At 68.7% G+C, this 45,322-nt stretch carries 43 protein-coding genes (1 of these 43 cut by a window edge); 19 read left to right on the top strand and 24 right to left on the bottom strand.

Annotated elements, in window-relative coordinates; all coding sequences use genetic code 11:
* Positions 1–142: 142 nt before the first annotated feature.
* Positions 143–1,642, bottom strand: a complete 1,500-nt coding sequence (gene dacB, locus DDE13_RS00765; RefSeq protein ID WP_111400824.1) for a D-alanyl-D-alanine carboxypeptidase/D-alanyl-D-alanine endopeptidase — start codon at positions 1,640–1,642, stop codon at positions 143–145.
* A gap of 104 nt (positions 1,643–1,746) precedes the next feature.
* Positions 1,747–2,376, bottom strand: coding sequence for a nicotinate-nucleotide adenylyltransferase (locus DDE13_RS00760; protein WP_111400823.1), 630 nt, complete (start codon positions 2,374–2,376; stop codon positions 1,747–1,749).
* A 128-nt stretch (positions 2,377–2,504) separates the two neighbouring features.
* Between DDE13_RS00760 and ggt the strand changes: the two genes are divergently transcribed.
* Together ggt and DDE13_RS00750 are read left to right on the top strand one after the other, a co-directional pair.
* Complete coding sequence (gene ggt / locus DDE13_RS00755) at positions 2,505–4,313, top strand: gamma-glutamyltransferase (RefSeq protein ID WP_111400822.1); 1,809 nt, start codon at positions 2,505–2,507, stop codon at positions 4,311–4,313.
* Between the two features lie 148 nt (positions 4,314–4,461).
* The gene (locus tag DDE13_RS00750; protein ID WP_111400821.1) at positions 4,462–4,797 is read left to right on the top strand and encodes a hypothetical protein; all 336 of its coding nucleotides are present in this window, start codon (positions 4,462–4,464) and stop codon (positions 4,795–4,797) included.
* A gap of 28 nt (positions 4,798–4,825) precedes the next feature.
* Here the strand turns inward: DDE13_RS00750 and DDE13_RS00745 are convergent, their stop codons facing one another.
* Together DDE13_RS00745 and DDE13_RS00740 are read right to left on the bottom strand one after the other, a co-directional pair.
* Positions 4,826–5,503, bottom strand: a complete 678-nt coding sequence (locus DDE13_RS00745) for a Crp/Fnr family transcriptional regulator (protein WP_111400820.1) — start codon at positions 5,501–5,503, stop codon at positions 4,826–4,828.
* Between the two features lie 133 nt (positions 5,504–5,636).
* Positions 5,637–6,875 carry a hypothetical protein gene (locus tag DDE13_RS00740; RefSeq protein WP_162630811.1) on the bottom strand — a complete coding sequence of 413 codons (1,239 nt, stop codon included), beginning with the start codon at positions 6,873–6,875 and terminating at the stop codon, positions 5,637–5,639.
* Positions 6,876–7,073: 198 nt separating this feature from the next.
* On the opposite strand from DDE13_RS00740, the gene ettA reads away from it, so the two are divergent.
* From ettA to DDE13_RS00710, 6 genes are all read left to right on the top strand, one after another.
* Positions 7,074–8,729 carry an energy-dependent translational throttle protein EttA gene (gene ettA, locus DDE13_RS00735; protein WP_111400818.1) on the top strand — a complete coding sequence of 552 codons (1,656 nt, stop codon included), beginning with the start codon at positions 7,074–7,076 and terminating at the stop codon, positions 8,727–8,729.
* A 151-nt stretch (positions 8,730–8,880) separates the two neighbouring features.
* The gene (locus DDE13_RS00730; protein ID WP_111400817.1) at positions 8,881–9,729 is read left to right on the top strand and encodes a transposase; all 849 of its coding nucleotides are present in this window, start codon (positions 8,881–8,883) and stop codon (positions 9,727–9,729) included.
* Between the two features lie 100 nt (positions 9,730–9,829).
* On the top strand, positions 9,830–10,984 hold the full coding sequence (locus DDE13_RS00725) for a phosphoserine transaminase (RefSeq protein WP_111400816.1): 1,155 nt from the start codon (positions 9,830–9,832) through the stop codon (positions 10,982–10,984).
* A gap of 144 nt (positions 10,985–11,128) precedes the next feature.
* The gene (gene serA, locus DDE13_RS00720) at positions 11,129–12,724 is read left to right on the top strand and encodes a phosphoglycerate dehydrogenase (protein ID WP_111400815.1); all 1,596 of its coding nucleotides are present in this window, start codon (positions 11,129–11,131) and stop codon (positions 12,722–12,724) included.
* Positions 12,725–12,876: 152 nt separating this feature from the next.
* On the top strand, positions 12,877–14,052 hold the full coding sequence (gene bktB / locus DDE13_RS00715) for a beta-ketothiolase BktB (RefSeq protein ID WP_111400814.1): 1,176 nt from the start codon (positions 12,877–12,879) through the stop codon (positions 14,050–14,052).
* A gap of 81 nt (positions 14,053–14,133) precedes the next feature.
* The gene (locus DDE13_RS00710) at positions 14,134–16,437 is read left to right on the top strand and encodes a response regulator (RefSeq protein WP_111400813.1); all 2,304 of its coding nucleotides are present in this window, start codon (positions 14,134–14,136) and stop codon (positions 16,435–16,437) included.
* Positions 16,438–16,450: 13 nt separating this feature from the next.
* On the opposite strand, the gene yaaA is transcribed toward DDE13_RS00710, so the two are convergent.
* The 3 genes from yaaA to DDE13_RS00695 all read right to left on the bottom strand — a co-directional run bounded on the left by yaaA (position 16,451) and on the right by DDE13_RS00695 (position 19,739).
* On the bottom strand, positions 16,451–17,236 hold the full coding sequence (yaaA, locus tag DDE13_RS00705; RefSeq protein WP_111400812.1) for a peroxide stress protein YaaA: 786 nt from the start codon (positions 17,234–17,236) through the stop codon (positions 16,451–16,453).
* A gap of 51 nt (positions 17,237–17,287) precedes the next feature.
* A complete protein-coding gene (gene recQ / locus DDE13_RS00700) occupies positions 17,288–19,351 on the bottom strand; it encodes a DNA helicase RecQ (RefSeq protein WP_222625995.1) in 2,064 nt (687 codons plus the stop codon).
* Between the two features lie 100 nt (positions 19,352–19,451).
* Complete coding sequence (locus tag DDE13_RS00695; RefSeq protein WP_111400810.1) at positions 19,452–19,739, bottom strand: YggT family protein; 288 nt, start codon at positions 19,737–19,739, stop codon at positions 19,452–19,454.
* 131 nt (positions 19,740–19,870) lie between these two features.
* On the opposite strand from DDE13_RS00695, the gene DDE13_RS00690 reads away from it, so the two are divergent.
* The 7 genes from DDE13_RS00690 (at position 19,871) to DDE13_RS00660 (ending at position 26,013) form a co-directional block, all read left to right on the top strand.
* Positions 19,871–20,401 carry an acyl-CoA thioesterase gene (locus tag DDE13_RS00690; RefSeq protein WP_111400809.1) on the top strand — a complete coding sequence of 177 codons (531 nt, stop codon included), beginning with the start codon at positions 19,871–19,873 and terminating at the stop codon, positions 20,399–20,401.
* A gap of 67 nt (positions 20,402–20,468) precedes the next feature.
* On the top strand, positions 20,469–21,854 hold the full coding sequence (locus tag DDE13_RS00685) for an MFS transporter (RefSeq protein WP_111400808.1): 1,386 nt from the start codon (positions 20,469–20,471) through the stop codon (positions 21,852–21,854).
* Entirely contained in the window at positions 21,851–22,747 is an 897-nt protein-coding gene (mepA, locus tag DDE13_RS00680) for a penicillin-insensitive murein endopeptidase (RefSeq protein WP_111400807.1), read from the top strand. The genes DDE13_RS00685 and mepA overlap by 4 nt, the downstream gene beginning before the upstream one ends.
* Complete coding sequence (locus DDE13_RS00675; RefSeq protein WP_235868526.1) at positions 22,744–23,646, top strand: esterase-like activity of phytase family protein; 903 nt, start codon at positions 22,744–22,746, stop codon at positions 23,644–23,646. The genes mepA and DDE13_RS00675 overlap by 4 nt, the downstream gene beginning before the upstream one ends.
* 78 nt (positions 23,647–23,724) lie before the next feature.
* Complete coding sequence (locus DDE13_RS00670) at positions 23,725–24,345, top strand: queuosine precursor transporter (RefSeq protein ID WP_111400806.1); 621 nt, start codon at positions 23,725–23,727, stop codon at positions 24,343–24,345.
* A gap of 389 nt (positions 24,346–24,734) precedes the next feature.
* Positions 24,735–25,157, top strand: coding sequence for an alternative ribosome rescue aminoacyl-tRNA hydrolase ArfB (gene arfB, locus DDE13_RS00665; protein WP_111400805.1), 423 nt, complete (start codon positions 24,735–24,737; stop codon positions 25,155–25,157).
* A complete protein-coding gene (locus DDE13_RS00660) occupies positions 25,150–26,013 on the top strand; it encodes a phosphotransferase enzyme family protein (RefSeq protein WP_111400804.1) in 864 nt (287 codons plus the stop codon). The genes arfB and DDE13_RS00660 overlap by 8 nt, the downstream gene beginning before the upstream one ends.
* 22 nt (positions 26,014–26,035) lie before the next feature.
* Here the strand turns inward: DDE13_RS00660 and DDE13_RS00655 are convergent, their stop codons facing one another.
* Positions 26,036–26,353, bottom strand: coding sequence for an HNH endonuclease (locus DDE13_RS00655; protein WP_111400803.1), 318 nt, complete (start codon positions 26,351–26,353; stop codon positions 26,036–26,038).
* A gap of 20 nt (positions 26,354–26,373) precedes the next feature.
* Between DDE13_RS00655 and DDE13_RS00650 the strand changes: the two genes are divergently transcribed.
* On the top strand, positions 26,374–27,624 hold the full coding sequence (locus DDE13_RS00650) for a TIGR03862 family flavoprotein (protein WP_111400802.1): 1,251 nt from the start codon (positions 26,374–26,376) through the stop codon (positions 27,622–27,624).
* Between the two features lie 130 nt (positions 27,625–27,754).
* Here DDE13_RS00650 and DDE13_RS00645 read toward each other — a convergent pair whose 3' ends face one another.
* Genes DDE13_RS00645 through DDE13_RS23530 form a run of 3 tightly spaced genes read right to left on the bottom strand, consistent with a single transcriptional unit; the run spans position 27,755 to position 29,231 of the window.
* Complete coding sequence (locus DDE13_RS00645) at positions 27,755–28,369, bottom strand: enoyl-CoA hydratase/isomerase family protein (protein WP_111400801.1); 615 nt, start codon at positions 28,367–28,369, stop codon at positions 27,755–27,757.
* Complete coding sequence (locus DDE13_RS00640; RefSeq protein ID WP_235868525.1) at positions 28,366–29,121, bottom strand: SDR family oxidoreductase; 756 nt, start codon at positions 29,119–29,121, stop codon at positions 28,366–28,368. The genes DDE13_RS00645 and DDE13_RS00640 overlap by 4 nt, the downstream gene beginning before the upstream one ends.
* On the bottom strand, positions 29,109–29,231 hold the full coding sequence (locus DDE13_RS23530; RefSeq protein ID WP_268951223.1) for a hypothetical protein: 123 nt from the start codon (positions 29,229–29,231) through the stop codon (positions 29,109–29,111). Before DDE13_RS23530 ends, DDE13_RS00640 begins: the two co-directional genes overlap by 13 nt.
* A gap of 50 nt (positions 29,232–29,281) precedes the next feature.
* Between DDE13_RS23530 and DDE13_RS00635 the strand changes: the two genes are divergently transcribed.
* A complete protein-coding gene (locus DDE13_RS00635; protein ID WP_162630810.1) occupies positions 29,282–30,751 on the top strand; it encodes a DUF2125 domain-containing protein in 1,470 nt (489 codons plus the stop codon).
* A gap of 12 nt (positions 30,752–30,763) precedes the next feature.
* Here the strand turns inward: DDE13_RS00635 and DDE13_RS00630 are convergent, their stop codons facing one another.
* Positions 30,764–31,192, bottom strand: coding sequence for a phosphate-starvation-inducible protein PsiE (locus DDE13_RS00630; RefSeq protein WP_111400799.1), 429 nt, complete (start codon positions 31,190–31,192; stop codon positions 30,764–30,766).
* A 222-nt stretch (positions 31,193–31,414) separates the two neighbouring features.
* On the opposite strand from DDE13_RS00630, the gene DDE13_RS00625 reads away from it, so the two are divergent.
* Entirely contained in the window at positions 31,415–32,779 is a 1,365-nt protein-coding gene (locus tag DDE13_RS00625; RefSeq protein ID WP_111400798.1) for a TldD/PmbA family protein, read from the top strand.
* On the top strand, positions 32,766–33,551 hold the full coding sequence (locus DDE13_RS00620; RefSeq protein WP_111400797.1) for an inositol monophosphatase family protein: 786 nt from the start codon (positions 32,766–32,768) through the stop codon (positions 33,549–33,551). The genes DDE13_RS00625 and DDE13_RS00620 overlap by 14 nt, the downstream gene beginning before the upstream one ends.
* Before the next feature lie 335 nt (positions 33,552–33,886).
* Here DDE13_RS00620 and DDE13_RS00615 read toward each other — a convergent pair whose 3' ends face one another.
* The 12 genes from DDE13_RS00615 to DDE13_RS00560 form a co-directional block, all read right to left on the bottom strand.
* The gene (locus DDE13_RS00615) at positions 33,887–34,108 is read right to left on the bottom strand and encodes a hypothetical protein (RefSeq protein WP_235868524.1); all 222 of its coding nucleotides are present in this window, start codon (positions 34,106–34,108) and stop codon (positions 33,887–33,889) included.
* Positions 34,109–34,129: 21 nt separating this feature from the next.
* Positions 34,130–34,954: a sugar phosphate isomerase/epimerase family protein gene (locus DDE13_RS00610; protein WP_111400795.1), complete on the bottom strand. Its 825-nt coding sequence runs from the start codon at positions 34,952–34,954 to the stop codon at positions 34,130–34,132.
* The gene (locus DDE13_RS00605; protein ID WP_111400794.1) at positions 34,951–36,105 is read right to left on the bottom strand and encodes a dihydrodipicolinate synthase family protein; all 1,155 of its coding nucleotides are present in this window, start codon (positions 36,103–36,105) and stop codon (positions 34,951–34,953) included. The genes DDE13_RS00610 and DDE13_RS00605 overlap by 4 nt, the downstream gene beginning before the upstream one ends.
* Positions 36,106–36,118: 13 nt before the next feature.
* Entirely contained in the window at positions 36,119–37,270 is a 1,152-nt protein-coding gene (locus DDE13_RS00600) for a Gfo/Idh/MocA family protein (RefSeq protein ID WP_111400793.1), read from the bottom strand.
* Positions 37,271–37,547: 277 nt separating this feature from the next.
* Entirely contained in the window at positions 37,548–38,210 is a 663-nt protein-coding gene (locus DDE13_RS00595; RefSeq protein WP_111400792.1) for a TetR/AcrR family transcriptional regulator, read from the bottom strand.
* 35 nt (positions 38,211–38,245) lie between these two features.
* The gene (locus DDE13_RS00590) at positions 38,246–39,562 is read right to left on the bottom strand and encodes an enolase C-terminal domain-like protein (RefSeq protein WP_111400791.1); all 1,317 of its coding nucleotides are present in this window, start codon (positions 39,560–39,562) and stop codon (positions 38,246–38,248) included.
* On the bottom strand, positions 39,559–40,389 hold the full coding sequence (locus DDE13_RS00585; RefSeq protein ID WP_111400790.1) for a sugar phosphate isomerase/epimerase family protein: 831 nt from the start codon (positions 40,387–40,389) through the stop codon (positions 39,559–39,561). Before DDE13_RS00585 ends, DDE13_RS00590 begins: the two co-directional genes overlap by 4 nt.
* Entirely contained in the window at positions 40,382–41,905 is a 1,524-nt protein-coding gene (locus DDE13_RS00580; protein WP_111400789.1) for a tripartite tricarboxylate transporter permease, read from the bottom strand. Before DDE13_RS00580 ends, DDE13_RS00585 begins: the two co-directional genes overlap by 8 nt.
* Positions 41,902–42,387 (bottom strand): tripartite tricarboxylate transporter TctB family protein, encoded by a 486-nt coding sequence (locus DDE13_RS00575; RefSeq protein ID WP_111400788.1) that lies wholly within the window; start codon positions 42,385–42,387, stop codon positions 41,902–41,904. The genes DDE13_RS00580 and DDE13_RS00575 overlap by 4 nt, the downstream gene beginning before the upstream one ends.
* Before the next feature lie 86 nt (positions 42,388–42,473).
* Entirely contained in the window at positions 42,474–43,493 is a 1,020-nt protein-coding gene (locus tag DDE13_RS00570; protein ID WP_111400787.1) for a tripartite tricarboxylate transporter substrate binding protein, read from the bottom strand.
* A 321-nt stretch (positions 43,494–43,814) separates the two neighbouring features.
* A complete protein-coding gene (locus DDE13_RS00565) occupies positions 43,815–44,825 on the bottom strand; it encodes a LacI family DNA-binding transcriptional regulator (protein ID WP_111400839.1) in 1,011 nt (336 codons plus the stop codon).
* 254 nt (positions 44,826–45,079) lie between these two features.
* Positions 45,080–45,322: the 3' end of a substrate-binding domain-containing protein gene (locus DDE13_RS00560; RefSeq protein WP_235868523.1), read on the bottom strand. It continues 909 nt past the right edge of the window; 243 of the gene's 1,152 nt are visible here — the last part of the coding sequence; its start codon lies beyond the right edge, outside the window; it ends in the stop codon at positions 45,080–45,082.

Genomic DNA, 45,322 nt, shown 5'->3' with positions numbered 1-45,322 from the left:
ACCACGGCGCGACGCGCCATCCGCGCCGGGCCCGCCCAACCAGACGCGGCGCACCGCGGGAACGCGGTGCCGGGGTCGTGTCCCGCCGCAGGCGGGGCCGCATGATTGCCGCGGGCGCGGCCGCCGGATCACCCGTGCCGGCTCATGCCATCCCGGCCCAGATTCGCACCAGGTCGTATTGCATCGTCCGCGACCGGCGCACCCAAGCGGCGGAGCCGGGCGGGCGCTCCTCCTGCCCCTCGGGAATGGCCGCGCGCCGCTCCAGGTCCGCGGTCAGAATGGCGAAGACCAGCGGCGCGGCACCGGGCCGGTCGATGAACCCCGCCAGCGCGCTCACGAAATTCAGCGTCCCGGTCTTGGCCCGCAGGCCGAACGGTTCCGCCGTGCCATCGGGGCGCGCCAGCGGGATCACCCGCAGGCTGCGCGCCAGCGCCCCGTCCGCGCCCATGCGGACAAGACCCGCACCCATGTCGGCCGCCGTCACCCGCGACCGGTCGCCCAGCCCCGAATGGTCCACGAACGACGCAGCGCCCATCCCCATGCCGCGGTCCGACATGGCCCAGTCGGCCATCGCGTCGCCGCTCGCCGCCAGCGAACCCGGCACGGCGCCCAGCGCCCGCGCGCTCGCGGCCAGACCGATCGCCTCGGCCGTCAGGTTGGTGGAATACCGCAGCATCCCTGCCGCGACCTCGGCCAGCGGTGCGCTGTCATGCTGTGCCAGCACCGCGCCGCCGGGCAGCACATCCACCGGCACGGGGCGCCCAAGCGCGATCCCCTGCGCGCCCGCGAGCGTGCGGAACACGTCGCCCGCATAAAGCGCGCTGTTGCGCACCGGCAGCCAGCGCGTGCCGCCCGTGCCCAGCCCGCCGCGCGCCACCGACCACAGCTCGCGCCCGCTTTCAGGGTCGAGCCTGTGGGCGAACAGCGGCCCGGCGCGCCCGGCGACTTCCATCGCCGCCATGCCGACCTCGGGGTTATAGCCCGCGTCGCGCGCATCCAGCCGCACGGTGTAATCCGCCCCGCGCTGGCGCCATTCGAAATGCACCCGGTTATAGTTCAGGTTCAGCCCCGAAATCGACGGGTTGTACCCCAGGTGGTCGGGCTGACCCGGCTCGATCTCGTCCACATGGGGCAGCGCCCCGGCCCAGACCCGGAACCCGCCCGTGACCCGGCGCAGCCCCCGGTCGCGCAGCGTCGCGGCCAGCGCGGCCAGATCGCGGGTGGCAAGGTCCGGCGCCCCGCCCCCGGCCAGCACGAGATCCCCGTCCAGCACGCCGTCGCGCACCGGCCCGGTGCCGATCACCCGCGTGGCGAACCGGTGCCCCGGCCCGAGCCAGTCGAACCCGTAAGCCGCCGTGACCGCCTTGGCGACGCTCGCGGGTGGCAGCGGCTGATCCGCGGCGCGCGCCAGCAGGGGGCGACCCGTATCGGCCTCCGCCACCCAGAAGGCGACCGCGCCAGACAGACCGGCCTCGGCGATTCGGGCTGCACTCAGGCTGGCCGGATCGGGCGGCGGCGGTGGCGGGCCGCGCCGCACCGGACGCGCGCTCGTGGCGACATTCGCCAACGCGCCGCCGGGCAGCAGCGAGGCAGTGGTCCCGGCCAGTCCGGTCAGCAGCAGGCGGCGGCGATCCAGGGTCATGGGCGCAGTTAGCCGCGCGAACCGCGCGCGATCAACCCCGGTTTGCAGCGGCCCGGAGTCATACAGGAGTCATACGCGAGTCCGACAAGAGTCCTACAGGACTCTTACACCGTGTCATTCGGTGTCCCGGCACCCTTGCGCCACGCCCCGCGCGCCCGAATCTCGGTCGAGGACAGGTCCACCATCGGCCCGCGCAGGTAACACCACGCAGGCGGCACCGCACAGCCAAGCAGTTGCGACTGCTGCGCTTTCAGCCGTGACCCGCGATACAACCGCGCCGCGTTGGTCAGCCGTGCCGACACCGGATCGCCGGGCCGCGCGATCACCCCCACCGGCACTTGCGCGAAGATGCTGGGCCAACGTTCCCAGCGGTGGATCGTGGCGAGGTTGTCCGCCCCCATCAGCCAGCAGAAACGCACGCCTTTGTAATGACTTAGGATAGCTTCCAGCGTGGCGGCCGTGGCACGCGTGCCCAGCCGCGCCTCGATATCCGTCACCGTCACCCGCGGATGATCCATGACCCTTTTCGCCGCCGCCATCCGGTCTTCCAGCGGCGCAGGGCCTTGGGCTTTCAACGGGTTGCCGGGACTCACGAGCCACCAGACATGGGTCAGCCCGAAGCCGCGCAGCGCCTGTTTCGTGATATGCACATGCCCCGCATGCGGCGGATCGAACGACCCGCCCAGCAGCCCGATCCGCTGCCCCGCCCGCGCCGGCGGAAACCCCTGTCTCATCCGGCCCGTCCCCGTCTCTGGATGCCCCGTGCTAGGGCAATCGCCCCGCCCTGCGCAAGCCGCCCGCTGGACAGGCCGCGCGCGACACCCCATGGTTACAGCATCGCATCGACGCAGGGGAGGGTAAAATGCACCGGATTTCAGACCATTGCAGGATCATGGCCGTCGTTCTGGCACTGGCGGCGCTGCCCGCGGGCGCACAACAGGTCGCGGACGCCGTGGACCCGGAAGCCGCCGGCGCGGGTATCCTCGCCACGGGCCTCGGCCGCGAAGCCCTGACCGCACTTGCCGAAAAAGACGCGGGCCGCCCGGTAATGGCCGAGGACTGGATGGTCGCCGCCGCCAACCCGCTGGCCGTGCAGGCAGGCGCGGACGTGCTGGCGGCAGGCGGCACCGCCGCGGATGCCATGGTCGCCGTGCAGGCCGTTCTGGGGCTGGTGGAGCCGCAATCCTCGGGCCTCGGGGGCGGCGCGTTCCTTGTCTGGCACGACGCAGCCACGGGCGAGACAACCACGCTCGACGGCCGCGAAACCGCACCGCTCGCAGCCTCGCCGACCCTGTTCCAGACGGCGGCGGGCGAGACGATGGGGTTCTGGGATGCGGTCGTCGGCGGGCTGTCGGTGGGCACGCCCGGCACCCCCGCGCTGATGGAGGCCGCCCATCGCCGCTGGGGCCGGGCCAATTGGGGCAGCCTGTTCGACGACGCCATCGCACTGGCCGAAAACGGTTTTGCCGTCTCTCCCCGTCTTGCCGCGCTGGTGGCGGGCGATGCCGAACGGCTCTCGCGGTTCCCGGCCACGGCGGATTACTTCCTGCCCGGCGGCAACCCGATCGCCGCGGGCGACCGGCTGGCCAACCCCGCCTATGCCGACACGCTGCGCACCATCGCCACCGAGGGCGCATCGGCGTTCTATACCGGTGAGATCGCCGAGGGCATCGTCGCCACGGTCCGCGGCGTCGAAGGCAATCCGGGGCTCCTGACCCTGCTGGACCTGTCGCTCTACCGGGCCATAGAACGCCCCGCCGTCTGCGCCGAATACCGGGCGCATGACGTCTGCGGGATGGGGCCGCCATCGTCGGGCGCGCTGACCGTCGGCCAGATCCTCGGGATGCTCGACAGCTACGATCTGGGAGCCCTCGGCCCCGACAGCGCCGAGGCATGGCGCCTGATCGGCGATGCCTCAAGACTCGCCTTCGCGGACCGGGGCCGTTACATGGCCGACAGCGATTTCGTGCCGGTGCCCACCGCGGGGCTGGTCGATCCGGACTATCTGGCCGGTCGCGCACAGCTTCTGGACCGCGACAGCGCCCTGCCCGAGGTTTCACCGGGCACCCCCGCCTTCGACCACGCGCTGCACTGGGCGGACAACGTGGATATCTCGCTGCCCTCCACATCGCATATCTCGATCGTGGACAGCCATGGCAACGCGCTGTCGATGACAACCACCATCGAGAACGGCTTCGGATCGCGGCTGATGGCGCCGGGCGGGTTCCTGCTGAACAACGAACTGACCGATTTCAGCTTCGCCAGCCATGAAAATGGCGTGCCCATCGCCAACGCGGTCGCGCCGGGCAAGCGGCCCCGGTCGTCCATGTCGCCGACCATCGTGCTGCGAGACGGCGCACCGGTGCTGGTCGTCGGCTCACCCGGCGGGTCGCGCATCATCGGCTATACCGCGCAAGCGATCATCGCCCATCTCGACTGGGGGATGGACGTACAGCAGGCGGTCAGCGCCCCGCATCTGGTGAACCGCTTCGGAACCATGGATGTCGAAGCGGGCACGGCGGCGGAAACACTGGCCGAACCGCTGGCGGCCATGGGCTTCGAGGTGGAGGCCCGCGACCTGACCTCGGGGCTGCACGCCATCGCGATCACTCCGGACGGGTTGCAAGGCGGGGCCGATCCGCGCCGCGAGGGCATCGCGCTGGGGCAATGATTACGGCGGGGCCGTAGGGTCGGGATTCCCCGACCCCGCGGTCGGCGACGTGCAGCCCGTGCTCAAACGCACTGAACTTCCGCGCGCCGGATGGCAGTTTGTCCCTGCAACGCAAGACGAACCCAACCCGACAACATGGAGAACCCAGATGCCCCGCAACGCAATACTCGGAAACTTCGCCGCCACGCTGGCCGCAACGGCCCCCGTGCTGGCCATGGTCGCCGGCCTGGCCGCCGCGCATGTCATCGCCTCGGCGGCAGGGATCACGACGCAGACCAGCGCGATGGGCGATCACCCCCGGCGCGCCGCGCGCACCGCCGCACTGGTGGCCCACGATCACGGACAGGCCACATCCTTCGGGACCGCGGATCGGCGCACCGCCCGCGCGGATACACCAGCCGGTGGCGATCTTCTGGCAGCAGCGGCCCGCCGGGACGGCGCGGGCGGCGATTCCTCCCGCGCCCGGATCATCTCGCGGCAGTGAGGGTCACAAGGGCAGGTCAAACCCCTGCTCAGCCGGCGCCCTGAACCCCGGATTCCAGCGCGGCGGCGTCGCGAACGACGACCCGGCGCCGCCCGCTGTCGATGAAGCCGAGCCGGTTGAACCGCGACATGGCGCGGCTCACGGCTTCCCGGTTGGTCACGACGTGGTCGGCGATCTCGCCATGGCTCGGCGCGGGATCCAGAACGCCACCGGTCTTCAGCGCGCCCGCTTCGATCAGCGCCCGGATCAGAAAGAGACGAACGCGCGTTTCCACGTCATGCACCGCGATCTCGTAGAACCGATCGGTCATTTCCCGCGTGTTGCTGGCAAGTTCCGCCAGAAGGTTGCGCATGGCACGCGGCCGCGCGGCGATCCAGTCGCGGAATGCCTCTGCCCCGATCCGCGCCACCCTTACAGGGCCGTCGCTTCGCACGGTACGCACCCGCGCGCCGCCATCGAGCACGGCAAGCTCTCCCAGAACGCGCCCGGGCATGATGCGATCCACGAGCAGATCCTTGCCGCCGCGGGACGGCACAAGCCCGAGGCAACGACCTTCGAGGAGCAAGAAGACCTCCCGGGGCGGGGTGCCGCGCGCACCGAGACAGGTACCATCCGGCAGCGTTTCGATCCGCGCGATCCGCGCCAGCGCCTCGCGGTCCTGCACGCCAAGCCCATGCGTCAGCGGAACGGCTTTCAATGGGTCCATGATCCGAAATCCACGAATAAACGAAATGCCTTGCACCCGCGCTGCACGCTGGGTGCAGATTTGTAAATGATATCTTAACCTTCGGGTCACCACCCGCAATCCCCCATAAATGGCGAGGATCCGCAGGTGACGCTCAGCCCGTCTCGGCCAGATGACCGACGCGAACGCCCCAGAACATCAGCCGCCGCGGCGGCAGGACGAGATCGAGCTTGAGGCTTCCCATGGCGTCGAAATGCGCGGTGGCACGCAGGGCGCTTTGCCCCTCCCGGACAACGAAAGGCCAGATGCCACCGCCCGCGCGGCCCCGCGCACGCAGATGGCCCGTCACCCCCGCCCGCAGCCCCAGGCCGGCAAGAATGCGCGCCTGCTCCGTTTCATCGAACTGCCCTGCATAGGTCAGGCCAAGCCGCATGTCCGATACCATGAGCAGTTGCGCGGCGTGGCGCAGCATCGACCCGTGGCGGCCGAAGAAAGCAGGCCAGCCGCCCTGCCCCGCGCTGGAATCCCATGCGGTCGAACAGGGGCCCGCGGCCAGTGCCCGGTTGACGATCTGGGCGTCGTACCAGCCGCGTGGAACCACCGGCACAACGGCCCGCGCACCGACATGGCCCAGCACGCCGATCCGCGCCGCGGCCAGCCGCCGTTCCAGTGGGTCGAAGGCATCGCCCCGAAGACCCGGCAACAGGGCCGGCCGTTGTGCGCCACCCGGCGCAAGCCCCCCGGTCTCGGCTGGCAACAGGTGATCACTGTCAAAACTGACCCGGCCCCCGCGCGTGGGGAACAGCCCCGCCACCGCGCTGGCAGGGCTCAGGGCATAGCCGGGCACATGCATAAGCCGCCGGTCCGGACCGATGCCCGTATCGTGGAATTTCACGGCGCCGAATGCATCGCGGGCACGGCTGACCGGATCCCGCATCGCCGCGTCGAACAACCGACAGGCGCGGCCGCGCATGTCGTCGGGCAAGCTCTCCCGTGCCCAGCGGCGAAACAGGACCTGCTGCGTCACGTCGGGGGATGCCGCGTTGCGGTACCGAACCCAGCAGGGATATGCGCTGCCAAGACAGCCGCGCAGTCCCACGCCGATTTCCGGCAGAAGGGCGCCCAGCAATCGCCGATAGGCCATCGACCACCGCGGCATGCTGCGCCCGGTCGCCAAAGCGGGTGCCGTGGCCGTGCGCGGCGGCATCCGGTCGGCAAGGATGGACAGACCCGCCTCGGTCTCCGTCAGCGTGGCATCGAGCGCCCCCGGCACCCATTGCAGATCGCCCCCTCCAAGCCCGAGCGCACGCAGCATCGCGCCGCGCCATCCGGCGTCGAGCGCGTCGTAGCGGCGGCCCAGCCCATGGCCACCGAGATCCAGCAATTCAGACACGACTTCCCCTTCGTCTCTAGGGCCGAATGCATCGCCATCCCCTGCGTCGCACCGACCGTGCCGGGATCGAATCGCATGTTGTCTAATTCCCGTCTGTGTCCTAGCGCGCATTCGGCCCACCGCCCATCGCCCACCGCTGCCGATTGCCCTTGCCCGGGCGCTCGTTTACCTGTGCCGCGAAAGCGCAGGAGAGAGATCATGGCCAGCTATCAGTATGTCTACCACATGGACGGCGTGTCGAAGACCTATCCCGGCGGGAAGAAATGCTTCGAGAACATCCGCCTGTCCTTCCTGCCCGGCGTGAAGATCGGCGTGGTGGGCGTGAACGGGTCGGGCAAGTCCACGCTTATGCGGATCATGGCCGGTCAGGACAAGGACTTCACCGGCGAGGCCTGGGCGGCCAAGGGCGCGCATGTGGGCTATCTGCCGCAGGAGCCGGAACTGGACCCCGCGCTGGACGTGCGCGGCAACGTGATGCTCGGGGTGGCGGCCAAGCAGGCCAAGCTCGACCGGTTCAACGAATTGGCGATGAACTATTCCGACGAAACCGCCGACGAGATGGCGCAATTGCAGGACGAGATCGACAGCGAGAACCTGTGGGATCTCGACGCGCAGGTCGACATCTCGATGGAGGCGCTGCGCTGCCCGCCCGACGATGCCGACGTCACGACCCTGTCGGGCGGCGAAAAGCGCCGCGTCGCCCTGTGCAAGCTGCTGTTGGAGGCCCCCGACATGCTGCTTCTGGACGAACCGACCAACCATCTCGACGCGGAAACCATCGCCTGGCTGCAACAGCACCTGATCGCCTACAAGGGCACGATCCTGATCGTCACCCACGACCGGTATTTCCTTGACGACATCACCGGCTGGATCCTCGAACTGGATCGCGGGTCGGGCATCCCCTACGAGGGCAACTATTCAAGCTGGCTGGAACAGAAGGCCAAGCGCCTGAGCCAGGAAGCGCGCGAGGACAAGTCCCGCCAGAAGACGCTGGAACGCGAACTGGAATGGATGCGGCAGGGCCAGAAGGCGCGGCAGGCCAAGCAGAAGGCCCGCATCAACGCCTATAACGAGATGGCCAACATGTCCGAGCGCGAAAAGCTGTCGCGCGCCCAGATCATCATTCCCAACGGCCCGCGGCTCGGATCCAAGGTGATCGAGGTCGAGGGACTGAAAAAGGCCATGGGCGACAAGCTGCTGGTCGAAGACCTGTCGTTTTCGCTGCCACCCGGCGGCATCGTCGGCGTGATCGGCCCCAACGGCGCGGGCAAGACGACGCTCTTCCGGATGCTGACCGGGCAGGAAGCGCCCGACGACGGCACGGTCAGCTACGGCGACACCGTGAAGCTGGCTTACGTGGACCAGTCGCGTGACGACCTGAACCCTGACGACAACGTCTGGGAAGCGATCGCCGACGGGCAGGACATCATCAAGCTGGGCGATGCCGAGGTGAACGCCCGCGCCTATTGCTCGGCCTTCAACTTCAAGGGCGGCGACCAGCAGAAAAAGGTGGGCCTGCTGTCGGGCGGTGAGCGCAACCGCGTGCACATGGCGCGGTTGCTGCGCGAGGGCGGCAACGTGCTGCTGCTCGACGAACCGACCAACGACCTGGACGTGGAAACGTTGCGGGCGCTGGAGGACGCGCTCGTGGATTTCGCGGGCTGCGCCGTGGTCATCTCCCACGACCGCTTCTTCCTCGACCGCATCTGCACCCACATGCTGGCGTTCGAAGGCGATGCCCATGTGGAATGGTTCGAAGGCAACTTCGCCGACTACGAGGAAGACAAGAAACGCCGCCTCGGGCCGGACGCGCTGGAACCGAAGCGGATCAAGTACAAGAAGTTCGGGCGGTGAGTTGCAATGAACCGGACATGTCCATAGTGCAACCGCCCCCAAACCGTCACAGGATCTCGCTTGGCGAAAGACGAGATCAAGGAGCGTCTCAAGAACCGCGCGCCCTGACCGGTTCGGGTTGGACGTGTCGTGACGACGAAGGAGGCTTTCGATGCCCGGGCAACCCGCCTTTCCCGGCCTCCGCCACGCGGCGAGGACGAAGCGGACGCGGCGGGAGAAGTTCCCTGGCGAGATGGACGCGGTGGCGCCGTGGACCCGGCTTTGGGCGCTGATCGCGCCGCATCACCCGACGGCGGGGCCGAAAGGCGGGCGCCCGCCGATGCCGCCCGAGACGATGCTGTGCGTCCATGTCCTCCGGCCGTGGTACGCGTTCAGCGATCCCATGGCCGGGGAGATGCTGTCCGACAGTGACGCCATGGGCCGGTTCGCGGGCATCGAGCCTGGCGGAGACCGCATCCCCGACGAGACCACGCTCCTCAACGTCCGCCACCCTTCCGAGACGCACCGACTGACCGGAAAGCCGTTCGCCGCGGTGCACCGCCACCTTGCCGACCGGGGGATCATGCCGCGCTCGGGCACGCTGGTGGATGGTGAGCGGGCGGACGCAATGCGGTCGCGTGAGCCTCCGACCAGCATCGATGCGCGGCCTTCCACCAGGAACGAAGCCAGGACACGCGATCCCGAGTTGTCATCGACGAAGAAGGGCAACGACTGTCATTTCGGGAGTGAGGCGGATCCGAAAAGACGCCGATGGCGCGCTTGCCCGACGGCCGCGCATATGGGCGTCACGCCGAGGGCTGTTGCCATGAGGCGCGGTCCGCCCTCGGACGCCGATCCCGGCCATTCTGGCCGTCCGACCTGCCGAAATCGCCGGCGAGAAGCCCTTGCCGGACCGCCCCGTCCGCGAAATCGCCGATGCCGAAGTTCAGAGGTTCCAAGGCTTCAGATGTCGCCCGATGCTTCCGTCAGAGATAGCGGTTTCCTTGCGTTGATGCACTAAGCCCCCACAACCCCCTTGCCAGACACCCCCCACCTGCCCTATCCGCATCGGTGGGACACCCTTCCCCAACGAAGGGCATATATCTGGAAGGATACCAGCGATGGTCACCACGCACCCCGGCACGCGGCCGGCGAATCCGCGTTTCTCCTCTGGCCCCTGCGCCAAGCCCCCCCACTGGACACTCGACGCTCTCAAGGATGCACCGCTTGGCCGGTCGCACCGCGCATCGGTCGGCAAGGCGAAGCTGAAGGCCGCCATCGACCGCACCCGCGCCATCCTCGGCGTCCCCGACGACTACCGCATCGGCATCGTGCCCGCCTCGGACACCGGGGCCTATGAAATGGCCATGTGGACCATGCTGGGCCAGCGCCCGGTCGAGATGGTCGCGTGGGAATCCTTCGGCGCGGGCTGGGTCACCGACGCGGTCAAGCAACTGAAACTCGACGCCCGCATCAATGAAGCGCGCTACGGCGAGATCGTGGACATGGCCGCGCTCGATTACGACCGCGACGTGTGCTTCACTTGGAACGGCACGACCTCGGGCGTGCGGATGCCCGATGGCGGCGCGATTCCGGCGGATCGCGGGGGCCTGACGCTGTGCGACGCGACTTCCGCCGCCTTCGCCATGGACCTGCCCTGGGACAAGCTCGACGTCACAACCTTCTCCTGGCAGAAGGTCCTGGGGGGCGAAGCCGCGCATGGCGTGCTGATCCTGTCCCCCCGCGCGGTGGAGCGGCTGGAAAGCTACACTCCGCCATGGCCGCTGCCCAAGATTTTCCGCCTGACCAAGGGCGGCAAGCTGATCGACGGCATCTTCGTGGGCGAGACGATCAACACCCCGTCGATGCTGTGCGTGGAGGATTACCTCGTCGCACTCGACTGGGCGGAGTCCATCGGCGGGCTGCCGGGGCTGATCGAACGGGCGGACAACAACTATTCCGCCATCGCGCAGTTCGTGGATGAGCACGACTGGATCGAATTCCTCGCAGCCGATCCGGCGGTGCGCTCCACCACCTCGGTCTGCCTGAAGTTCACCGATGACCGGATCGCAGACGGCGCGGCCTTCGCCAAGGCGGTGGCCAAGCGGCTGGAAGCCGAAGGTGTGGGCTTCGACATGGGCGCTTACCGCGACGCGCCGCCGGGCCTGCGGATCTGGTGCGGCTCGACCGTGGAAACATCGGACGTCGCCGCGCTGATGCCCTGGATCGAATGGGCGTTCGAGGCGGAACTGGCCGAACAAGCCAAGGCCGCCTGAGCCAGCTTTCCCGAACATGACATCCGGTCGCGCGGGCTCCAAGGGGCCTGCCCGGCAACCCCCTGACATCACGCGGACTCCTACAGGACTCCTACGGGATTCCTACGGGACTCCGACACCGCATATTCACGAAGGAACGCCCCGATGGCCCCCAAGGTTCTCGTCTCCGACAAGCTCTCCGAAACCGCCGTTCAGATCTTCCGCGACCGCGGGATCGAGGTGGATTTCATGCCCGATCTCGGGAAGGACAAGGAAAAGCTGCTGTCCGTCATCGACCAGTATGACGGGCTCGCGATCCGCTCCGCCACCAAGGTCACCGAAAAGATCATCGCCGCCGCGGGCGGTCTGAAGGTGATCGGCCGGGCCGGGATCGGCGTGGATAACGTCGATATTCCAGCAGCTTCGCGCAAGGGCATCATCGTGATGAACACGCCCTTCGGCAATTCGATCACGACCGCCGAACACGCCATCGCCATGATGTTCGCCGTGGCCCGCCAGATCCCCGAAGCCAACGCCTCCACCCATGCGGGCAAGTGGGAGAAATCGCGCTTCATGGGGGTGGAACTGACCTCCAAGACGCTGGGCGTGATCGGCGCGGGCAATATCGGCTCCATCGTGTGCGACCGCGCGCTGGGTCTTCGGATGAAGGTCATCGCCTACGACCCCTTCCTGTCCGAAGAGCGCGCCAAGAAGATGGGCGTGACCAAGGTGGAGCTGGACGAGTTGCTGGGTCGCGCCGATTTCATCACCCTGCACGTCCCCAAGACCGAAAAGACAGCGAATATCCTGTCGCGCGACGCCATCGCCAAGACCAAGAAGGGCGTGCGCATCATCAACTGCGCCCGCGGTGGCCTCGTGGACGAGCAAGCGCTGGCCGAGGCCTTGAAATCCGGTCATGTCGCCGGGGCGGCCTTCGACGTCTTCGCGGTGGAACCGGCGACGGAAAACCCGCTTTTCAACCTGCCGAACGTCGTCTGCACCCCGCATCTGGGTGCGGCCACTACCGAAGCGCAGGAAAACGTGGCGCTTCAAGTGGCCGAGCAGATGTCGGATTACCTGCTGACAGGGGCCGTGCAGAACGCGCTCAACATGCCGTCGGTCACGGCCGAAGAAGCGGCGGTCATGGGGCCGTGGCTGAAACTGGCCGAACATCTTGGCAGCTTCGTCGGACAGATGACGGACGAACCGGTCAAGACGATCAACGTTCTCTACGACGGGTCGGTATCGAAGATGAACCTCAACGCGCTCAACTGCGCCACGCTGGCGGGCTTCATGAAAGCCACCAACCCCGACGTGAACATGGTCTCGGCCCCGGTCATCGCGCAGGAACGCGGAATCAAGCTTTCGCGCACCACGCAGGAAAAATCCGGCGTGTTCGACGCCTATATCAAGCTGACCGTGGAAACCGAAAGCCGCACCCGCACCATCGCGGGGACAGTGTTCAGCGACGGCAAGCCGCGCTTCATCCAGATCAAGGGCATCAATCTGGATGCCGAGATCGGGGCGCACATGCTCTATACCACCAACCGCGACGTGCCGGGCATCATCGGTACGCTGGGGGCGACGCTGGGCCAGCACGGCGCGAACATCGCCAACTTCACCCTTGGCCGGACCCATGCGGGCGAGGACGCCATCGCGCTTCTCTATCTCGACGAACAGCCGTCCGAGGTCTGCCTTGGCGCGCTGCGTGACACGGGGATGTTCCAGCAGGTCCGCCCGCTGCAATTCGCGGTCGCCTGATCCCGCAGGTGGCCCGGTATCGGCCCCGTCTTCGGGCGGGGCCGTTCCGCGCCGGTGCCCTGCGGGCGACATTGACGCTGCGCCGCAGGGTCACGGTTCTCCGGCGACGGCTTTCGTGCAGTCTGCGTGCGACCTGAACCGGAGGACCAGCCATGAACGACATCGTCATCCTGAGCGCGCGGCGCACCGCGATCGGCAGCTTCGGCGGGGGCCTCGCCGCCATACCGCCCACCGAACTGGGGACCGTTGCGGCGCGGGCGGCGCTGGACGACGCTCGCATTGATCCCGCCGCCATAGGTCATGTGGTGATGGGCCATGTCATCAACACCGAACCCCGGGATATGTACCTGTCGCGGGTGGCGGCGATGGGTGCGGGCATTCCCGACAGCGCCCCGGCGCTCACGCTCAATCGCCTGTGCGGCTCCGGGCTTCAGGCCGTCGTGTCGATCGCGCAGTCGCTGATGCTTGGCGATGCGGATTTCGGGCTGGCGGGCGGTGCCGAGAGCATGAGCCGTGCACCCCATGCCCTGACCACGGCGCGCGCCGGCCAGAAGATGGGCGACACGGTGGCGGTGGACATGATGGTCGGGGCGCTGACCTGCCCCTTCGGCACAGGCCACATGGGTGTCACCGCCGAGAACGTCGCCGCCGAACACCGGATCACGCGCGAGGACCAGGACGCGCTGGCCGCCGAAAGCCAGTCCCGCGCGGCCCGCGCCATCGCCGAGGGCCATTTCGCGAGCCAGATCGCCCCGGTGGAGGTGACGACCCGCAAGGGCACGACCAGCTTCGCGGTGGATGAACACCCCAAAGCGAGCACCGCCGAGGATCTGGCTCGCCTGCGGCCCGTGTTCCGCAAGGACGGCTCGGTCACGGCCGGGAACGCCAGCGGGATCAACGACGGGGCCGCGGCGTTGGTGCTGGCGCGCGCCGACGCTGCCCGGGCCCATGGACTGACCCCGCGCGCGCGCATCGTCGGCTATGCCCATGCGGGCGTCCGCCCTGACTTGATGGGCATCGGCCCGATCCCGGCGGTGGAGCGGCTGTTGGAACGCACGGGCCTGAGCGTGGACGATTTCGACGTGATCGAATCGAACGAGGCCTTCGCCGCTCAGGCCATCGCGGTAGCCCGCAAGCTGGGCTTCGACCCCGAAAAGCTGAACCCCAATGGCGGCGCGATCGCGCTGGGGCATCCCGTGGGCGCAACGGGTGCGATCATCCTGACCAAGGCGCTTTACGAACTGGAGCGCACGGGCGGGCAGCGCGCACTGGCCACCATGTGCATCGGCGGCGGGCAGGGTATCGCGGTGGCCATCGAACGGATTTGACCGGCGATCCCGCAGGGCGTTCACGACACGTTCACCCCTGCTGCGCCATGGTCGCACCGTCGATGCAACGGATTTGTGGACATGGCGCAAGGGGGCGACCCTGAACTTTCGGACTTGCTGGCGCAGGAAAGGCGCGCCCGACTGGCAGCCGAACGGCTGCTGGACCAGAAAAGCCGCGAATTGCATGCCGCGAACCGCAAGCTGTCGCAGCACACCCGCGTGCTGTCGGAAGAGGTGATCGTCAAACGCGAGCAAGCGAAGACCTTCCAGACCGAGGCGGCCAGCCTGAAGGGCGAGAACACGCAGGTCCGGGCCGACCTGCAACGCGCGAACAAGCAGGCGGTGAAGGCCGAGCGGCGTTTGTGGGAGGCGCTGGAAACGATCCAGGACGGGTTCGCGGTATTCAACCCGCGCGACCAGCTCGTGATCGCCAATGTCGCCTTCATGTCCGTGTTCGACGGGCTTGAAAGCATCCGGCCCGGCGTGACCTATCCCGAGATCCTCGCGCTTCTGGCCGAAGAGGGGCTTGTGGATATCGGGTTCGAGGATCCGCAGATCTGGCAGGCCCGGATGCATGCCCGCTGGCAGCAGGATCGGATCGATCCGGTGGTCCTGCGGCTGTGGAACGACACCTATGTCAAGGTCATCGACCGGCGCGCGCGGGACGGCGACATGGTCAGCCTTGTGCTGAACATCACGGAAACCATCCGCTACGAGGAACAGCTCAAGGAACAGCGCACCCGGGCGGAGGCGGCGAACCGCGCGAAATCGGCCTTTCTTGCGAACATGAGCCACGAAATCCGCACCCCCATGAACGGGGTGGTCGGCATGGCGGACCTGCTGTGCGACACCGACCTGACCGAAGAACAGCGGCTTTACGCGGAAACCATCCGCAGTTCCGGGGAGACTCTGCTGGTCATCATCAACGACGTGCTCGATTATTCCAAGATCGAGGCGGCGAAACTGACGCTGAACCCCGCGCCCTTCGATCTCGAACGCACCATCCACGAGGTGCTGTTGCTGCTCAAGCCGTCCGCACAGGAACGCGGGCTCGACCTGATGATCGACTACGACATGTTCCTGCCCACGAGATTCGTCGGCGATCCGGGGCGCATCCGGCAGATCCTGACGAATCTCATGGGCAACGCGGTGAAATTCACCATCGAGGGGCATGTGGTGATCCGCGTGACGGGTTTTGAGACAGAACCGGGCCGCCACGACCTGCGCGTGACGGTCGAAGACACCGGGATCGGCATTCCCGCCGACATGATCGATCACATCTTCGGCGAATTCAATCAGGTGGACGACGAACGCAACCGCAAGTTCGAAGGCACGGGGCTGGGGCTTGCGATCACCCGGCAACTCATCGCCCTGATGGGCGGCGAGATTTGGGTGGAATCGATCGAAGGCGAAGGATCGAGCTTCGGGTTCAGCCTGTGCCTGCCCACGGACGAGGACACGCTGCCGCGGGTGCCGGTCAATCTCGGCGACCGGCGCTCGGCGCTGGTGGTGGACGACCAGCAGATCAACCGCATGATCCTTGAACGGCAACTGTCGGTCATGGGGTTCCAGGTCACCGCCTGCCGGTCGGGGGCGGAGGCGCTGGATTATGCCGGCCCGCCCTTCGATCTGATCATCACCGACATGCAGATGCCGGACATGGACGGGCTGGAACTGACCCGCCGGTTCCGCGCACGCGGCGATCCGGCGCCGATCCTTCTGCTCAGCTCCGCGCCCGGCGATTTCGGCGGCGCCGCGCGGGAGGCCGGAATCAGCGCGGTGCTGCAAAAACCGCTCCTGCGGCGCGACCTCTTCACACGGGTGGCCGATCTGGGGATGGCGATGCCAGGTACCAAATCACCGGCCACGTCCAGCGCACCGCCGGACGGCCCCGCGGTGATCGTACCGCCCGCGACCGCGGTTCCGGCGGCGGATCCGGCGCAGCGGCCCATGCGGATTCTCGCGGCCGAGGACAACCGCACGAACCAGCTCGTGTTCCGCAAGATGGTGGGGCACCTGAACATCGACCTGACCTTCGCGAACAATGGGCGCGAGGCGGTCGAAGCCTTCCGCGCAGCACGGCCCGACATGATCTTCATGGACGTGTCCATGCCCGAGATGGACGGCAAGCAGGCCACACGGGAAATCCGCGCGATCGAGACCGGCAGCGGCGCTCCGCCCGTACCGATCTGCGCGTTGACCGCCCACGCGATGTCCGGTGACGACACCGATATCCTTGCATCGGGAATGGACCACTACCTGACCAAACCACTGCGCAAGGCCGCGATCTGCGAGATGATCGAACGGCACAGGCCGGAAGGTACCATCCTTCAGCCGGATGCACAGGGTGTCGGGAACGCCGATGAACCGACCCGATCCGCCTGAGGATCCGAACCGGTCAGGCGGCTTGCTGCGCCCCTTCGGACCGGCGAAAAACCGGGGCCTCCGGCGTGCTGCGCGCCGGGTCGAAGACATATCCAAGCGCATCAAACCCGGCCAGGTCCGCCGGATCGGCGACCCGTTCGTCCAGCATGAAGCGCGCCATGGCGCCCCGCGCGCGTTTCGCGTGAAAGCTGATGACCTTCGGTCCGTCCGCGCGATCTTCCAGAAAGGTCGGCGTGACCACCGGCACCGCCAGTGCCGCGCGGTCCACGGCACCGAAGTATTCCTGCGACGCGCAGTTCACCAGGGCGCGCGCGCCGGTCGCCGCGGCCTGGGCATTCAACGCCTCGGCCAGCCGCGTGCCCCAATAGGCATAGAGGTTCGCACCACGGTCTGTCTTCAACTTCGACCCCATCTCCAGCCGGTAGGGCTGGATGCCGTCGCAGGGCCGCAGCACCCCGTAGAGCCCAGACAGGATGCGCAGTTGATCCTGCCCGTAGGCCAGTGTCGCGGCATCAAGGCTTCGGGCATGCAATCCCTGGTAGGTATCGCCCGCGAAGGCCCGCACCGCGGGGCGGGTCGCATCGGGCGACGGATCGGCCACGAAATCCTGAAACCGGTCGCGGTTCAGCGCCGCCAGCGACGAGCTGATATCCATCAGCTTGCGCAACTCGGCTTCGGACAGCTTCGCCGCCACGCCCGCCAGGTACACGGCATCGTTCGAAAAATCCGGAATGGTCTGCGCCATGCCCGGCACGTCGGTCCAGTCAAGCTTCTTGGCGGGCGAGATCACGACAAGCATCGGCAACTCCTTTTCGCATATCTAGGCAACGGGGCCGCGGCGTCCACCGGGTCATGCATCGTCGGCTAGCGCCGCAAGAAAGGCCGCGCCGAACCGCCCGGCCCGCCGGTCGCCGATGATCGCGGCAATCCCGGCGACATCGCGCGGGGCCGCGCGGGCGAGACGGGCCAGTTCCGCGCTCGTGCAACTCAGCGGTCGGTCCAGCCCGTTATCGCCGCGCATGAGCCCCGCCTGCGCGGCCTGCAATCGGTCGAATACCGCGCCCTCGGCCCGTCCGGCCAGCGCCCGGCGCTGCGGATGGGCGGGCTGCGGCGCCGCTCCGGCGATCACTTCCAGAAACAGCGCGCCGTAGCGTTCCAGCTTCTTGGCGCCCACCCCGCCGATACGCGCCATGGCATCGAGGTTGCCGGGACGCGTCTCCGCCATCTCGATCAGCGTCCGGTCCGGAAAGATGACATAGGCCGGCACATTCGCCGCCTCGGCCAGCGCACGGCGCTTGGCCTTCAGCGCCGACAGAAGCGGCGCGTCGTCCTCGGACACCAGCGCCTTGACCGCCGGGCCGGTGCGCGCCTGCGCGGTCACGGCATCCCGGCGCAGTTGCACCCGCGCATCGCCCTTCAGCACGGGGCGTGCCGCTTCGGTCATCACCAGCGCGCCGTGCCGGTCGCGGTCCGGGCGCACCAGATCGTGCCCCATCATCTGCCGGAACAACCCCTGCCACTGCGCCTTGGTGAACTCGCGCCCGACACCGAAGGTCGGAAGCCGGTCGTGGCCCCGCTGGGCAATCTTGTCGGTCTTCGTCCCTGTCAGGATGTCGATCAGATGCCCCGCGCCGAAGCTTTCGCCCGTGCGCAGGATCGCCGACAGCGCCTTGCGCACTGCGTCGGTGCCGTCGATCACGTCTGGCGGGCGGTCGCAAAGATCGCAATTCCCGCACCGCGTCGCATCCTCGCCGAAATAGCCCAGCAGCACCCGGCGGCGGCATTCCAGCGCCTCGGCCAGGCCCAGCAGCGCATTGAGCCGACCGTGATCCGCCCCACGCCGTTCCGAGGGCGCCAGGCTTTCATCGATCTGGGTCCGGCGCAGGCGGATGTCGTCGGCCCCGAACAGTGTCAGCGTTTCCGCGGGCGCCCCGTCGCGCCCCGCGCGGCCGATTTCCTGGTAATAGGCCTCGATCGATTTCGGCAGGTCGGCATGGGCGACCCAGCGGATATCGGGCTTGTCGACCCCCATGCCGAAGGCGACCGTGGCCACGACGATCAGGCCGTCCTCGCGCTGGAAACGATCCTCGACCGCGCGCCGCGCCTCGGCCTCCATGCCGCCATGGTAGTGGGCGGCGGCGTGGCCGTCATCCTCCAGCGCACGCGCGAGCGTTTCCGTCTTGGCCCGCGTCGCGCAGTAGACGATGCCCGACTGTCCCCGCCGCGCCCCGGCAAAGGCCATGATCTGCCCGCGCGGCCCGTTCTTCGGCGCGAAGGCGAGATGGATGTTGGGCCGGTCGAAACCGCGCAGGAACACCTGCGGCACCCGCCCGCCGAAGAGCCGCGCGGTGATCTCGGCCCGGGTTTCCGCGTCCGCCGTTGCGGTGAAGGCCGCGAGCGGCACGCCGAGGGCCGCGCGCAAGTCTCCGATGCGCAAATAGTCGGGGCGGAAATCATGCCCCCACTGGCTGACGCAATGCGCCTCGTCCACCGCGATCAGGCTAACGCCAATGCGGCGCAAGAGCGCCTGCGTGCCGCCTGCCGCGAGCCGTTCAGGGGCAAGATACAGCAGCTTCAGCGCACCGTCGTCCAGGGCCGCGAACACCGCCTCGGTTTCCTCGCCCGTGTTGCCCGAGGTCAGCGCGCCCGCCGCCACGCCCGCCTCGCGCAACGCGCGCACCTGGTCCCGCATCAGGGCGATCAGCGGCGACACGACCACGGTCACGCCGTCGCGGCAGAGCGCGGGCAACTGGAAGCACAGCGACTTGCCGCCGCCCGTCGGCATGATGGCGAGCGTGTCCTGCCCCGTCGTCACGGCCTCCACGATCTCGCGCTGGCCGGGTCGGAAGGCGTCGAAACCGAAGACCTGCGCCAGAAGCGTGTCGAATTCGCGGGGCGGAGTGCCGTCCGGCATGGGGATCATCGCCTGTTGTCTGCTGCCTGATCCCTTGTTCCATACCACCGCTTGTGGGGCAAGACAGGCCGGACCCCGAAAGTGGTAGTCAGGCGCGCTCTCAGACGAATGCGCCGGCGTTGTTGATCAGGATGATCCGCAGCGCGTAAACCGCGATCAGCGCCACCAGCGGTGCAAGGTCCAGCCCCCCCATCGGCGGCAGGATCCGCCGGATCGGCGCATAGAGAGGTTCCAACAGGTTGTTGAGCCCGTACCAGATCGACCGCACGATATCCTGCCCGAGGTTCAAGACATTGAAATTGATGAGCCAGCTCATGATGATATGGGCGATCATGATGAACCACACCACGTCGAGGATAAGCAGGAGGATCTGGATCAGCGAAACCATCGGCGGGCCTTTCGAGATTGGATGTCGCGGGCAACCTATGGCGCGACGGGGCCGAGAACAAGCGCGTGCCGCGGCGTCGCGGTTGACCCCGGCGGGAAGCCGCGCGACCCCGGCAGTCGAAGGAGGGACCGATGTACCCGCTGATCCGTTTCACGACTGCCATGTGGCGCGCGCATCGTGCCGGGCCCATCGGGCCGTTCGACACCCATGCCGAGCGGTTGACCTGCCTGCCATGGGACATCGACTTCTGGGCCGAGTTGAACAACGGGCGCACCTTGACGCTCTATGACATCCCGCGCAGCGCCCATGCCCTGCGGACCGGGCTGGTGGCGGTGATGCGGCGCGAAGGCTGGGGCATGACCGTGGCGGGATCGTCCGTCCGGTATCGCCAGCGGGTCCGGATGTTCCACAGAGTCACGGCGACGGCGCGGCTGATCGGGTGGGACGACCGGTTCCTTTATCTCGAACAGGGGATGTGGCGCGGCGATACCTGCACCTCGCACATGCTGCTGCGCGCGGCGATCACCGGGCGCGACGGGATCGTGCCCACGGCGCGGGTCGCCGCGTCGATGGGGCTGGACGCATCGCCCCCGTTGCCCTTCTGGGTGACGGCCTGGGCCGCAGCCGAGGCACAGCGCCCTTGGCCACCCGCCCGCGGCTAGCCCACGCCCCATTGCCCACGCCCCGAAGCCCGCCCATAGTGCGCGGCGGAGGGTCGGGGCAGGCGGCATGATCGGGACCACGGACACGGCGGGGCAGGCACAGGGCGAAGACCGTGCGCGGCGCAAGCGCATCCTCGGCTGGTATTTTTTCGACTGGGCCAGCCAGCCCTACAACACGCTTCTGCTGACCTTCATCTTCGCCCCCTACGTCAAGGACATCCTGGGCGACGGCACGGCGGCGCAGGCGGCGTGGGGATATGGCGTGGGCACGGCGGGCCTGCTGATCGCGCTGTGCGCGCCGCTTCTGGGGAGCGTGGCGGATCGCTGCGGACCGCTGATGCGGCTGCGCTTCATCTGGGTCTTCTCGGCGCTCTACGTGATCGGGGCCGCGGGGCTTTGGGTCGCAACGCCCGAGGCGCCCCGGCTGGTGCTGACGCTGGTGTTCTTCGGGGTCGGGCTCATCGGCATGGAGATGGCGACGATCTTCACCAACGCGATGATGCCCGATCTTGGCCCCCGCGCGGCCATTGGGCGGATCTCGGGCACCGGCTGGGCCTTCGGCTATCTCGGCGGGCTTGTGGCGCTGGTTCTGGTGCTTCTGCTGCTGGCGGAAACCGGACCGGATGGTCGGACACTTCTGGGTATTCCGCCCATCCTCGGGCTGGACCCGACCGCACGCGAGGGCACACGCGCCACCGGCCCCTTCACGGCACTATGGTACGTGGTCTTCATGGTGCCCTTCGTGCTGTGGGTGCGCGAGGTGCCGCCGCGCGCGGGCGTCCGTTTGCGCGATGCCGCCCGACAGGCATGGCCCGACCTGCGCACCGCCCTGCGCGCGCTGCCGGGGCGGCCGAGCCTGACCGCATTTCTTGCCGCCTCGATGCTCTATCGCGACGCGCTGAACGGGATCTACTTCTTCGGCGGGATCTACGCGGCAGGGGTGCTGGGCTGGTCGGTCGTGGATGTGGGCGTGTTCGGCATCCTAGCCGTGATCGCCGCCGCCGCCGCCGCGTGGGGCGGCGGGTTCGCCGATGCGCGCTACGGCCCGAAACCGGTGATCGCCCTGTCCATTCTCGCCCTGATCGCGGTGACGCTGGCCGTGGTGTTCATAGCCCGCGACAGCGTTCTGGGCATCCCCGTCGGCGCCGACAGCCCTGTGCCCGACATCGCCTTCTACGCAGCGGGCGTCGTCATCGGCGCGGCAGGGGGCGCGTTGCAGGCCGCGTCGCGCGCCATGCTCGTGCACCAGGCCGATCCCGCGCGCATGACGCAGGGTTTCGGGCTCTATGCCATGGCGGGCAAGGCCACGGCCTTCGTCGCCCCGCTGTCAGTGGCCATCGTCACCGATCTCAGCGGCAGCCAGCAAACCGGCATCCTGCCGCTTCTGGTGCTGTTCACGGGCGGGCTGATCCTGCTAGGCTGGGTTCGACCGGAGGGAGACCGCACCCCATGATCCGCATCCTGACGACCATCGCCCTGTCACTCGCACTCGCCGCGCCCGCGTGGTCCGAACCACGCGCCAACGAGCTTTTCGGCGCGCGGGCCGCCGCGTCCCCGCACAAGCCGCACGCCATCGGCTCCTACGCCAAGGGTTGCGCCGCGGGGCTGGTACAACTGCCCGAGACCGGCCCGACCTGGCAGGCCATGCGCCTGTCGCGCAATCGCAACTGGGGCCACCCGGAGGCGATAGCCTTCATCGAGCGGCTCAGCCGCTATGCCGCCAGCCAGCCCGGCTGGTCGGGAATGTATATCGGCGACATCAGTCAGCCGCGGGGCGGGCCCATGATCTCCGGCCACCAGAGCCACCAGATCGGGCTCGACATCGACATCTGGATGCGACCCGCCACCTCGCTCCGCCTGTCGCGGTCGCAGCGTGAAAGCCTCAGTTCCATCGATGTGCGCTCCGCCGACCAGCGCAGCGTCAACGGCAACTGGACGGCACAGCACGCCGAGATCATCAAGCGCGCGGCGCAGGACCCGGCCGTGGACCGCATCTTCGTGACCCCGCCGGTCAAGATCGCCTTCTGCGCCAGCGCCAGTCGAAGAGATCGCGACTGGATGCAGAAGATCAGGCCCATCTACGGACACAATTACCATTTCCACGTTCGCCTGAAATGCCCGGCCAGCGACCGCGGCTGCGTGACCCAAACCCCGACGGTGGCAGAACTGTCCAAGGGCGGGAACGGCTGCGACGACACGCTGCGCTGGTGGGTGACCGACTACCTCAACCCGCCGAAGCCCGCTCCCGGCGCGAAACCGGACCCGGCGCCGCCGCGCCGCAATGCGCGCGACTTCACCATGGCCGACCTGCCGCAGGCGTGCCAGACGGTGCTGTCCGCACCGTGATCGGGGCTATCCGGCGCGCCGTCGCCTGTGGCGCGATCCTTCTGGCGGCCGCGCCGCTGTGCGCGCAACCCGCGGAGTGGCTGGGCAGCTTCACCTGGGACGCGCCGGGGGTGGCGGAGTTCGGCGGCTTCTCTGGCCTCGTTCTGCTGCCGGATCGCGCAGGCTTCGTCGCCGTGACCGACAAGGGCTGGCTGGCGGAGGGGCGGCTCATCCGCGACGGCGAGCAGGTCGTTGCCGTGTCGGATACCACGCTGCGCCCCCTGCTGGGCCGCACCAACGCCCCGCTGACGCCCTTCATGTCCGATGCCGAGGGACTGGCGCGCGCGGCCGACGGCACGCTTTATGTGTCCTTCGAAGGCTACAACCGCGTGGCCGCCCTGCGCCCCGGCGAAACGCGCACCCGCTGGATCGACCGCCACCCGGATTTCGACGACCTCCAGACGAATTCGGGGCTGGAGGCTGTGGCCACCGACCCCGCCGGTCGGCTGATCACGCTGCCCGAGCGATCCGGCGCGTGGGAGCGGCCCTTCCCGGTCTTCCGCCATGATGGCAGGGCCTGGAGCCAGCCCTACACCCTGCGCCGCGACGCCCGGTTCCTGCCTGTGGGCGCCGATACCGGCCCCGATGGGCGGCTCTACCTGCTGGAGCGGCATTTCACCGGCTTCGCCTTCGCATCCCGCGTGCGCAGCTTCGCCTTCACGGATGCCGGACTCGCCGACGAACGGCTGGTTCTGGAAACGCCGCCCGGCCGGCACGACAACCTGGAGGCGATATCGGTCTGGCGCGACGACGCAGGCCGTATTCGCCTCACCATGCTGTCCGACGACAATTTCCACTTCCTGCAACGCACCGAATTCGTGGACTACGCCGTGCCCGCAGCGACCGCCGCCTTGCGCTGAACGCCCTGGGCCGGTATGCGGCCCTGTCCCGCGGCTGCGGGGCCAAGTCTCCGCAACCTTGTGAAAACGGAACACATCATGACCCGTCTCTTGCCCGGCATCCTTGCCATGGCGGCCGTTGTCGTCGCCTCCAACATTCTCGTGCAGTTCCTGTTCGGCCAGTGGCTGACATGGGGCGCCTTCACCTACCCGCTCGCCTTCCTCGTCACCGACGTGATGAACCGCGTCTACGGTGCCGCGATGGCCCGTCGCGTCGTGCTGGCAGGTTTCGCCGTGGGCGTCGCCTGTTCGCTCATCGGCACGCAGATCACGGGCGAGTTCGGCCCGCTGGTCACATGGCGGATCGCCGTGGGGTCGGGTCTTGCCTTTCTCGCCGCGCAACTGCTCGACGTGGCGGTGTTCGACCGGCTGCGCGCGGGGGCATGGTGGCGTGCGCCGCTGGCCTCGACGCTGCTGGGTTCGACCCTCGACACGGCGCTCTTCTTCACCATCGCGTTTTCCGGCGCGCTGACCTTCATCGAGCCCGCAAACGACGTGTCCTGGGCGAACGAAGCGCTGCCGCTGCTGGGCGCAGGTCCGGTCGTACCGCTGTGGGTGTCGCTCGCCGTCGCGGACTGGAGCGTGAAACTGTCGCTGGCGCTGATCGCGCTGGTGCCGTTCCGGCTGATCGTGTCGCGCCTCGCAGCGCGCACTGTGTAGATGCGCCTGACCGCGCGCGCTGCCTGAAAGAAACCCGACTGACCATACACCCGGTATAGCGCGCTGGCCGCCTCCCCCGATCCGGCGGGAAAATTTCTCTTTGTCATTTGGCTCAACCGTGCCACGTTTGAAGGCAGGTGGAACAACATGAAAGGAGGTGGTCCAGTGTCGAGAGAGGTATTGGAGCGAGGTGTCGGAACAGTTCGGGAGGACCGCCGCTAGGCAGCCCTTGCGGCGTGCGCGCCGCCCGAATTGGACGGAGTCCTGACCGACCCCGCCTCCTGAACGTCTCGAAGGGCCATCCGTCAGGGTGGCCCTTTTCGCGTGGCGGCAACGCTTGCAACTTGCCCCGCGCCACGGGCATCCTGCACGCGAGCGACGGAGGCACCATGCTCAGGATCGACGACCGCATCTCCATCGCGGATTGGGAAATCACCGAAAACTTCACCCGGTCCTCCGGCCCGGGCGGGCAGAACGTGAACAAGGTCTCGACGGCGGTCGAGTTGCGGTTCGAGGCCGCGCGCAGCCCGAACCTGCCTGACCCGGTCAAGGCGCGGCTCAAGCGGCTCGCGGGGCGGCGCTGGCTCGCAGATGGCGCGCTGATCCTGCGGGTCGAGGACACGCGCAGCCAGGCCCGCAACCGCGAGATCGCCCGCGACAGGCTGGCCGAACTGATCCGCGCCGCGACCGTCGCACCGAAACCGCGCCGACCCACGAAGCCCACGAAGGGCAGCATACGCCGCAGGCTGGCGGCCAAGACCCAGCGCGGCACGGTCAAGGCGCTGCGCGGCCCGGTCGATCCCGATGGATGATCGCTCGACCTGCACCGCGGCGCGGGCCGCCGCGCGCGCCTTCGGCACACCGGCCGGTCCGCTGCGTCCGGTTCGCGCCGGTCCGTCGCCGCTGTTCGATGTACCGCTGGCAGACGGGCGGCGCGTGGCGTTGCGGCTCCACGATCCCGACAGCGACCGGCGCGCCATCGACGACGGGCTGCGCCTGACGGAGGCGCTGGCCGATGCGGGGCTGGCCACGCCATGGCCGCAGCGGACCCTTGACGGCGCGCGCGCGGCAAGCATCGACGGGCGTGTTGCCAGCGCGATGCAATGGGTTCCGGCAGCGGCCCTTCCCGCAGGTCCGGGCGATCCCGCGCGCCTGCACGCCATCGGGGCGCTGCTGGCGGATTTCCACCTGACCGCTGATGCGGTGGCGCCCGCCGACCTGCACCTGCCCGACCGCCGCCCGCCCGCGCCCGCCGTCCCCGATACCGCCGCCGCCGACGACCCGGCGCTGGCCGCCACGACCCGTGCTGCGCGCGCGGCATGGGTCGCGCAGGCCGACGCGCCGATCGGCATCCTCCGCGACGATCCCGGCGGGGTGCTTGCGGGCGCAGACGGGCTGTGGCTGATCGGGCTGGAAAGGGCCGGGACGGGCTGGCGCGCGCAGGATCTGGCCGCAGCACTCTGGCCCCATGCCGACGCGCCGGACCTGCCCGCCCTGCGCGACGCACTGGTGGCGGGCTATGTCGCGGGCGGCGGTGCCGCGTCCGATTCAGGGCATGACCGGATCGCGCTGTGCCTGCTTCTCCGCGCGCTTGCGACCGCCGTCACCGGGCAGCCCGATGCTGCGCTCCGCGCCCGTGTCGCGGCAATGGCGGCCGCCCTCTGCTAAGCGATCGTTCCGTCCAAGCCGCTTATCGCTTGCGCCGCGCACTGGGGCTGCGGGAATGGAAATCCGCGGGCCGCTTGCACACCCACGCGATGAAGCGCGCCAGCCGCGGATGGGCACGCAACGCCGCCACCGTGTTGTAATCCCGCGCGAGTTCGGTTTCCGTCAGGGTCGCATGGATTTCGTTGTGGCAGATCTGATGCAGCAACACGGTCGGCCCGCCCTTGCCCCCGCGCAGCTTCGGCGTCAGGTGATGCACGCTTTGCTTCGCGCCGCGCGGGATGGGCCGTGCGCAAAGCGGGCACACCGGGTCCGGATCGGGCAGGGGCGGATAGGCGGGCATGGCGGAAAGGATGGCACGGCATGGCGGACAGGCAAGCCCCCGAAAAGGCCACGGAACAGGTGGCGGCACTGGTGATCGGCGCGGGACCCGCGGGGCTGATGGCTGCCGAGACGCTGGCTGCGGCGGGCGTGCCTGCGCTGGTGGTGGATCACAAGCCCTCGGTGGCGCGCAAGTTCCTGATGGCGGGCCGGTCGGGGCTGAACCTGACCCGCGACCAGCCGCACGGCGCCTTCACGTCCGCCTACACCGAAGGCGCGGACTGGCTTGAACCGATGCTGGCGGCGTTCGGCCCCGCGCAGGCCCGCGCCTGGGCCGAGGGGCTGGGCCAGCCCCTGTTCGCCGGCTCCACGGGAAGGGTGTTCCCGGTGGCGATGAAAGCCTCGCCGCTGTTGCGCGCATGGCTGGCACGGCTCGCGGAAGCTGGCGTGACGATGCGAACCCGCTGGCGTTTCAACGGCTGGGACGGCGCCGCGGCCCGGTTCGACACGCCCGAAGGACCGCGCCGGGTGCTGGCCGATGCCACCGTTCTCGCCATGGGTGGCGGAAGCTGGGCGCGGCTCGGATCCGACGGGGCGTGGACGGCGCCGCTGGCCGAGGCAGGCATCGGCCTCGCACCGTTCCAGCCTTCGAACGCTGGGCTGCGGGTGGACTGGTCCGGTCACATGGCCCGCCATTTCGGCGCACCGATGAAGGGCGTGGCGCTCGTGGCAGGGGGCACGCGCCACCGGGGCGAATTCGTCGTCTCGGCCCGCGGGCTGGAAGGTGGCGGCATCTATGCCATTGGGCCCGCGGTGCGGGCGGGCCATGCCGTGACCCTGGACCTGCTGCCGGATCTCGACGCGGAAACGGCAGCCGCCCGGCTGGCAAGACCGCGCGGGAAGCAGAGCCGCGTCAACCACCTGCGGCGGGCGCTGCATCTCGCGCCCGCCGCCATGGCGCTTGCGCGGGAATGGGCCGGGCCGCTGCCCGACGACCCCGCCGCGGCCGCGGCACTTCTCAAGGCCATCCCCGTGCGCCACGCCGGGTTCCGCCCGCTGGACGAGGCGATCTCCACGGCGGGCGGGGTGACGCGCGCGGCACTGGACGCGGACCTGATGCTCCGCGCGCGGCCCGGCACCTTCTGCGCGGGCGAGATGCTGGATTGGGACGCGCCCACGGGCGGATATTTGCTGACAGCCTGCCTTGCCACGGGGCGCCGCGCCGGGCAGTCCGCCGCCGCCTGGTTGGCGAACGAGACGGTGACAGGGCACCACGCGCCGCGCCTCGGCTGAACGCCGCCCCCCCTGTCCGGGTCCTGCCTGCGGCGGACCCGGCGTGCCGCACGGCGGCTGCTTCGGCGGCATGGCAGACGGTTGCGCCGCGTGGACATCCCCGCAACAGCGGGGGCTGTGACCGCGCGGATCAGACTTGGGTCATCGCCTTGATCGCCCGGACATGGTCGGGTGCAGCGCCTAGCGCTGCCGCGGACAGTTCCGCCACGGCCGCGGACAGCCCATCCGTCGGGACCGCCCGATCCACAAGCCCGCAGTCGAGCGCCTCGGTGGCCCCCAGCTTCACCGAACCCATCAGGATCAGCCGGGCCCGTGCGGGGCCGACCAGCGCCACCAGCCGGGCCGGGTCGGACGGCTGCGGCCGGAAGCCCAGCTTCATCACCGGGTAGAAGAATTTCGCCCCCTCCACCGCGACCCGCAGGTCACAAGCCAGTGCCATCCCGAAGGCGCCGCCCGCCAGCGTCCCGTTCAGCGCCGCGATGGATAGCCCGTCGAACGCGGCGATGGCGCCCGACGCTTCCTCCCAGACGGGATCGGTCGCCAGCCCTGCGCGCGCCGCGTCCAGATCGGCGCCCGCGCTGAATACCGGCCCGCGCCCCGTCAGCACGAGCACCTGTGCCTGCCCCTGCGCCTCCTGCGCGATCTGCGCGAGGCGGGCCAGCATGTCGCGTGTCAGCGCGTTGGCCTTGTCGGGCCGGTCGAGCACCACCCGCCAGAGCGCGCCTTCCCGCTCGAGCGCGATCACGCGCCAATCCCCAGCGCAGCGCGCACGCCCGCGTCGCGCAGGGATACCTCCTGCCCGAGAAACGCATCGCCCGAAGGGCCCGCCAGCGCCACAAGCGCGCGCGCCACGAGGTCGGGGGAAACATGCTCCGACCGCGCCATCCGCGAAATCGCACCGATCCCGCTCGCGCGGATGTCGCCCTGCATGTCCGTGTCCACCGTACCGGGGCTCAGCCCCACGGCGCGGATGCCCTTCGCGCGCCCTTCCAGGTCCGCCGCGCGCATCAGCATCTGCGCACCTGCCTTGGACGCGCAATAGGCCGACCAGCCCTCCAGCGGGCGGGATGCCGCCCCCGAGGACAGGCACACGAACCGCCCGGAACCCGCCGCCGCCATCACCGGCCACGCCGCCCGCAACCCGTGATACATGCCGCCAAGATTGATCTCCTGCGTGCGCAGCCACGACTCCGGATCGGTCGCGCCGAAGGGGGCGATGGGCGCGATGACCCCCGCATTCGCCACCAGCACATCGAGCCCGCCGAAGGCTGTCACCGTCGCCTCGACCGCCGCTTCCATCTCGCGGTAGCGCGCGACGTCGCAGGGGATCGCCAGCGCATCGGGCCCCAGCTCCCCGGCCAGATCGGCAAGCCGGTCCATGTCCCGCGCGACCATGGCCACACGTGCCCCCGCCGCCACGAAGGCACGCGCCGCCGCCGCGCCGATGCCCCGGCTCGCCCCCGTTATCAGAACGCTTTTTCCTGTCATTCCGCCCATGCCTTCGATCCGTCCCGGTCGCCGCCCTTGCCCTTGCCCCGCGCCTGCGCCACCTTCGCCGCAATGCCCGGACGCGCCGCGACCTTGGCCCAGCCGGACAGCATGTGCAATGCACGCCCCACCGATGGCCCGACCGCGGGCCGAAGCGAAGGACCAGACCATGACGCATCCGCGTGCCATCCTGCGTGCAACCGCCCTCTGCGCCGCCCTCTGCGCCGCCCTGGCTGCGACGCCGGCCATCGCCGACATCACGCCGGAAGGATTGTGGCAGGCCTGGCAGGACCGGGCGGGCACGGCCGGTCACACGCTGGACGCGACCGTGGAACCGGGCGGCACGCTCGGGCTGTCGGATCTGACGATCACGCGGCCGCTGGGCACAGGCACGATCACTGTCGGCTTCGGAAGGCTCGATCTTGCGCAGGACGGGGCGGATGTGCGCGTGACCCTGCCCGCGGGCGGCACCCTGACGGTCACGACCACGCCGGGGGCGGACGATCCGGACGGCGAGACTATGGAGGCCGTCCTGGAACTGGGCGACAGACCGCTCGGCGCGACGGCGTCGGGCGATGCCGCGGCACCACTCTGGACCCTGGCGGCGGACAGCGCGGCCCTGACGCTCGTGTCGCTCACGCAGGACGGCGAGCCGGTCCCGGCAGAGGCACGCATCGACCTGGCCGGGCTTGCGGGCACCCTGTCGGGACTTGGGGGCGGCGGGCCGCTTGCGGCGGACCTGCGCGCGGACCGGCTTGCCAGCGACATCACCGCGACGGATCCCGAGACCGGCGATACGATCCGCAGCACGGCCACCCAGTCCGATACGACCCTGCGTGCCAGCCTGACCGAGGACGCGGCCGACCCCGCCGCCTGGTCCCTGCAAGCGATGATGACCGGCGGCCCGTCCGAGGCGGTGAGCCTGCGCAGCGGTCCCTCGGGCAGCTTCGAATCCGACAGCCGCCAGGACGCCGCGACGCTGGACCTGACCATGACCGGCACGCGCACCGACTACGCGGCAGAGGTCACCGGATTCACCACCACGCTGAGCGGCAGCCTGTTGCCGCAGGGGCCGCTTGGCGTGGCGACGGACAGCGCGGCACTGGCACTGTCACTGCCCGCCGGACCCGCCGACGGGATGCAGACAGCCGCGCTTTCGCTCGATCTTGGCGGTGTGGTGCCCGATGACCGGCTCTGGGCGCTGATCGACCCGATGGGGGCGCTGCCGCGCGAACCCGGTACCGCGACCCTGCGGGCGGAGGCGGATCTCGAGAGCCCCGACGCAGACGCGGCGGAAGACCTGCCCGGCCTGTTGCCCCGCGCCGTCCGTATCTCCGAGATCGCTCTGCAACTGGGTACGGCCCGCATTGCGGGCGACGGCGCGTTCGACATTCCCGCGGGGCCGATGGGCGTGCCCGACATGGCGCAGACCGTGGGCGCGATGGACCTGCGGGCCATGGGCCTGAACGGGCTGTTGCAACAGGCGATCGGCGCGGGCGCGATGACCATGGAACAGGCGATGGGCGCGCAGATGATGCTGGGGATGTTCGCGACGCAAGGCGAAGGCGACAGCTTCACTTCGCGGATCGAACTGCTGCCCGGTGGCGGGCTTGTCGTGAACGGAACGCAGCTGCGCTAGCGGACAGGGCGATCACCCGCCCCGCCGCACGAAACGCAGCAGGATCACGGCGGCCACCGCCAGAAGCAGGATCGCGCCCGCCTCGATCAGGATGTTGGCGGGGTCCATTTCCTTGCCCTGCAACACGATCAGACGCGCGAGCGCCGTGATGGCGATGAAGATCGGGAAGACGATCGGCAAGCCGCGACCGGTGTAGAACACCGACACCATCGCCAGCACTTCGGCATAGAGGAACATCAGCAGGATATCGCCCAGGTCCACCGTGCGGGTCTCGATCACGATCAGCACCTCGGCCGCGGAGGCCGCCAGCGTCATGCCCACCACGACTACCAGCAATAGCCGCTCCAGCGTCTTGATGATCGCCTCAACGGCGCGTTCGGCCAGCGGCTTTTCCGCCTGCCGGTCCGTGGCGCCCGTGTCGTCCTGCACACCGATGGCCATGGCACGCCTCCAAGATTGTCCCTTGGTCAACATGGCGCTTGACCGCCCCGCGGCAACTGCGCCGCGCCGGACGATCCCTACGCCGGATCGCGGCCCCGGCCTGCAATCCGGCGTAGGGATCGTCCGGCGCGCGGCACCGGGTCCGGCGGTCATGCCCCCATGCCTTGCGCCCCACCCGTCAGCGGTCTACCTCTGCCCCGACCGCAGCGGAGCGACCCCCGGATGACACGACCCTACGCCGACCCCGATGCGCCCGATGCGCTGGCCCACGCCCTGCTCGACGCGGCCCGCGCCGCCGGGGCCGAGGCTGCCGACGCCATCGTCATGCGCGGCGTCTCCATGGGCATAGGCGTGCGCGCCGGAAAGCTGGAAGAAGCGGAACGCGCCGAAGGAACCGATATCGGCCTGCGTGTGCTGATGGGGCACCGGCAGGCCTGCGTGGCGTCCTCGGACACGTCCCCCGCAACGCTCGCCGCGATGGCGGAACGCGCCGTCGCCATGGCGCGCGAGGCGCCCGAGGACCCGACAATCGGCCTGGCCGACCCGGACACCCTTGCCACGGACCGCGCAGGCACGTCGCTCGACCTCGAAGACCCTGACGGGGACCCCGACGCCGCCAGCCTCCAGGACGCGGCCCTGGCCTGCGAATCCGCGGCCCGCGACGTCCCCGGCATTTCACAGGTGGACCAGGCCAGCGCCGGCTTTTCGCGCCGGTCCATGTATCTCGCGGCCACCAACGGGTTCGAGGGCGGCTATGCGCGCACCTCGCACAGCCTGTCCTGCGTGGCGATCACCGGTACCGGCACGGGCATGGAACGCGACTATCACGGCGACGCCCGCAGCCACCGCGCCGACCTGACGGACCCCGCCACGATCGGGCGCATCGCCGCCGAACGCACGCTCGCACGCGCAGGCGCCCGCCAGCCGCGCACAGGTCGCTACCCTGTCCTGTTCGACGAACGCATCGCCGCATCGCTGATCGGACACCTGACCGCGGCGATCAACGGGACCGCCATCGCCCGCGGCGCAAGCTGGCTGCTGAATGCCATGGGCGAACCCGTCCTGCCCGACGGCATGGACCTGATAGAGGATCCGCACCGCCGCCGCGTGTCCGGTTCCCGCCCCTTTGACGCCGAGGGGCTGGCGACGGCCCGCCGGTCCATCGTCGCGGACGGGCGCCTGACGGGCTGGGTGCTCGACCTCGGCACCGCGCGCAAGCTGGGGCTCGCCTCCACCGCGTCGGCGACCCGCGGCCCGTCCGGTCCGCCATCGCCCGCCGCCGGGAACCTCGCCATCACGCTCGGTCCACGTAGCCGCGACGACCTGATCGCGCAGATGGGTACCGGTCTGATCGTCACCTCGCTCATCGGGTCCACCATCAACCCGACCACCGGCGACTACTCCCGCGGCGCATCGGGCATCTGGGTCGAGAACGGCACGCCCGCCTTTGCCGTCAACGAATGCACCATCGCGGGCAACCTGCGCGACATGCTGCGCCGCATCATCCCCGCCAACGACGCCCGGGCGCACCTGTCGCGCCCGATCCCGTCGCTGCTGGTGGAGGACATGACCATTGCCGGCACCTGATCCGCGCGCCGACCTGGCGCTGTTGCTGGACGCTGCCCGTGCCGCCGCCGATCTCGCGCTCGGCTACTTCGGACAATCCCCCCAGGTCTGGGACAAGCCGGGCGAGGCCGGCCCGGTGACCGAGGCCGATTTTGCCGTGGACACCATGCTCCGCGACCGCCTGACCGCCGCGCGCCCGAACTATGGCTGGCTGTCCGAAGAAACGCCCGACACCGATGCGCGCCTGTCGCGCGATACGATCTTCATCGTGGACCCGATTGACGGCACGCGCGGCTTCATCGCGGGCGGACGGGACTGGGGCCATGCGCTGGCCGTGGCCCATGCCGGACAGATCACCGCCGCCGTGGTGCTGATGCCGAAGATGGACAAGTGCTACACCGCCGCGCGCGGGCATGGCGCAACGCTCAACGACAGGGCCATTGCCGCAAGCCCGCGCACAGCACCCGAAGGCGGCACGATCCTCGCACGCCGCACGCTGATGGACGCGGCGCACTGGCCCGGCGGCGCCCCGGCGATGGAAACGACGCAGCGCAGCCCGATGGCCTATCGGCTCGCCACCCTGGCCGAGGGCCGCTTCGACGCCGCCTTCACGCCGATGCCGATCTGGGACTGGGATCTCGCCGCCGGGATGCTTCTGCTGGAAGAATCCGGACACGTTGCGACCGACCAGCACGGCGCGGCGCTGAGCTTCAACCGCCCGCACCCGCGTGCTCCGGGCATCCTGGCGGCCAACCCCGCGCTGCACGCGGAACTGCTGGCACGCCGGGGGTAGTTCCGGAACCACGCTGCGGGATCGTTCTCGCCGCGTGTCTCCCGCTGGCCCTGGGGCCGCGAACCGAACCAGGCGCCGCGGTGCATGCCATGGCGCGGAAACGGCCGGCGCGGTCTTGCTGCGCTCCGGCGCCGGTGGATAGGGCGCGGGGGGGGCGACCGATGCTTGGCACCTTTTGCACGATGCGTGCGCCGGCCCGGAAGCACCCTGCACGGAACGGCCTGGCGCGCAGGTGGCGCCAGATCGTCCGCTTGCGCGACTGGACACGCCGCTCCGCCCGCGGAACCGCTCAGCCGGGCGGGGATGAGCGGCCAATGCTGTCCTGACGATGATCGTCAGCAGCGGCCGGCCCGCGCAATGGGCCGAAAGACCGTCCACCAACAGTTGCGCCATGGCATCCCGCGTTTCCACCGTCCCGCTGGCATCATGCGGATGGAGCGTGGCATTCGGCAGCGGTGCCGGGGCCGGATCGGGTCCGGCTCGTCGCGGAACACATCCGGTCCGGCGCTGCCGAGCGTGCCATCCGACAGCGCGGCGACGGGCGCGGCTTCATCCACGATGCTGCCCCGCGCAGCCGGTCAGATCGCGGGAAGCGCCGCCACCATCGCGGCCAGAACCTCGTCGCCCGGTCTCGTCCACCAGTTCCGGGACGAGAAGATCTCCACTTCGACCAGCCCGTCGAAGCCCTCGGCCTCGACCATCCGCCGGAACGACGGGATATCGATGACCCCTTCGCCCATCATGCCGCGATCCAGCAGCATGTCCTGCGTCGGGTTCATCCAGTCGCAGACGTGGAAGGCGTGGATCCGGTCCTTGCCCGCCCGCCGGATCTGCGCGGCGATGTCCGGATCCCACCAGATGTGATAGACATCGAGCGCCACGCCGATCCCGTCTCCCAGCCTGTCGCAGATATCCAGCGCCTGCGCCGTCATGTTCACGCAGGCGCGGTCGGCGGCGTACATCGGGTGCAGCGGTTCGATCGCCACGCGCACGCCCGCGGCACGGGCATGGTCCAGCGTGCTGGCCAGCCCTTCGGTGACGATCTCGCGCGCGGCCACGATGTCCTTCGACCCTTCCGGTAACCCGCCAACGACCATGACGAGGCACTCCGCGCCGATGGCGGCGGCCTCGTCCACGGCGCGCCTGTTGTCGTCGATCACGGCTTGCGTCAGCGCGCCCTCGGCGGTGTACCAGCCTCCGCGACAAAGGCCCGATACGCGCAGCCCCGCATCGCGGATCAGCTTCGCGGCACGGTCCACGCCGCAGGCTTGCAGCTTGTCGCGCCACGGGGATATGCCGCCGATACCGTGGCAGGCGCAGCCTTCGATGCACTGTGCGAGGTCCCATTGCTTCGACACGGTGGCGGTGTTCAGCGACAGGTCGGCAGCGGACAGGGTTCTCATGCCGCCACCCCACGCGCCTGGAACACCGGCCTAGCCCGGCGCACCACGTCCTCCGGGTCGGTGAAAAGCTGCGCCGCGTTCGCCAGCCGGATCGCTTCGGCCAGATGCAGGGTGGAGCGCGCGCTTTCCTGCCCGCCCACCATGGTGAAATGATCCTGGTGGCCCATCAGGTAGGCCATGAAGACCACCCCGGTCTTGTAGAACCGGGTCGGCGCCTTGAAGATGTGGCGGCTGAGCGGCACCGTCGGGTCGAATGCAGCGCCGTAAGCCGCGTCATCGCCAGCGGCCAGCGCGTTCAGCGCGCGGCAGGCCGCCCCGGCGATCGGATCGAAGATCCCCAGCAGCGCGTGCGAATAGCCAAGGTCGTCGCCCCGGATCAGGTCGGGATAGTTGAAATCGTCGCCGGTATACATGACGACGCGGTCGGGCAGACGGCGGCGCATGGCGATTTCCTTTTCCGCCGACAGGAGCGAGATCTTGATTCCGTCCACCTTGCCGGCATTGTCGGCGATGATGGACAGGCACGTGTCCATGGCCGCCATGTGGTCGGCATCGCCCCAGTAGCCCGCCAGCGCGGGGTCGAACATCTCGCCCAGCCAGTGCAGGATCGCCGGTTGCCGCAGCCCAGACAGCACGCGGCCATAGACACGAGCGTAATCCTCGGGGCCTTTCGCGGCCTTCACGAGCGCGCGGCTGGCCATCAGGATGACGCGGCTGCCGGTCGCCTCCACCGCCTCGCACTGCGTCTCGTAGGCGGCGATCACGTCGTCGACGGTCACGTCCGGGCCGGGCGCCAGGTGGTCGGTGCCCGCGCCGCTGGCGATCAGCGCCCCGTCCGGCGCGGCATCCATGCTGCGCGAGATCAGCTCCAGCGATGTCGGCCAGTCGAGCCCCATGCCGCGTTGCGCGGTATCCATCGCCTCGGCCACGCCAAGCCCGAGCGACCACAGGTGCCGCCGGAAGGCCAGCGTGCGGTCCCAGTCGATGGCCACGCCGTTGCCCGGGTCGATCGCAGCCAGCGGGTCGGCCACCACATGCGCCGCGGCAAAGGCGGTGCGGGTCCAGCCGCCGCCCGGTGCGGGGATGGGGCCCGCCGTGATGTCCAGCGGTGCGGTCCCGCCATCCGCTGTCGGAAGGATCAGTCGTGCCATGTCGCCGCCCTATTCAAATGTCGAGCGCAGGCACGTCGAGCCAGCAGCGCTTCGCGGAACTCTCATAGCCCAACTCGGCCAGTTGCACGCCCTTGGCGCCCTCTTCCAGCGTGTAGGACCACGGCGCGTCCTCCACCACGTGGCGCAGGAACTGCTCCCACTGGACCTTGAAGCCGTTGTCGAAGATCGTGTTGTCCGGCACTTCCACCCAGTCGTCGAAGAAGTTCATGGTCTGCTTCTGGTCGGGATTCCAGACGGGTTTGGGCGTGTTGACCCGCGCCTGACTGTAACAGGTGTGCAGGCCCGCCACCGCGCTGCCATGGGTGCCGTCGATCTGGAACGTCACGAGGTCGTCGCGCCGCACGCGCGTGCACCAGGACGAATTGATATGGGCGATGATCCCGCCCTCCAGCTCGAATGTTGCATAGGCGGCGTCGTCGGCAGTGGCGTCGTAGCGCGCGCCGTTTTCGTCCCAGCGTTCAGGGATATGGGTGACGGCATTGCAGGACACGGCCTTGACCGGTGCGACCACGTTGTCGAGCACGTAACGCCAGTGGCACAGCATGTCGGACACCATCCCGCCGCCATCCTGCTTGCGGTAGTTCCACGACGGGCGCTGCGCCGCCATCCAGTCGCCTTCGAAGACCCAGTAGCCGAATTCGCCGCGCACCGACAGGATTCGCCCGAAGAACCCGCTGTCGCGCAGGCGCTTGAGCTTGATCAGCCCCGGCAGGTCCAGCTTGTCATGCACGATGCCGTTCTTCACGCCGGCCGCCTTGGCATGTTTCGCGATGGCCACGGCTTCTTCCAGGCTCTCCGACACCGGTTTTTCCGAATAGACATGCTTGCCGGCGTCGATGGCCTTGCGCAGCAGACCGGGGCGCATCTTGGTGCTGGCGGCGTCGAAGAAGATCATGTCGTCGGGATTGGCCAGCGCTGCATCGAGATCGGTGGTGTAGCGCTCCACCCCGTGGCGCGCGGCAAGTTCGGCGATCTTCTTCTCGTTGCGGCCCACGATGATCACATCGGGCACGAGCCGGTCGCCGGTCTTGAGCAGCATGCCGCCCTCGTCGCGGATCGCGAGGACCGAACGGATGAGGTGCTGGTTCATGCCCATACGGCCGGTGACGCCGTGCATGATGATGCCGATGCGATGTGTGGTCATGGTGTCTTTCCTGGCTTCATTGACTTTCCTCCCCCAAGCGCCGTCGCCGGACATGCCGGACCGCGGCGATGCCGCGCCCTTCCCACGCGTCGGCAATATCTAATCTACCAATTAGTAGGTTAGTGAAAGGCTGTCAACTCCGGCCGCGCCGCGCGGCTGGAGTCCGGCCCGGCGCACGGGCCACGGGCACGCAGCCACGACCGCCGCGATGGCGGCAGGTCTGGCCCGAAGCCGGGCCTGCCCATCGGCAAAAGGAAAGGCGTGCGGGCGAAACGCGTCAGGAACCGGCCGGATCGGCGGATTTCAGGTAGCAGACGATCATGTTCGCGGCCTTGGCGGCATGGTCGTGCAGCCAGTCCTCGCCGATCGGCGCGCGGAAGACCACGCGCAGTGTGTGCATGTTGGAAATGGGAAACCAGCAGACCGACGCGATGAAGATGTATAGCTCCACGGGCGAGATCTCGGACCGGAACGACCCTTCGCCGTGGCCCCGGCGCAGGACCTCCTCGACGCGGCGCAGCAGCACCGACTGTATCTCGGCCACGTCGTCGAGTTCGCGGATCGTCGAACCGCCCAGCAGGTTCTCGGTGTTCAGCATCCGGAGGAACCAGGGGTTGTGCCAGAAATGGTTCATGGTGAAATTGACCAGCGCGCGGATCGCCTCCTCCGGTGCCAACTGGTCGAGATTCAGGGTCGTCTCACCCTGCCGGATCTGCACATAGGCCTCGCGCAGGGCGGCGGCATAGATGGCATCCTTATCGCCGAAATAGTCGTAGATCATCGGCTTGCTGACCCCGGCCCGCGCGGCGATCCGGTCTACCCGCGCGCCGGAATGGCCGACCTCGCTGAACTCCTGAAGGGCGGCGTTCAGGATGGCGGCCCGCGTCACTTCCGGGTTCCGCTTGCGGTCCTTGCGGATCGGGGTCACGTTCTTGGCCATTCACCCTCTTTGCATCATGTCCGGTTCAGACCGTATCAGCCCATGCCCGGGCGGGCCAGCGAGCCGATGGAAACCCGCCCCGCCGCGACCCGCAGGACCACGCGGCCATCCCGTTCTTCGAGCACGTCACCATGTTGCAACAGCAGCGCCGCGCGTTCCGACGCAGGCGCGCCCTGCAACCCACCAGCGAAATGGTGGCCGTTGCGTTCGATGTCCCGAACGCCGCAGGCCGACATCATGGCCGTGTCCTGAAGCCAGCAGATGCCGGGCTGGCAGGTCAGGTCCTCGCCCGAAAGAAGCGCCCCTGCGGCTTCGGCCCGCGCCTTGTTCAGCAGCGCGCGCAGCACGCCCTTGCAGCTCTTGATCGAGGTGCCCGACCAGCCAAGCGTCAGCGCGCGGGCAAAGGCATCCTCGGTATCGTCGCTTTCGTCGATGACCAGCGGCAGGGGTGCCGCAACCGGGGTTTCCAGCGCGATTTCACGCGGGTAGGGCTGTTCGACGAACCGGATCGCCCGGTAAAAACGGTCGAGCGCACGATCATCGGACAAAGCGCGCAGCAGCCTGTCGAAATCGGCGGGCGCATACTGTTCGTTGGCGTCCAGGGTCACGGAATATTCGTCCCCCCGGTCGATCAGTCCCGCGATGGCACGGAGCCGCCGGTGATCGGCTTCCGGGTCGCCCTTCAGCTTGATCTTGAACGCCGCGATGCCGGTCGTGGCGATGACCTCCTCCAGCGAGACGGGAAGCCCGTCATCCGGCGCATCGACCCCTACGTCAGATCGCCAGATCGGCGCGTCGAAACCGACCGTGTGGCGCAGCACGACATGGTCCGGCACACCGATGCCGGACAGCGCCCGGGTCACGTCACCGGGCGTCAGGTCCGGGGGGCAGCCTGCCGCAAGGCCGAAGACATCCGCCCGCGCCGCCTTCCAGAAGGGCAGGTCCAGCGCGCGGCACAGCGCGTCGAGCATCGCCAGTTCCACCAGCGACGGGCCGAAGCCCTGCGCCAGCGCGGGCACTTGCGGCAATTCTTCCGCGATGCGTGTGCGCAGGGCGCGGGTGATCTCCAGCGCCGTGCCCGCCTGCGCCGGTGCCGCCGCGACCGCCGCCGCCACGACCCGGCGCAATTCGTCGATGGTGTCGGCATTGCTCAGGGCGGCGGCCTTGTTGAACCAGCGCGGCACCATCAGTTGCGCCGACCGCCCCGACGCGCGGCGGCCATCGACCGCGATCTCCACCCGGCAATGCGCCTCGGCGGTGTTGCGCACCTCGGTGCTGCCGAACTGAAACGGGAGCCGCATCGCCACCGGACGTTCCGACCAAGTGGCCGACAGGATCTCCACCTCGGTCATGCGCAGGCCCTTTCGCAGGCCTTCAGGGTCGCGATGCCGGTCGCCGCCGTGACGCTGGCGTCGATCAGGCAGCGGAACGGCTCGACACCCACGGGCCTGTCCCAGCCGACCGCCAGAAGCGCGCGGACGATGTCGGCTAAGGGATCGTCCCCCATGCCCGGCGCGCCGCGATTGGTGTCGTTGGCATGGACATGGCCGATCAGTTCCGTCGGCACCCAGTCGCGGATCAGGTCGGCGACGGACGGTTCGGTCTGCCCTGCCGCGCTCATGTCGATCATGGTGCGGAAGGCCGGACTGCCGACTGCGCGCACCAGTGCCGCGCCCTGTGCCACGGTGTTGACGGTATCGTCCTCCGCCCGCGACAGCGGTTCGATGCAATAGGTCACGCCGCGCGCTTCCGCCGCCCGCGCCACCGGCGCAAAGAACGCGGCAAGCCAGTCGGTCAGCGCCGCATCGTCCATGCCTTCGGGCCGCCGCCGTTGCCGGGGCGAGCCATGAACCAGCACGGCACCCCCCAGATCGGCACAAAGATCGACCAGCCCCAGCAGGATATCCTGCGCTCGGTCACGAGTTCCGGGGTCGGTGATCGCCACGTCCGGATAGCCGCTCAGCAGCCAGTGCAACCCGGTGACACGCAGCCCCGCATCCTCGACCGTCGCGCGTATCCCGGCCACCTCCGCCGCCCCCAGCCGGTGCGGTTCGGAACCCAGCGTCGCGGGCGCCAGTTCGAGCCCGACATAGCCCAGCTCCGCCGCGATCCGCGCCTGTTCGGCCAGCGGCTTGCCCTCGCCCGCCAGCAACTCGTTGCACAGCGCATATTCAAGCATTCAACCGCGCCCCGATCCAGCGCACGGGTGCCATGGCCGCGCGCCGGACCGCCGGGATGTTCATGGCAATGGACAGCACGATCAGGGCCACGAAACCGGCGGACACCGGCCGGGTGAAGAACGGCGCCAGTTCCCCGTCGCTGAGCGTCAGCCCGCGGCGCAGGCTCTTGTCCAGCAGATCGCCCAGGATGATGCCCAGCACCAACGGCGCCATGGGATATTTCATCTGGCGCAGCAAGAAGCCCACAAGGCCGAAGAACACCATGATCCAGATATCGAACATCCGCTGGCTCAGCGCATAGGTGCCAATGACGCACAGCACGAAGACCACGGGCATGAGATAGGCATAGGGCACCCGCAACACCTGCACGAAGGCACGTGTGAGCGTCAGCCCGAAGAAGGCCATGAAGAACGTGGCGACTACCACCATGGCCGAGATCAGGCCGATGAAATCCGGCTGCTCGATCATGATCAACGGACCTGGGCGGATGCCGTGGATGAACAGCGCCGCGATCAGCACCGCCGCGGACGCCGAGCCGGGCACCGCCAGCGTGACCGCCGGGATCAGCGAACCCGGCACCACGGCCGAATTGCCGGTCTCTGCCGCGATCAGGCCCTCGTAGCTGCCATGGCCAAACTTGTCGCGCTCCTTCGAAGTCCGGCGCGCCGCGGCATAACTGGCCCATGCGCCGATATCCTCGCCCACGCCGGGAATGATGCCCACCAGCGTGCCGATGATGCCCGACCGGGCGATGGTGATCTTGTAGCGCCACAGGTCGATCAGGTCGGGAATCGTCTTGTCGCTCTTGTCCTTCGCGGTCGCCATTTCACCGGCGCGATTCCACATCGCCGTCAGCACCTCGGCGAAGCCGAAGGCGCCGACCATGGCCGGGATCAGCGCGATGCCGGCATTGAGGTCGGTCAGCCCCATGTTGAACCGCACATGGGCGTGGATACCATCGGACCCGATCATCGCCACCGACAGGCCCAGAAGCCCCGCGATATAACCCTTGAGCGGCGTGGTGTCGGCCGTGAGTTGCCCCGAGATCAGGATGCCGAACACCGCAAGCCAGAAGAATTCGAAACTGCCGAAATTCAGCGCCGCCTCGGCCAGCGGCGGGGCCACCAGCACCAGCATGACGACACCCGCCAGCGTGCCGAGTGCGGAGCCCGCCGTGGCCAGCCCCATTGCATAACCCGCGCGCCCGGCCTTGGCGAGCGGGTAGCCGTCGAGCGAAGTCGCGGCGCTGGCGGGCGTGCCGGGGATATTCAGCAGGATCGCACTGCGCGACCCGCCGTAGATCGCCCCAACATACATGCAGACCAGCACGAGGATCGCGGTCGTGGAATCCAGCGAATAGGTCAGCGTCGTCATCAGCGCGACGCCCATCGTCGCCGTCAGCCCCGGCAGGGAGCCGACGATGATGCCCAGGAGCGTGGCCCAGCCTGCGTGAAACAGCAGGGTCGGCGTCATGAGCGTGCCGAGACCGTTGATCAGGTCGCCCAGCCCGCTCATGGCAAGCGCACCAGGAAAAGCTCACGGAACAGGAGCGACGACCCAAACGCCACGGTGGCGCCCAGAAGCAACGCCGCAAGGACCGAGCCCGCCTGCGCGCGCCGGTCGCCGTTCACCGGGAACGAGAAGATCAGCGCGAACGCACTGGCGAAGATCGCGGTCGCCCAGAAATAGGACAGCCAGCCGACCAGCCCGAGCGCGTAGATCGTGCAGACCGCACCCGTGATACCAAGCCGCAGCCACGAGCCATCGGACAGAACCGGTGCCCCGTTATGCGCGTCAAGCCTGAAGGACGACCGGAACAGCAGCCCCGCGCACAACGCCAGCAGGATACCGAGGATCATCGGCAGCAGGCCGGGAATGGAGGCGGGGTGGATTTGCCGGATTTCCAGCCGGTCCATCGTGTAGCCGCCGACCAGAAGGGCCACACCGAGCACGAAAAGCAGACCCGCGGTCACGCGGTCGGCCAGAGCCATCGTCATGAAGTCACCTGTTTGCTGTACCGGGACACCACCCGGTGCTCTGCCTTGGCGGGCAGGACACAAGCGCCCTGCCCCTCAGCGACGGCTTATTCCGCCGGGCACTCGATGCCGATCTCGGAGGGATCGATCACCGCTTCGCCACGGGTGACGCGGGCGCAGGCCTCGGCGATCACCACCGGCATCGCCTGATCCAGCGCATCCTGTCCATAGCTCGGCGCGAAGACCGCACCGCGGTCGTTGGCATAGGCCTTGAGTTCCGGGCTGTTCATGACGTGGTCCTGCCAGACCTGGTCGACCGTGTCATAAACCTCTTGCGGGGCGCCCACGGGGATGAACACGCCGAAATAATCCGCCGCCACGTGGAAGTTGGGCATGAAATCGGTGATCGGCGGCACCGGATCAATCCCTTCGACTTCCAGCGGCCTGTCCGACAGCACGGTCAGCGCGCGCAGGCGTCCCGCCCGGATCATCTCGGTCTGTTCCACGGCAAGCTGGGTCGTGACCTGCACCTCGCCGCTGGCCGCCGCGATCACCGCCGGATTGCCGCCGTCATAGGTGATCATGCGCGCGCCGGGCAAGTCGCCCTCGGCACTTTCCTTGATCGCCGCCAGCGCCATCCCGCCCGACGAGTTCACCCCGGCCGTGCCGACCGTGACCGAGCCGCTTTCCATCGCCTCGAGAAGCTCGGAGAAGGTCTGAAAGGGCGCATCGGCGTTGACGCTGACCACGGGCACGTTGGCCACGTGCAGATAGATCCTGTAATCCTCGATCGAGGTATCTTCGACCAGCCCCGTCACTGCGTAGGTCGCGTTGTTCGCGATCGCGTTCGCGGTCCAGGTGTAGCCATCCCGCGGCGCGTCCAGCGCGGCCTTGGTTCCGGTCGATCCCGACGCGCCGGGCTGGTTCACCACGACAACCTCGATCCCCAGTGCCTCCTCCAGGATCGGCGCGACGACCCGGGTGACCTGGTCGGTCGATCCGCCAGCCGACCAGGGGACGATGATGTTGATCGGACGGTCGGGCTTCCAGCTATAGTCCTGTGCGGCGGCCGGCCCGGCAAGGGCGCCGGCGGCCGCGACGACCGCGAGCTTGCGCAGAAAATCCATGGTATCTCCTCCGTATCTACCATTTGGTAGGTTATGGAGACGGCATGCGCCTGTCAATTCCTTTGGGGGGCATCCGCCCCTGTCGCAATCGTGCGTGCCTGTTGTTGTCGGCACAGGGTCAGCACCCCGCCGCGTGGCTTCGACGACGGCTGAATCGCGGCATCTTTGGGGCGCATGCGGGAAACGCGGGTCGGCGCCTGCCGGTGCCGCGAAACGCAACTGTCGGGACTTGCTCAGGTATCCGTTTGCCTGGGCGGCTGCCGGACGACCCGTGAACCGGCACAGGTCCGCGGGCATGGGTCTATCGGCGGCATGTCCGTGTCACCCGCCGCCCGCGTCGGACTGCTGGTCGGTGGAGCCGGCGACGACGAGTTCGGGGGCGATCCTGCGCAATTGGCGGCCGGCGGGTGTCTTGCGCGCCTCGAGAATCAGGCGCGCGATCTCCTCGCCGATCCGACGGGAGAACGGGTTGACCGTCGTCAAAGTCGGCACGCAAATGCTGGCGATCTCGTAGGCGCCGAATCCCGCCACCGCCATGTCCTGCGGCACGCGCAGCCCGCGCCGCTGGCATTCCGTCAGCGCGCCGAAGGCTGACAGGTCCGAGACGCACACGACGGCCTGCGTATCGGGATGCAGCGCGATCAGCCGCGCCATCGCCCGCGCCCCTTCGCGCATGGAGATCGGCGGCGGACCGGCTTCTATCAGGCGGGCACAGGCGAGACCGTGCGCCGCCATGGCCGCCATGAACCCGCGGCGGCGGTCCGCGCCGCGGGTATCGGCATCGACGTCACCCCCGATGAACGCGATGCGCTCGTGGCCCTGCGCCACGAGATGATCGACCATCGTTTCCATCGTCGCGGCATTGGAAAACCCCACGACATGGTCGACCGGCTCCGCGGGCAAATCCCACGCCTCGATCACGGGAATGCCCGCACCCTCCAGAAGCCGCCTGCCGCGTGCGGTGTGTCTGCCCCCCGTCACTACGATGGCCTCGGGGCGGCGGCGCAACAATTGCTCGATCGCACGCTCTTCCTGCGCCACGTCGTAATTGGTGTATGCCAGCAGCACCTGCAGCCCCTCGCCCGACAGGACATCGGAAAGACCCGCAATGGTGTCGGCGAAGTTCGCGTTGTTGATCGAGGGGATCGTGACGGCGACGAAGCCGGTGCGCTGCGAACGCAGGTTCGCCGCCGTGCTGTCGAAGACATAGCCCAGATCCTCGGCCACTTTCAGGATCGCATCGCGGGTTTCCTGCCGGACCGAGGCATCCTTGCGAAACGCACGGCTGACGGTCATGACCGATACGCCCGCGGCACGCGCGACGTCCTTCATTTTGACCGAGCGCTGCATCCTGTGCCTTTATCGTCCTGACCGGGCCGCACCGGGCGTAAAATGGCGTCTGTCCCGGAAAGATGGATGAAACGAAGTCCTGTCCATCCGACAGGTTGCGGTTACCGGAACGCGTGATGCCGCAGGTTGTTCCACTTTCCACAAATACTGTCCAGCGCGGCAAACCGGCGCCCGCGCCGCAAGTCCGATAAGGGCCAGGCATGCCGCCCGGCCCCTGCGGTTCGTTTCAGTGCCGCTCAGCGCTCCAGCGGTTCGATGCCGGAGAAGCGGAATGCCTCCTGCTCCAGCGCGGCCAGTTCGTCCTCGCTCATCTGGTCATGGGCCACGGTGATCCGACCAAGGAACACGAAGGGCAGTTCGTCAGCGCGCCCTTCGAGATGGTAACGGATCGCTTCGGCCGTGGCGGCACCGACATCGTCACCCATCCGCATCGGCGTGGCGTCAAGTTCGCCCCGGCGGATGGCGTCAAGCTCCAGCCC

It is taken from the genome of Meridianimarinicoccus zhengii (genome assembly GCF_003254465.1).
Taxonomy (GTDB): Bacteria; Pseudomonadota; Alphaproteobacteria; order Rhodobacterales; family Rhodobacteraceae; genus Meridianimarinicoccus; species Meridianimarinicoccus zhengii.
This window is presented reverse-complemented; position numbering and strand designations above follow the sequence as displayed.

What these genes read in the sequence shown, in the direction of transcription:
- DDE13_RS00670 (WP_111400806.1), top strand. Translation starts at nt 23,725, where the DNA reads ATGACCCGTCTCTTGCCCGGCATCCTTGCCATGGCGGCCGTTGTCGTC.
- DDE13_RS00595 (WP_111400792.1), bottom strand. Translation starts at nt 38,210, where the DNA reads ATGGCCAAGAACGTGACCCCGATCCGCAAGGACCGCAAGCGGAACCCG.
- DDE13_RS00610 (WP_111400795.1), bottom strand. Translation starts at nt 34,954, where the DNA reads ATGAGAACCCTGTCCGCTGCCGACCTGTCGCTGAACACCGCCACCGTG.
- DDE13_RS00655 (WP_111400803.1), bottom strand. Translation starts at nt 26,353, where the DNA reads ATGCCCGCCTATCCGCCCCTGCCCGATCCGGACCCGGTGTGCCCGCTT.
- DDE13_RS00600 (WP_111400793.1), bottom strand. Translation starts at nt 37,270, where the DNA reads ATGACCACACATCGCATCGGCATCATCATGCACGGCGTCACCGGCCGT.
- DDE13_RS00725 (WP_111400816.1), top strand. Translation starts at nt 9,830, where the DNA reads ATGGTCACCACGCACCCCGGCACGCGGCCGGCGAATCCGCGTTTCTCC.
- DDE13_RS00590 (WP_111400791.1), bottom strand. Translation starts at nt 39,562, where the DNA reads ATGACCGAGGTGGAGATCCTGTCGGCCACTTGGTCGGAACGTCCGGTG.
- DDE13_RS00690 (WP_111400809.1), top strand. Translation starts at nt 19,871, where the DNA reads ATGTACCCGCTGATCCGTTTCACGACTGCCATGTGGCGCGCGCATCGT.
- yaaA (WP_111400812.1), bottom strand. Translation starts at nt 17,236, where the DNA reads ATGCTTGTCGTGATCTCGCCCGCCAAGAAGCTTGACTGGACCGACGTG.
- DDE13_RS00745 (WP_111400820.1), bottom strand. Translation starts at nt 5,503, where the DNA reads ATGGACCCATTGAAAGCCGTTCCGCTGACGCATGGGCTTGGCGTGCAG.
- DDE13_RS00580 (WP_111400789.1), bottom strand. Translation starts at nt 41,905, where the DNA reads ATGAGCGGGCTGGGCGACCTGATCAACGGTCTCGGCACGCTCATGACG.
- DDE13_RS00565 (WP_111400839.1), bottom strand. Translation starts at nt 44,825, where the DNA reads ATGAAGGACGTCGCGCGTGCCGCGGGCGTATCGGTCATGACCGTCAGC.
- DDE13_RS00685 (WP_111400808.1), top strand. Translation starts at nt 20,469, where the DNA reads ATGATCGGGACCACGGACACGGCGGGGCAGGCACAGGGCGAAGACCGT.
- DDE13_RS00710 (WP_111400813.1), top strand. Translation starts at nt 14,134, where the DNA reads ATGGCGCAAGGGGGCGACCCTGAACTTTCGGACTTGCTGGCGCAGGAA.
- DDE13_RS00730 (WP_111400817.1), top strand. Translation starts at nt 8,881, where the DNA reads ATGCCCGGGCAACCCGCCTTTCCCGGCCTCCGCCACGCGGCGAGGACG.
- DDE13_RS00760 (WP_111400823.1), bottom strand. Translation starts at nt 2,376, where the DNA reads ATGAGACAGGGGTTTCCGCCGGCGCGGGCGGGGCAGCGGATCGGGCTG.
- DDE13_RS00585 (WP_111400790.1), bottom strand. Translation starts at nt 40,389, where the DNA reads ATGCTTGAATATGCGCTGTGCAACGAGTTGCTGGCGGGCGAGGGCAAG.
- arfB (WP_111400805.1), top strand. Translation starts at nt 24,735, where the DNA reads ATGCTCAGGATCGACGACCGCATCTCCATCGCGGATTGGGAAATCACC.
- DDE13_RS00650 (WP_111400802.1), top strand. Translation starts at nt 26,374, where the DNA reads ATGGCGGACAGGCAAGCCCCCGAAAAGGCCACGGAACAGGTGGCGGCA.
- DDE13_RS00660 (WP_111400804.1), top strand. Translation starts at nt 25,150, where the DNA reads ATGGATGATCGCTCGACCTGCACCGCGGCGCGGGCCGCCGCGCGCGCC.
- DDE13_RS00750 (WP_111400821.1), top strand. Translation starts at nt 4,462, where the DNA reads ATGCCCCGCAACGCAATACTCGGAAACTTCGCCGCCACGCTGGCCGCA.
- dacB (WP_111400824.1), bottom strand. Translation starts at nt 1,642, where the DNA reads ATGACCCTGGATCGCCGCCGCCTGCTGCTGACCGGACTGGCCGGGACC.
- DDE13_RS00625 (WP_111400798.1), top strand. Translation starts at nt 31,415, where the DNA reads ATGACACGACCCTACGCCGACCCCGATGCGCCCGATGCGCTGGCCCAC.
- DDE13_RS00570 (WP_111400787.1), bottom strand. Translation starts at nt 43,493, where the DNA reads ATGGATTTTCTGCGCAAGCTCGCGGTCGTCGCGGCCGCCGGCGCCCTT.
- ggt (WP_111400822.1), top strand. Translation starts at nt 2,505, where the DNA reads ATGCACCGGATTTCAGACCATTGCAGGATCATGGCCGTCGTTCTGGCA.
- DDE13_RS00630 (WP_111400799.1), bottom strand. Translation starts at nt 31,192, where the DNA reads ATGGCCATCGGTGTGCAGGACGACACGGGCGCCACGGACCGGCAGGCG.
- serA (WP_111400815.1), top strand. Translation starts at nt 11,129, where the DNA reads ATGGCCCCCAAGGTTCTCGTCTCCGACAAGCTCTCCGAAACCGCCGTT.
- bktB (WP_111400814.1), top strand. Translation starts at nt 12,877, where the DNA reads ATGAACGACATCGTCATCCTGAGCGCGCGGCGCACCGCGATCGGCAGC.
- ettA (WP_111400818.1), top strand. Translation starts at nt 7,074, where the DNA reads ATGGCCAGCTATCAGTATGTCTACCACATGGACGGCGTGTCGAAGACC.
- recQ (WP_222625995.1), bottom strand. Translation starts at nt 19,351, where the DNA reads ATGCCGGACGGCACTCCGCCCCGCGAATTCGACACGCTTCTGGCGCAG.
- DDE13_RS00575 (WP_111400788.1), bottom strand. Translation starts at nt 42,387, where the DNA reads ATGACGATGGCTCTGGCCGACCGCGTGACCGCGGGTCTGCTTTTCGTG.
- DDE13_RS00635 (WP_162630810.1), top strand. Translation starts at nt 29,282, where the DNA reads ATGACGCATCCGCGTGCCATCCTGCGTGCAACCGCCCTCTGCGCCGCC.
- mepA (WP_111400807.1), top strand. Translation starts at nt 21,851, where the DNA reads ATGATCCGCATCCTGACGACCATCGCCCTGTCACTCGCACTCGCCGCG.
- DDE13_RS00640 (WP_235868525.1), bottom strand. Translation starts at nt 29,121, where the DNA reads ATGGGCGGAATGACAGGAAAAAGCGTTCTGATAACGGGGGCGAGCCGG.
- DDE13_RS00605 (WP_111400794.1), bottom strand. Translation starts at nt 36,105, where the DNA reads ATGGCACGACTGATCCTTCCGACAGCGGATGGCGGGACCGCACCGCTG.
- DDE13_RS00695 (WP_111400810.1), bottom strand. Translation starts at nt 19,739, where the DNA reads ATGGTTTCGCTGATCCAGATCCTCCTGCTTATCCTCGACGTGGTGTGG.